Origin of the sequence: Pseudotabrizicola formosa (assembly GCF_002900965.1) — a bacterium.
Lineage (GTDB): Bacteria > Pseudomonadota > Alphaproteobacteria > Rhodobacterales > Rhodobacteraceae > Pseudotabrizicola > Pseudotabrizicola formosa.
The window spans coordinates 1-57450 of record NZ_PJOM01000003.1 but is presented as its reverse complement, the minus strand read 5'-3'; the positions used below and the strand labels follow the sequence as shown (position 1 = coordinate 57450).

The window sequence follows — 57450 nt, the reverse complement described above, 5'->3', positions numbered from 1 at the left end:
GCCACAACATTCTGACCGGTGACCCGGGCCTTGGCGTGGCCCTGCGCGCGCCAGCCATCGACCCCGGCGGTTACGGCCTGACGCACCAGCCCGCTTTGTGCGGGTTCGCCGGGCGCGAAGCCATCGGGAAGCTCTGTCTCGGGGGCCAGCGGGGCAATGGCGGTCTGGCCAAAGCGGAATTGCGGGCCGGGATCAACCCGCACCTCGATCCGCGCGACGCGCTGAGGGGCATCGAGCGGGGCGATGGCCGCCGCCTCGCGCCCGTCGAGCAGGACCGACACAACGGCGGAATAGTGACCCTGGGCATAGAGCGCCCCGACAAGGCGGCCGTATTCGGCGCGGGCGGCGGCAAGCACCTGATCAGGCTGATCTTCTTCGTTTTCGAGGGCCAGCAGGCCGGAGGCCGCGCGCAGGGCATCCTCCAGATCGTCCGAGGCGCCGGCGACCTGAAACGCAACCCGATCCAGTGCGTGGCCGGTCTGCCCCAGGGTCAGCGCGGCGGCAAGGCAGGCCACAAAGGGCAAGCGGGACAGGGCGTTTTTGCGCCATGGATGTCTGCACTGTGGCACTGGAAACCTCGCGCGTGGTTACCCCGACTATCGCAACAGCGGCAGCGATGTGCAATCAACCGCTTGTCTTGCGCGGAAATTTACCCATCACATTTTGCGTGACGCCGACACTATGGCAAAAAAGACGCGGTCGGTTTGTCCTGCGACACCCGAGGGGGGCGGGCTATTGCGCGGCGATCTCGCGGTTGGCGGCCAGCAGGCTTTCGCTGACCGCTGACAGCGCCAGCGCTGCCGCGCCATGCGCCCAGAGCCGCACGCCCCAGGCGTGAATCTCGATCGGCGGGCGGGGGCGGCCGGTGTTGATCATCAGATTGTCCATCTCGGCCAGGGTTTCGGCGGCGTAGAGATAGTCATAGCGCATCCGTTCGCCCGACAGGATGATCAGCGCCGGGTCGAACAGGTTGACGACATTGGACAGCCCCACCGCCAGATAGCGCCCGGCGCGGCGGAAGATGCTGCGCGCGGTGGCATTGCCGGCCTTGGCATGGTCGTAGAGGCTTTCCAGCAGGACGGTGATGCTCTGACCCTCCTTATGGCCCCAGTTGAGCGCGGTGGTCGCCTCGCGCGCCAGGGCATAGTCGGCCACATATGCCTCCAGACAACCACGCTGGCCGCAGCGGCACAGCGCCCCATCCAGCTGCACCTTGGTGTGACCCAGTTCCAGACCAACCCGCTGCGCGCCGCGATAGATGCGGTGGTTCATCACAAAGCCCATGCCGACGCCGTGCTCGATGGTGACCACGGCGAAATCCGACAGGCCCCGCCCGGCCCCGAACCACAGCTCTGCCATGGCCACGAGGTTGGTTTCATTATCGACCCAGACCGGCAACCCCAAGCGCGCGCCGGCAAGTGCGGCCAGGGCCACGTTGCGGGTATCGAGCAGCGGGGTCCACAGCACGACGCCCTCGGCACAATCGACAAAACCCGGAATCCCCATTCCCACACCCGACAGATCGGCCCGGTGGAGGCCGGCCGTTTCGCAGGCGCGGTCCAGCAAGGTTTCGATCACGACCAGCAGCTCGGCCACGGTCATCGGGCCGGGGCGGCGCGGGATCGACTCTTCGGCGATCAGCTTGCCGGCAAAATCGACGATCACGGCAGTCTGTTCGCGGTCCGAAATCTTCATCCCGGCCACGCGATGCGCCGAGGCCCGCACGCCAAGCGCCACGGCAGGGCGGCCGCGCACCGTTTCGCCATCGCGGGGCGGGGTGGCCACCTCTTCGATCAGGCCCGATTCGATCAGTTCAGAGGTGATCGTGGTCACAGAAGCCGGGCTGACGCCAAGATCTTTCGCCACCTGCACCCGTGGGATCAAGCCGGCGGCCCGCACGCATTCGAACACCTGTTGCCGCAGGGGGCGCAGGGTATCGGCCAGAGGCAGGATCAGCGGCCCCACGCCCTTGCGGCCATCGCCCGTGTCACCCGCTGCATATTGCGTGAACATTTATTTGTCACCCTAACAAATTCGCCGCGAGATCGTGGAGTCTTCGCCGCAGAAATGCTGCAAAGCAGCGAAAGACGGCTGCATATTTGCGCAGACCCAAGTTTGCCCATAATTTTTATTTTGACAACTGAATTTAATAAGGGCAATTTTTGCCCGTCTCGGCGAATCTGCCGAACCAGCCATACGCTGGCTGCATCCATAGGGAGGATACACATGCGTAATGCAATCGTGCTCGCCGTGATCGCGGCGACAGGATTTTCCTCTGCTGCACTGGCAGAGGGCAAAAAAATCGGCGTTTCCTGGGGGAGCTTTCAGGAGGAGCGCTGGAAGATTGACGAAGCAGCCGTGAAGGCCGCTCTGGAAGCCGCTGGCAATGAATATGTTTCGGCCGATGCCGAGTCGTCTTCGGCCAAGCAGCTGACCGATGTGGAAGCGCTGATTGCGCAGGGCGTTGACGCGCTGATCATCAACGCCTGGGACAAGGATGCCATCGGGCCGGCCATCGAGGCCGCTGCCAACGAAGGCATTCCGGTTGTGGGCTATGACCGTCTGATTGAAGACGACCGCACGTTCTATCTGACCTTTGACAACGTCGGCGTGGGCCGGATCATCGCGGAAAGCGTGTTCGCCGAAGCCCCGACCGGCAACTATGCCATCATCAAGGGCGATCCGGGTGATCCGAACACCGGCTTCCTGCTGCAGGGCATGATGTCGGTCATTCAGGCGGCCGTGGATGCAGGCGACATCACCATTGTCGGCGAAGCGTTCTCGGATGGCTGGAAGCCGGAAAACGCCCAGAAGAACATGGAGCAGATCCTGACCTCGGCCAACAATGACGTGGCTGCTGTTCTGTCGCAGAACGATGGTATGGCGGGCGGCGTTGTGGCGGCCCTTGGCGCACAGGGCCTGACCATTCCGGTCGGCGGCCAGGACGGCGACCATGCCGCGATCAACCGCGTGGCGCGTGGCACCCAGACCGTTTCGGTGTGGAAAGATGCGCGCCAGCTGGGCAAGGCGGCTGGCGAAATCGCCTCGGCCCTGGCCGAAGGTGCGGCGCTTGACTCGATCGAGGGCGCTTCGAAGTTCTCGGGTGGGGAAAAGGGCATCGAGATGAATGCCATCCTGCTGGCTCCGACCCCGCTGACCAAGGCCAACCTGAATGCGGCCATCGATGCGGGCCACATCACCAAGGAAGCGGCCTGCGAAGGCGCTGTCGCTGGCGTTGTCGGCTGCGAATAAGATCTGACGGGGTGCGGCGGCCATCGGGCCGCCGCACCTGTTTTCCGAGCCTTTACGACATCTGACCAGCGCAGAGACCCGCGCGTGACTGGCCTGCGGGCCAGCGGCACGCGGCGGCGGTCTTTGCTCGATGTCCCTGTCCCCCTAGCGTTGGACGATGCCATGACCCAGACTCCCCTTTCTTCCCCCCCCGCGTCGCCCGCCACTGCGGCCGCGCCGGCCAACCCGGTGAAACGCTTTCTGGCGGCCACCGAGATTGACACCCGGCTGCTGGGCATGCTGGCGGCGCTTTTGCTGATCTGGGGCGGCTTTCACCTCTACGGGGCCGTCGTGAACGGCAATGGCGCGTTTCTGACCCCGCGCAACCTGTGGAACCTGTCGGTGCAGACATCGAGCATCGCCATCATGGCCACCGGCATGGTGCTGGTGATCATCACCCGCAACATCGACCTGTCGGTCGGGTCGATCATCGGTGTGACGGGGATGCTGATGGGCATCCTGCAGGTGGACGTGCTGCCGCAGATCCTGGGGCTGGGGCATTGGTCGATCTGGATTCTCACCTGCGCTGCCGGCATCCTCTGCGGCACGCTGATCGGAGCCCTGCACGGCTGGCTGATTGCCTATCGCGGGATACCGTCTTTCATCGTCACGCTGGGCGGGTTGATGGTCTGGCGCGGCATGGCCTTCATTGCCAATGGCGGCAAGACCATCTCTCCCGTGGACAGCACATTCGCGCTGCTGGGTGGGGGACCAGGCGGCAATATTGGCGCGACCGGCAGCTGGATTGTTGGCCTTCTGGCCTGTGCCGGGGTGATCTGGATGCTGATCAACGGGCGCAAGCAGCGGGTCAAGCATGACTTCCCCAAACGCCCGATGTGGGCCGAGCTGACCCTTGGTGCCATTGGCTGCGCTGCCATCCTCGGGTCGGTCCTGCTGATGAACGCCTATCCGCTGCCGGTTGGCATTCTGCGCAGACTGGAGCTGCCGGAAGATGCCTTTGTCTCGCACGGCTTTGCCATTCCGGTGCTGATCATGATCGCCGTCGGCATTGCAATGACCATTCTGATGACCCGCACCCGCTTTGGCCGCTATGTCTTTGCCATCGGCGGCAACCCGGAGGCGGCGGCGCTGGCGGGGATCAACACCCGCTGGATGACGCTGAAGATCTTTGCGCTGATGGGGGCATTGACCGGGATTGCGGCGGTGATCGCCTCGGCCCGCCTGAACTCTGCCACCAACGCGCTTGGCACGCTGGACGAATTGTACGTGATCGCGGCGGCGGTGATCGGCGGTACGTCGCTGGCCGGGGGGGTTGGCACGATCTACGGGGCCATCCTTGGCGCGCTGGTGATGCAGTCCTTGCAATCGGGGATGGTGCTGATCGGCTTTGACGCCGCCATCCAGCGGATCGTCGTGGGCATGGTTCTGGTGCTCGCCGTCTATCTCGACAACCTTTACCGCGCCCGTACGAAGTGAGGAGGCAGATATGACCACGAACACAGGAACCCCTCTGGTCGAGATGCGCGACATCTCGATTTCCTTCGGCGGGATCAAGGCGGTTGACCATGTCAGCATCGACCTGCACCCGGGTGAGGTTGTCGGCCTGCTGGGCCATAACGGGGCCGGCAAATCGACGCTGATCAAATGCCTGTCGGGCGCCTATCAGAAGGATGCGGGCGAGATCTACATCAACGGCGAGAAGGCCGAGATCAGCAACCCGCGCGATGCGCGCCACTACAATATCGAGACGATTTACCAGACGCTGGCGTTGGCCGACAATCTGGACGCGGCCTCGAACCTGTTTCTGGGACGCGAGCTGGTGACGGCCGCCGGGTTTGTCGATGACGCGCAGATGGAGGCGGAGACGCGCAAGATCATGGCGCGGCTGAACCCGAACTTCCGCAAGTTCAACGTGCCGGTGTCGGCCCTGTCGGGCGGGCAGCGGCAATCGGTCGCCATCGCGCGGGCGGTGTATTTCAACGCCAAGATCCTGATCATGGACGAACCCACCGCCGCACTTGGCCCGCAGGAAACCCAGATGGTGGCCGAGCTGATCCAGGAGCTGAAGCGGCAGGGGCTGGGGATCTTCCTGATCGAGCATGACATTCACGCGGTGATGGATCTGTGCGACCGGGCGGTGGTGATGAAGAACGGACAAAGGGTCGGCACGGTGAATGTGGGCGATGTCACGGATGACGACATTCTGGGCATGATCATCATGGGCAAGAAACCGGCAAAGGCCTATTGATGTATATCGGGCTGGATCTGGGGACATCGGGGCTGAAGGGCATCCTGATGTCGGAGACGCAAGAGGTGCTGGCCGAGGTCACCGCCCCCCTGACCGTGCAGCGCCCGGCAGAGGGCTGGAGCGAGCAATCGCCGAATGACTGGATCGCGGCGGCCGAGTCGGTGCTGGATGCGCTGGCGGTGCAGGGGTTGGGCGCGGTGCGCGGCATCGGGTTGTCGGGGCATATGCACGGGGCCACGCTGCTGGATGCCTCTGATCAGGTGTTGCGGCCCTGCATCCTGTGGAACGACAGCCGCAGCCATCTGGAAGCGGCAGAGCTGGATGATGACCCGATGTTCCGGCGGCTGACGGGGAATATCGTGTTTCCCGGTTTCACCGCACCGAAACTGATGTGGGTTCAGGCGCATGAGCCAGAGCTATGGGCCAAGGTGGCCCATGTGTTGCTGCCCAAGGATTATCTGCGCCTGTGGCTGACCGGCGAGCATGTGGGCGAGATGTCGGATGCGGCGGGCACGGCCTGGCTGGATACCGGCGCGCGCGACTGGTCGGATGATCTGCTGGCCGCAACCGGGCTGAGCCGCGACCACATGCCAAGGCTGGTGGAAGGGTCCGAGGTATCGGGCACCTTGCGGTCGGGTCTGGCGGCGCGCTGGGGCCTGCCAGCGGGCGTGGTGGTGGCGGGGGGCGGCGGCGACAATGCAGCCTCGGCCGTTGGCGTCGGTGTGGTGCGCGCCGGGGAGGCGTTTGTGTCGCTGGGCACGTCGGGCGTGTTGTTTGCGGCCAATGACGGCTATCAGCCCGACCCGGCGACAGCGGTGCATACCTTCTGCCACGCGCTGCCGGGCACCTGGCATCAGATGGGGGTGATCCTTGCCTGTACCGATGCGCTGAACTGGTTTGCGCAGCTGACCGGCAGCGATGCCGCCAGCCTGACCGGCGATCTGGGGGCGTTGCAGGCCCCCGGCAAGACGCTGTTCCTGCCCTATCTGGGGGGCGAGCGGACGCCGTTGAATTCGGCTGCGGTGCGCGGTGCGTTCATCGGGCTGGAACATGCGACGAACCGGCAGGCGGCAACACGGGCCATTCTGGAGGGCGTGACATTCGCCTTCCGCGATTGCCGTGACGCCCTGGCAGCGACCGGCACCAGGCTGGATCGTCTGCTGGCGGTGGGGGGCGGGTCGAAGTCGGACTACTGGCTGCGCGCCATTGCCACCGCGCTGGACTGCCCGGTGCAGGTGCCTGTGGCGGGTGATTTCGGCGGGGCCTTCGGAGCGGCGCGGCTGGCGCTGATGGCGGCCACGGGCGCGGGGGCCGAGGTGGCCACCCTGCCCGCCATTGCCAAGGTGATCGACCCCGATCCGGCGCTGAAAGACGCCTTCGACGCGGGCCATGCCCGCCACCTTAATGCTCAATCTGCCATCAAGGGCCTGACATGACCGAGTTTTTCAAAGATATCCCCGCTGTCACATATGAAGGCGAAAGCGCCACCAGCGAATACGCCTTCCGCCATTACAACCCCGATGAGGTGGTGCTGGGCAAGCGGATGGAAGACCATCTGCGCTTTGCCGTGGCCTATTGGCACAGCTTTGCCTGGCCCGGTGGCGACCCGTTCGGCGGCCAGACCCTTGAGCGGCCATGGTTCGGCGACAGCATGGATCTGGCCCGGCTGAAGGCCGATGTGGCCTTTGAGATGTTCGATATTCTTGGCGTGCCCTTCTATTGCTTCCACGACGCCGATGTGCGGCCCGAGGGTGCCACATTCGCGGAAAGCAAACGCAATCTGGAGGCGATGGTCGATTACCTTGGCCAGAAGCAGGAAAGCCATAAGGCCAAACTGCTGTGGGGCACCGCCAACCTGTTTTCCAACCGGCGCTGGATGTCGGGGGCTGCCACCAACCCTGACCCCGATGTCTATGCCTATGCCGCCGCCACCGTGAAGGCCAATATGGACGCCACAATGCGCCTGGGTGGCCAGAACTATGTGCTCTGGGGCGGGCGTGAAGGCTATGAGACGCTGTTGAACACCGATCTGAAAGCCGAACGTGCCCATGCGGGCCGGTTCCTGCAACAGGTGGTGGAGTACAAGCACAAGATCGGTTTCAAGGGCGCGATCCTGATCGAGCCAAAGCCGCAGGAGCCCAGCAAGCACCAGTATGATTACGATGTGGCGACGGTCTACGGATTCCTGAAGGAGTTCGGGCTGGAAAAGGAAGTGCAGACCAATATCGAACAGGGCCATGCCATTCTGGCCGGGCATTCGTTCGAGCATGAGATTGCGATGGCGGCAAGTCTGGGGATCTTTGGGTCGATCGACATGAACCGCAATGATTACCAGTCGGGCTGGGACACGGACCAGTTCCCCAACAACCACGCCGAAATGGCGCTGGCGTTCTACGAGATCCTGCGCGCGGGCGGCTATACCACCGGCGGCACCAATTTCGACGCCAAGATCCGGCGGCAGAGCCTTGACCCCGAAGACCTGATCCTGGCGCATGTCGGCGGGATGGACACCTGCGCACGGGCGCTGAAATGCGCCGCCGCGATGCTGGAGTCGGACGAGCTTGAGGCCAACCGCCGCGCCCGCTATGCGGGATGGGAAAGCCCTGCGGCCAAGGCCATGCTGGCGGGCGGGCTGGAGGCAGCTGCCGCCCGGGTCGACGCGGAAGGTCTGGAACCACAGCCGGTTTCGGGTCGGCAGGAGCGGCTGGAGAACCTTTGGAACAAATACATCTGAGGAGGGTCTGATGGACCGGCGCAGGGTATTGGCTTTGGGCGCGGCGGCAGGCATTGCCGCGCTTGCGCCGGGGCGGGTGATGGCCGCCGCTGACCCGGTGCCGGTTCTGACCAACTGGACCAAGCTGACGCTGCAACTGGTGCGGCACACCGCCACCTATTCCCCGCCTGTGGCGGCGCGGGCCTTTGGCTATCTGGGCGTCATCGCCTATGAGGCCGTGGCGGCCTGTGACGGGGCGATGACCAGCCTTGCCGGGCAGGTGAACGGGTTGCCCCCTTTGCCAGCGCCGGGCGACGGCCTGCATGATGCGGCGGCGGTGCTGCAATCCGCACTTTCGGCGGGCGTCGCGCATTTCTTTTCCAACACCGGACCGTCTGGCCAGCGGGCAATGGCGGCGATGACCCGCACGTTGAATGCCAAAGTGACCGAAGGTCTGCCTGCGGAGGTGGCCGCGCGCAGTGCTGCGCTGGGGCAGGCGATTGCCGCGCATGTCTGCCACTGGGCCGATGGCGATGGCGGCGCGGTGGTGGAAAACATGGGCTTTCCGCACAGCTATACCGCGCGTGACGACGCGGCGGCCTGGGTGCCCACCTCGCTGGTGCGCCAGCAGCAGGCTCCTTTGTTGCCGGACTGGGGGAATGTCCGGCCCTTTGCGATGCCTGCGGGCAATGCCTGCGCCCTGCCCCCGCCCCCGGCTTATAGTGAAGACCCTGGCTCGGCCTTTTATGCCGAAGCCATGGAGGTTTACACGGCGACACAGGCGATCACGCCCGAACAGGCGCTGATCGCGCGGTTCTGGTCGGATGATCCGATGCTGTCATCGACACCGCCCGGGCACTGGATTTTTGTCGCCAATGATCTGATCACCCGGCGGCAGATGCCGCTGGCCGCGAGCGTGGATCTGATGGCGCGGCTGGGCATTGCGATGGCCGATGCCTTCATCGGCTGCTGGCATGACAAGACCACCTATAACCTGCTGCGTCCTGTCACCTATATCAACCGGGTGATCGACCCGGCCTGGAAACCGCTGCTGACCACACCGCCGTTTCCCGAATACCCGTCAGGCCATTCCACCGTTTCGGCGGCGGCGGCGACGGTGCTGACGGCGGCGCTGGGAGAGGGGTATGCCTATGAGGATGTCACCCATGAGCGTGAGGGGCTTGACGCGCGGCGGTATGACAGTTTCTGGCAAGCGGCCGAAGAGGCTGGGAAGTCGCGGCTTTATGGCGGCATTCACTTTCGCTCTGCCATCGCGCAGGGTCTGACGCAGGGTCGCTGCATCGGGGCCCATGCGGTGGCGCTCAGGACAGTGGCATGAGGGGCGGGCTGGTCCGGGCACTGGGTCTGGTGTTGCTTGCGGCGCCTGTGGCCCCTGTGGCCGCGCAGACCGTACCGCAATTCGTTGAAGAAACCGGAGCTTCGGGTCTGGCGCATCGGTTCACCGGCGAATGGGAATATATGGTCGGTGGCGGCGTGGCGGCGTTTGATTGCAATGGTGATGCTTTGCCCGATCTGGCGCTTTCAGGCGGCACCGCGCCTGCGGCACTCTTTGTGAACCAGAGCCAGCCGGGCGGGGCCCTGGCCTTTGCCGCCGTGGACTCGGGTGTCGAGATGGAGGCGGTCACCGGCACCTATCCGATCGACATCGACAGCGACGGGATCACTGATCTGGTCCTGCTGCGGGTTGGCGAGAATGTGGTGATGCGCGGGCTGGGGGATTGCCGCTTCGAGCGCGCGAATGAGGACTGGGGCTTTGACGGCGGTGACGCATGGTCCACCGCCTTTGCCGCGATCTGGGAGGAGGGCGCGGCGCTGCCCACGCTCGCCATCGGCAATTACATTGACCGGCGGGAGGAGGCCTATCCTTGGGGGTCGTGCACCGACAACTGGCTGCACCGGCCCGAGGGCACCGCCTATGCGCCACCCCTGCCCCTGACGCCCAGTTTCTGCGCGCTGTCGATGCTGTTCACAGATTGGAACGGGTCGGGCGTGAAGTCGCTGCGGGTGTCGAATGACCGCGAGTATTATGAGGGGGGTGCGGAACAGATGTGGCATCTGGACCCGGGCCAGCCGCCGCGCCTGTACACCGAGGCCGAAGGCTGGAAGCGGCTGCGCATCTGGGGAATGGGGATTGCCAGCACCGATCTGGATGCCGATGGCTACCCCGAATTCTACCTGACCAGCATGGCCGACAACAAGCTGCAACGTCTGGCCGACCCCGCCCCCGATGCCCTGCCCGATTACACCGATATTGCCTGGGCCAAGGGCGTGACCGCGCACCGGCCCTTTATGGGCGAAGACCTGCGCCCATCCACCGGCTGGCATGCGCAATTTGCCGATGTGAACAATGACACGCGGGCCGATCTGTTCGTGGCCAAGGGCAATGTGTGGGAAATGCCGGATTTTGCCATGGCCGATCCCAACAACCTGCTGTTGCAGGGGATGGACGGGGTGTTTGTCGAAGCCGCAGACAAAGCCGGGGTGGCCAGCACGCAGGCTGCGCGCGGCGGGGCAGTGGTCGATCTGAACGGCGATGGCGCTCTGGATCTGGTTGTGGTCAACCGCAACAGTCCGGCACAGGTCTGGCGCAATGCGGGGCCGGTCGGCACCTGGATCGGCGTTGATCTGCGCCAGCCGGGTCCGAACCCCACCGGCATCGGTGCCTGGGTCGAAGTGCGGACAGGTGAGCATCTGCAACGGCACGAGATCACCTCGGGCGGCGGCCATGTGAGCGGGATCTGGGGGCCGCAGCACTTTGGCCTTGGTCAGGCCGACACTGCCGAAGTGCGGGTGATCTGGCCTGACGGCCGGATAAGCGACTGGCGTGATGTACCGGCGAATGGGGTCGTGACGGTCAGTCCAGCGGATTGACCTGACGGTGGCGCGGGGCCGTCAGCTCGGCATTCACCGCCCCGCCCAGCAGCACCGCAAGCACCCCCAGATACAGCCACATCAGCAAGGCCACCACCGCCCCGATGGAGCCGTAGATGCGGTTGTAACTGTCGAAATTTGCCAGATAGGCGGAAAAGGCAAAGCTGACGGCCGACCATGTCACCGATGCCACCACCACCCCGACGCTGACCCATGGCCGCCCGTTGCCGGCAGGCAGGTTCGGCCCGAAATGGTACAGGATCGACAGGCAGCTGAGCACCAGAACGAACATTGCCACCCATGGCAGAATGCTCAGGAACCATTCTTCCGCCGGGCCGAAATTGAGAAATTGCAGCAAAAACGGTACCAGAACGATGGTGGCAAGCCCGACGATGATGGCGAAGATCAAGGCCAGGGTCAGCGCGATATCGACCACCCAGCCCCAGATCCAGCCGCGCGGGGGGGTGCGGTTCACCACATCGAGGCCGGCGATCAGTGCCGATACCCCGGCGCGCGCCGAATAGAGCGCAATCATCAAAGACACAAAGGTGGCCCAGCCCAATGTGGTGCGTGGCGTGGCCAAAAGCCCCATGACCTGATCATGGATCAGCAGCGCCGCATCGGTGGGCAAGAACTGTTCGCCCACATCAAGGTATTCCTGAATCACCTGCGGGTCCGCCATCAGGCTCCAGATCGCGACGCTGGCGGCAAGGCCGGGAAACACCGCGAACATGGCGTAAAAGGCCACACCCGCGGCGATCAGGCCGAAATGGCCGTCATTGATCCGGCCCCAGACTGCCGAGAGAAAGTCCCACGCTTTGAAAACCCAGCCCATCATCTGCCCATCTGTGCCTGTTGCCCGCTCTTGCAGAGGCTATCCATAAGAGGTGCACCTTGCACAACAGTACGGTCAGAGCAACTTGCACAAGCCCTGCACCAGTGAAAAGATAGCGCCAGAAGAAGGATTTCCCATGACTTACGCCCCGCATCCCGACCGCTATTCCCGCATGACCTATCGCCGCTGCGGCGTCTCGGGGCTGAAACTGCCCGCCATCAGCCTTGGGCTGTGGCACAACTTCGGGCACGACACGCCGCATCAGACCAAGCGCGACATCTGCCGCACCGCCTTTGACCACGGGATCACGCATTTTGACCTTGCCAACAATTATGGCCCGCCGCCCGGCAGCGCCGAAGAGGCGTTCGGCGAGATTCTGCGCAGCGATTTTGCCGGGCACCGCGATGAGCTGATCATCAGCTCGAAGGCTGGCTATCTGATGTGGCAGGGGCCTTACGGCGAATGGGGAAGCCGCAAGAGCCTGATCGCCTCCTGTGACCAGAGCCTGAAGCGGATGGGGTTGGACTATGTGGATATCTTCTATTCTCACCGCTTTGACCCCGACACGCCGCTGGAAGAAACCATGGGGGCGCTGGACCAGATCGTGCGGTCAGGCCGGGCGCTCTATGTCGGCATTTCCAGCTATTCCAGCGCCAAGACGCGCGAGGCAGCGGCCATTCTGAAATCTCTGGGCACGCCTTGCGTGATCCATCAGCCCAGCTACAATATTCTGAACCGCTGGGTGGAAAAGGACGGTCTGCGCGAAACGCTGCGCGAGCTTGGGATCGGGTCTATTGCCTTTACCCCACTGGCGCAGGGGATTCTGACCAAGAAATATCTGGGCGGCATTCCTGAAAACAGCCGTGCGGCACAAGGCAAAAGCCTGAACCCCGGCACCATCACCCCGCGGGCCCTCGACAGCGTGAAGGCGCTGGATGCCCTGGCACAGGCGCGCGGGCAGACATTGGCGCAGATGGCGATTGCCTGGGTCTTGCGCGAGGAAAAGATCACCACCGCGCTGATCGGCGCCTCCAGCCCAGACCAGGTGATCGATTGCGTCGGGGCCATCCACAACCTGAGCTTTACCGCCGAAGAACTGGCGCAGATTGACAGCGTGGCAGCCGAAGAGGACATTAACCTGTGGGCAAGGTCCTCGGCCGAATAGGTCCCGGAAATAGCTAAAACACCAATCGTTAAGCCCCGGTTTACCGCGCCCCTGTAGACCGGGGGCGGGTGTAGAAAATGGGTGTGTGATGGCAGGGCAAGCAAATGCCGCGCCAGTCATCATCAAGCGGAAGAAGAAAGTTGTCGGCGGTGGCCACCACGGGGGTGCGTGGAAGGTTGCCTATGCTGATTTCGTGACGGCCATGATGGCCTTCTTCATGCTGATGTGGCTGCTGAACGCGACGACAGATCAACAACGCAAAGGGATCTCGGACTATTTCAGTCCGGTCATCCCGCTCAGCCGGGTTTCTGGCGGCGGCGATGGCGCCTTTGGCGGCGATTCCATCATGTCCCAGGACACGCTGACCCAGAGCGGGACCGGCGCGGCACCTGGCGCGCCTGCGGCAAAGGAAAAGGCGCAAGGGGAGACAGGACAAGCCGGCGAGGCGGCAGAAGCCGAGGAAGAACGGCTGGCGCAGGCGCAAAAGGCGCTGTTGGCCCGCAGTGGCGAAAGCATGACCATGGAACGCCTGCTGCGCCATGTGGTGACGCGGGTGACCGATGAAGGGTTGGTGATCGAGCTGTTCGACCTGGATCAGGCCCCCCTGTTCGACGCCGAAACTGCCACCCCGACGCAGACCCTGCGCGATCTGGCACAAGTGCTGGCCGACGTGTTGCAGGCCACCCGCAATGATCTGGCTGTGGGCGGACATGTGCACAGCTACCCGATGATGATGCGCGAAAACCCGGTCTGGCCGTTATCGGCCGCGCGGGCCCAGGCGGGGCGCATGCTGTTGCAAGACCAGGGGGTGGCGGACAACCGCTTTGCCCGCGTTACCGGTTTTGCCGACCGCAAGCCACTGACCCCGGACCCTTCGGTGATCCGCAACAACCGGCTGGAGGTCATCCTGCTGCGCAACGATCGCTAGCCGGTTTTGTCAAACTGTCGCTGTTAGCTGGCTGTTAATCGCCATCCTGCAAGGTGCGAGGCACATAGAGGCATCGACCTGTAGAAAGGCGGTATAGATGACTATCTCTTCCTCGCTGAACGCGGGCGTCGCAGGCTTGAGCGCAAATGCGACCAGGCTTGCGACCATTTCTGACAACATCGCCAATGCGTCGACCTATGGCTACAAACGGGCCGCCACCGAGTTTGAAAGCATGGTGCTTTCTGCAGGCGGCGGCGGCGGCGGCAAATACTCGGCAGGCGGCGTGCGCGCCTCGAGCCAGCGGCTGATTGATGAACAGGGTGGCCTTGTCGGCACGGCCAACGCGCTGGATCTGGCAGTGGCGGGTCGGGGCATGCTGCCGGTGATGCCAGCCGTGCGCCTGACCGGCAACGCCAGCGGCGCGCAACCCATGCTGATGACCACGACCGGATCGTTCCGCATGGATAAGGATGGCGTCTTGCGCACCGATTCCGGTCTGGTGCTCATGGGCGTGCCCGCCGATCGCAACGGCAATATCCCCGATTTTTCACGCGATACGACATCGGGCCTGCGCCCGGTGGTGATCGCCACCAACCAGACCGCCGCCGATCCGACCACGGCCGTCAGTCTGGCGGTCAACCTGCCTGCGGCAGAAACCAATGTCGGGTCGCCGGGGGGCGAGATTCCTCTGCAGGTGGAATATTATACCAATACGGGGACCGCCCAGTCGCTGGGCATCAGCTTTACGCCGACCGTGCCGGTGCCACCGGCAACTGCGGCATCCAATACCTGGACGCTTGAATTCACTGACAGTGCGCTGGGCGGGGCCGTCATCGGAACATATACGCTGGTGTTCGATACCTCCGGTTCGGCTGGCGGCACGCTGGCCTCCGTCACCACGGTGACGGGCGGCGCCTATGACCTGGCGACCGGCGCGATGACCCTTCCCGTTGCCGCAACCGGCGGCCCGATCGTCATGACCATCGGCCGTATCGGCCAGCCGGGAGGGTTGACCCAGTTGGGTGACAAATTCGTGCCCGGCAATGTGTCGAAGAACGGCTCGCCCACCGGCACTTTGACGGGGCTTGAGATTGACGAAAATGGCTATCTCATGGCCAGTTTCGACACCGGTTTTATCCGCCGGGTGTATCAGATCCCGCTGGTTGATGTGCCCAATCTGAACGGGCTGACCGCGCTGAGTGCGCAGACGTTCGAAATCTCCTCCGCCTCTGGTGCCTTTTTCCTGTGGAACGCCGGAGAGGGGCCGACAGGCAGCGTTCAGGGCTTTGCCCGCGAAGGGTCAACCACCGATATCGCCGCAGAACTGACCGCACTTATCACCACACAGCGGGCCTATTCGTCAAACGCCAAGGTGATCCAGACGGTGGACGAGATGTTGCAAGAAACCACCAATATCAAACGGTAAGGGTCGCTAGATGAGCATTGCATCCGCGCTAAACTCGGCTCTGTCCGGGCTGTCCGCCACATCGCGGATGGCCGATGTCACCGCCAACAACGTCTCGAACGCGCTGACCGAAGGCTACGCCCGGCGCGAGGTGCAACTGTCGGCCAGCAGCCGCGGTCTGGGCGGTGGCGGGGTTTCCATCACCGGCATTGCCCGCCAGATCGACAGTTTGCTGTTGCAGGATCTTCGGCTGGCATCTGCGGCGATGGGCGAACGCGCCACAGTTTCGACCTTTCTGTCCCGCATGGATGACGTGATGGGAACCGCGGATCAGGACGGGTCCCTGTCGGCGCGGATTGTCACCTTTGAACGCAGCTTGATCGAGGCGGCTGCAAGGCCCGAAGTCGATGCACGGCTTGCCTCTGTGGTGGACGCTGCCCGCAGCCTGACCCAGGGAATTGGTCAGATTGCCGAGGCAATCCAGACCGAGCGGCAAGCTGCCGATACCAAGATTGCACTGGATGTCAGGCGGTTGAATGACGCGCTGGCTGGGGTCGCGGAACTGAATTTGCGCATTCAGACTTTTGCGGCATCCGGGCGGGAGACCAGTGCCCTGAAAGATCAGCGCCAAAGCCTGGTGGATTCCATTTCCGCCATCGTTCCGGTGCGCGAGGCGTTGCGCGAAAATGACAAGATCGCCCTTTATACCACCGGCGGCACCATCCTGTTGGAAGGACAGCCGGTTCAGATCTCCTTCTCGCCGACCACGATGATCACGCCTGATCTGTCACTGGCCGCCGGTACATTGTCGGGCCTGACGCTGAACGGCAAGCCGCTGACCACCACGCCTGCCGGTGGCAGGCTGGGCGAAGGGCGGTTGTCAGCCCTGTTCGATCTGCGCGACCGCGAGGCCCCGGCTGCTCAGGCCAATCTGGATGCGCTGGCCCGCGACCTGATCGAACGGGTGGCCCATCCGGCGGTGGACCCGACCCGTGCCGTGGGCGCAGCGGCGCTGTTCACCGATGCGGGTGCCAGTTTTGACCCGGTGGATGAGGTGGGGTTGGCCAGCCGCATCCAGCTCAACACATTGGTGGACCCCGAGTCAGGGGGGGCCCTGTGGCGCCTGCGTGACGGGCTAGGTGCACCGACCGCAGGCCCGCCAGGATTTTCGGAGCGGCTGAGCGCGCTTTCCAATGCGCTGAGCGCCGTACGGACGCAAGTTTCCGGCGGCTTGTCACCCGGCGCGCGCAGCCTTGCAGGCTTTGCGTCCGACATCGCATCGACACAATCGGTCAATCGGCTGAGCGCGGACTCAAGCGCCGCCTTTGCGTCGGCCCGCGCCGAAGGGTTGCGCACCGCTCTCTTGCGCGACGGAGTCGATACCGATCAGGAAATGCAGAATCTGCTTGTGATCGAACAGGCCTATGCAGCGAATGCAAAGGTGATCCAGACCGTCGATGAGCTGATCAACATTCTGCTGGGGTTGTGACATGACGATGATCGCATCGGGCGACCTGGCCCAATCCTATCTGCTGAAATCAAACACCGCCCGGCTCAAGGGCACGCTGGACCGATTGACCAAGGAGTTTGCCGAAGGTCGGGTCAGCGATGTGGGGGCCACCTTGAACGGCGATCTGACCCGCCTGACCGCCGTGTCGCGCGCGCGGGGCATGACTGAGGGCTACTTGTCGGCCGGACGGGAGGCTGCCGCCCACAGTGCAGCGATGCAGCTTGCGCTGCAATCAATTGCGGGGACAACCGGGCCAATGGTGGGCAAATTGCTGACGGCGTCCCAACTGAGCACCGATGACAATGTCGAACTGACCGGGGTAGATGCGCGCGGTCGCCTCGACTCGGTTCTTGCCACGATGAACGCCGCCTCGGGCGGACGGTCCCTGTTTGCCGGGCAAGCGATCGATCAGCCCGCCGTGGCCGATGCCGCCACAATCCTGACAGCTCTGAACGCCGCACTGGTCGGTGCCACCACGGCGGAAGACGCGATGCAGCGCATCTCGGATTGGTTCGATGATCCGGCTGGGTATGTTGCCGTGGCCTATCTGGGGGATGTGCCGTTGACCCCGGTTGCCGTCTCCGCGACTGACCGGGTCTGGATGGGTGTGACAGCCGAAGATCAGGCCTTTCGCAACATGCTCAAGGGCATGAGCGCAGCAGCCCTTCTGGATGACCCCGCCTCGCCTTTGCCGCCCGTCATCCTCAAGGACCTCGCGCGCCTGTCCGCCGAAGCCCTGATCGCCGGCAATGATGACATGACGCTTCTTGCGGCGAAACTGGGGATCAGCGAAGGCCGGATTGACGCTGCCACCAGCCGCGCTGCGGTCGACCTGCTGGCACAGGAAATGGAACAGAGTGACCTTGTCAAAAGTGATCCCGAACGCCTCGCCCTGGAGTTGGAAGCCGTGCAGACCAATCTGGAATCGCTTTATGCGATCACGGCACGGCTCTCGCGCATGTCGCTGACGGATTTCCTGCGATGATCCGCTGGCTCGTCCTTGCCCTCTGCGCGCTCTGCTGTGGCCCGGCGCTGGCAGATGAGCTCCGGTTGACCGATCAGGTGCGGATCAAGGATCTTGTGGAATTCGACGGCGTACGTGGCAATGATCTTGTGGGCTACGGTCTGGTTGTGGGGCTGGATGGCACGGGCGACGGAATCCGCAATGCGCCTTTCACCGAAGAAATCATGTCCAACCTGTTGGAACGGCTCGGCGTGAACGTGGCGGGTGAGGCCTATCGCCCCAGAAACGTTGCAGCCGTCTTTGTCACCGCAAGCCTGCCGCCCTTTGCCCGGGCGGGCGGGCGGATTGATGTGACGGTATCGGCCATCGGTGATTCCAGCAGCCTGCTCGGCGGCACGCTGGTGATGACTCCGCTGAACGGTGCGGATGGTCAGATTTATGCCGTTGCGCAAGGAACGATCATCGCTGGCGGCATTGCCGCCGAGGGGGATGCCGCGCGGGTGGTGCAAGGTGTTCCGACCGCCGGGGTCATCCCCTCCGGCGCGCGGGTGGAGCGTGAAATTGATTTTGACTTCACGATGTTGCAGTCCATTCGTCTGGCCTTGCGCAACCCGGATTTCACCACGGCCGCACGGATTGAGACGGTGCTGAACCAGGAATTCGGACAGCGATTCGCGGTGATGCTGGATTCCGGCACGGTGGAAATGAACGTGGCCGCGGCAGGTTTGCGGTCGCCCGCGCATGTGATCGGACGCATTGAAAATCTGACCATTTCCCCCGAAACAAGGGCGCGCGTTGTGGTCGACCAACGGTCGGGCACCATTGTCATCGGTCAGGATGTGCGGATCAGCCGGGTCGCCGTGGCGCAGGGCAACCTGACCCTGCGGATCGAAGAGGCCCCGCTGGTGATCCAGCCCAACCCCTTTGCCGAGGGGGAGACGGTGGTGGTGCCGCGCACCAATGCCGAAATCAACCGCGCCCCGGGCACCGGGCTGGCGGAGGTGTCTGGCGGCACATCCTTGTCAGAGTTGGTGGCCGGGCTGAACGCACTTGGCGTGGCCCCGCATGACATGATCGACATTCTGAAAAGCATCAAGGCGGCGGGCGCGCTGCATGCCGATTTTGTGGTGAATTGAGGTGGGTCGGCGCATTGGGTTGGCCTTGGATGACCCGCTTTCACCCCATGGTCTTGCCACCGCTGCCATTTGCTGGGCGGTGATAGCCGCCGCTGCGGGCCGGGGGCTGGGCACCCTCGAAGCGATGTTCCGTGCTGCGCGGTTGAACAGGCTGCGGCACCACGGGCGCAGATTTGCCACAAGCGAGCAAGGTCTGCTGTGCCGTCTGGTGGCGCGGTGCCACCTGCCCAACCTGCGCCGGATCGGGCCGTCAGGCCCAAGTCGGATGGAAACGCCCTGCCGGGGAAAGGGTAAAGATCTCGCAACCCGTGGCCGTCACGCCGACCGAATGTTCGAACTGCGCCGACAGCGATCGGTCACGGGTGACAGCTGTCCAGTCATCCGCCAGGACCTTTGTTTCAGGACGGCCAAGGTTCACCATCGGCTCGATGGTGAAGAACATGCCTTCCTCCAACACCGCGCCGCTGCCTGGCCGGCCATAGTGCAGCACATTGGGGGGCGCGTGGAACACCCGGCCCAGACCATGGCCGCAGAAATCGCGCACCACCGACATGCGGTTCGCCTCGACGTAAGACTGGATCGCATGACCGATATCGCCGAAGGTGTTGCCCGGCATCACGGCGGCAATGCCGCGCATCAGCCCTTCATGGGTGACATCGATCAGCCGCTCGGCCTTGCGGGGCAGAGTGCCGGCCACATACATGCGGCTGGTATCACCGAACCAGCCATCAACGATCACCGTGACATCGATGTTGAGAATATCGCCATCGGCCAACTGCTTGCCACCCGGAATGCCATGGCAGACCACGTGATTGACCGAAATGCAGGAGGCGTGCCGATAGCCCTTGTAGCCGATGGTGGCGGACGTGGCCCCCCGACGGTCGATGTCTTCGCGGATGAAATCATCGAGTTCTGCGGTGGTTGCCCCCGGTTTCACCAGAGCGGCCACCGCGTCAAGGATCTCGGCTGCGACCTGCCCCGCAAGGCGCATTCCGGTGAAATCGGCATCCTCATAGATGCGGATTCCGTCTTTGGTGATGCGCCCGGCAGTGTCGTGCATGTCATAGATCCCTTGCATGCTGCCCTAGATAGGCAAATCGGGGCGGCTTGACCAGAGGGGCGCGCGCCTGCAGAGCAGGGTTTGAAAAGCGGGCCGCCCGGCCTATACCCGGACAGGATCAAGAACAAGGAACATGTGATGGACAACACGGCGGCATCTCCTTCTGGAAATCCTTCCGCGGCAATGCTTGTGATTGGCGATGAAATCCTGTCGGGCCGCACGCGCGACTCCAACATGCACTATCTTGCCGGCGAGTTGACCCGCCACGGCATCCGCCTGATGGAAGCGCGGGTGGTGGCCGATGATCACGACACGATTGTTGCGGCGGTCAACGCGCTTCGCAGCGCCCATGACCATCTGTTCACCAGCGGTGGCATCGGGCCGACGCATGATGACATCACGGCGGAGGCGATTGCTGCGGCTTTTGGCGTCGGCATCAGCCAACGCGCCGATGCGCTGGCGCTTCTGGCCGCGCATTACGCGCGCGCGGGGCTGGAGTTCAACGAGGCCCGCAGGCGCATGGCCCGCATTCCCGATGGCGCGACGCTTATCGACAATCCGGTGAGCACCGCGCCGGGGTTCACGCTGGGCAATGTGCATGTCATGGCCGGTGTGCCCAATATCTTTCAGGCGATGGTGGCCAGCGTGCTGCCCACCCTGACCGGCGGCGCACCGCTTTTGAGCCAGTCTCTGCGGGTCAATCGTGGCGAGGGGGAGGTGGCAGGACCTTTCGGCCAGCTTGCGGCAGAGTTTCCCGAACTGAGCATGGGGTCATATCCCTTCATCCAGAACGGCGCCCATGGCACCAATCTGGTGATCCGGGGCACCGATGCCGGGCAGATCGACACCGCAATGACCCGGCTGGCAGCGCTGTTCGGATGACGCCCGAGGCATTGGCCGATGTGATGGAACAGACCTGGCCGCCGGCGCGGCGCTTTGCGGTCGGGCCATGGTGCATTCGCGATGGTCAAGGCGGCGGCAAACGGGTGAGTGCAGCGACTGCCGGACCGGGTTGGAGCGATGAGGCCATTCCAGAGGCCGAGTCGGCAATGACCGGGCTGGGGCAGGACCCACTGTTTCTGATCCGGGAGGGTGATGGAGCCCTGGATCAGGCGCTGCAATCGCGCGGCTACCGGGTGGTCGATCCGGTGGTGGCTTATGAAGCGCCGTGCCACGTTCTGGCTGACCCTGCCCCGCCACCGATGTCGGCCTTTGCCCATTGGCCGCCTTTGGCGATCTGCGCCGAGATCTGGGCCGAAGGCGATATCGGGGCGGCGCGGTTGGCGGTGATGCAACGGGCTGCGGGGCCGAAATGCGTGCTTCTGGGGCGGGTCAATGACCAGCCCGCCGGGGTTGCCTTTGTGGCAATGCATCACGGGGTGGCGATGCTGCATGCGCTGGAGGTCCGATGCAAAGCCCGTCGGCAGGGTTCCGCGCACCATATCCTGCGGGCAGCGGCAGGCTGGGCGCAACAGAACGGGGCAGACAGTCTGGCAATGGTGGTTACGGTCGCGAATATTCCGGCACGCAACCTCTATGCTTCCCTTGGGATGGGGGTTGTGGGACAGTATCACTATCGGCAGCGATAAGCCCAAAGAGGCAACGGCAGGTGAAACAGACCGGAAAGAGCTTTGTTGCAGCGTTCGCGCTGGCACTGGTGCCGCCCATCGGGCTGGCACAGGCGGTGACTTTGGAGATGCCGTTTCCGGCCGTTCCCAGCGTGGACAAGACTGAAGCGCTGTCCTCTTATGCCTTGCCCCTTGGCGCCTATGCCGATGGTGAGGTGCCGATCCGCACGGTCGAAGGCCCGCTGCGCCAGACTGCATGGCGGATTGATGCCGCCGGGGCCACGACCTTGGAAGTGCTGGCCCCCCTGCGCGCACAGCTGACGACAGCTGGTTTCACACCGGTTTTTGAATGTGACTCGGCAGCCTGTGGTGGGTTTGATTTCCGCTATGCGACGCAGATCCTTCCGGAACCTGAAATGCATGTCGATCTGGGCGATTACCGGTTTTACGCGGCAGAGCGTGGGGAAGAGGTGGTCAGCCTGATCGTCAGCCGGACGGCGGCGGCGGGATTTGTGCAGATGATCCATGTCGGCGGGCCGGTCAGTGCCGCGCCATTGCTGACCACATCAACCAAAACCCCTGAGGATACGGCCCTGCCGGCAAAGGTGGCCACAGGTGTTGACCCAACCCCGTTTGGCGAACGGCTGATCTCGGGCGGGGCGGTGGCGCTGGAGGATCTGGAATTTGCCTCGGGCGCGTCCACGCTGTCCGAGGGGCCATTTGCGTCGCTGACCATGCTGGCTGACTGGTTGCGGCAAAACCCGGCGGTGACGGTGGCGCTGGTTGGCCACACAGATGCCTCGGGCGGGCTGGAGGGCAATATCGCCCTGTCGCGCCAACGCGCCGAGGCCGTTCGGCAGGTTCTGATCAGCGCGGAGGGCATTCCGGCGGCACGCGTTGCGGCGCAAGGCGTGGGCTATCTGGCACCACGCAGCACCAACCTGACCGAAGACGGGCGGGACAAAAACAGAAGGGTCGAAGTCATTGTGACCTCGACCCCGATACCGCCAGCGCAGGACAGTCAGTAGCGCATCACCACTTGTCGGGGCCCTTGTCCGAGTAGCGGCGCGCCAGAAAGTCAATGAAGGCCCGAACCTTGGGCTGGGTAAACCGTCCTGGCGGGTAAACCGCATAGATGCCCAGAACCTCGGTTGGCAGGCCCGGCAGCGCTTCTTCGATCTGTCCGGCCTTCATCGCTTCGGCATAAAGAAAGCTGGGCAGATAAGCGATTCCAAGACCGGAGATTGCCGCATTCAGCAGCGACTGGCCATCATTCACCGTCAGCCAGCCTGCCGTGCGGACCTGACGCTTCTCGCCGGAAGGCGCGGTGATTTTCCAGACGTTGCCATTGGCCTGATTCGAATAATGCAGCAGCTTGTGCTCGTTCAGATCGTCGATCTTGAGCGGGCGGCCATAGCGCTGGAAATAGCTGGGCGAGGCGATCATCCGCTTGGTCGTATCGGTGAGCTTGCGGGCGCGCAACGAGCTGTCTTCCAGCTCTCCCACGCGGATGGCCATGTCAAAGCCTTCGCTGATCAGCTCGACATAGCGGTTGTTCAAGACCATGTTGACGGTGATATCGGGATATTCGAGCAGGAAATCGCCCAGAATGGGCGACAGCAGATTGACCCCGAAATCGGTGGCAACGCTGATGCGCAACAATCCAGATGGGGCAGACTGCATCGAAGTGACCAGCGCATCCGCCTCGCCGGCGTCGTTCAGAACGCGGCGGGCGCGGTCGTAATAGGCAAGACCAATTTCGGTTGGGCTGACCCGCCGGGTGGTCCGGTTCAGAAGGCGCGCGCCAAGCCGCGCTTCCAGGGCCGACACATGCTTTGACACGGCAGATTTGGAAATGCCCATCTTTTTTGCCGCATCTGTGAAGCCGCCCTGGTCAACGACCGTGGCGAAGGCTTCCATTTCAGTCAGTCGGTCCATTTTTTTCCCCAGCAGGCAGCAATACGGGTTCGTAAATTGGTATTGATCCCGAATTCGGGCAGGATCGCGGCACTTGTGCGTCCTATCCGGGGAATTCCCACACACCGTTCCGGAAGGGGAAACAGCAGATCACAGTCCATGGTTCCGCATTTGCACAATATCTGCGCAGAGTTTTGGAAACGATCGTGATTTGTGCAACAGTAATGCGGCAAACCGGACAGACAGGGCTATATGGAGAAATAAGACCACGCCTGCTGTTATGCAGATCCTGACCTCACGAGAAGTAAGCGAATGTCAATCAAGGCCGCGATCCACCATCTGACGCATTACAAATATGACCGTCCCGTCACGCTGGGACCGCAGGTCATTCGTCTGCGCCCTGCCCCGCACAGCCGGACCCGGGTGATTTCGCATTCGCTCAAGGTCAGCCCGGGCGGGCATTTTGTAAATCATCAGCAAGACCCTTTCGGCAACTGGCTGGCGCGCTTTGTGTTTCCCGAACCGGTGCGCGAGTTCAAGATCGAGGTGGATCTGGTCGCCGATATGGCGATCTACAATCCGTTCGACTTCTTTGTCGAAGAGGCGGCGGAAACATGGCCCTTCGACTATCCGGTCGATCTGACCGACGATCTGGAGATCTACCGCCGCAAGGATGCCGCCGGCCCGTTGCTGCAGGCGTTTCTGGACACGGTGCCGAAAGACCGGATTCGCAGCGTCGATTTCGTGGTCAATCTGAATGCCATGGTGGCGAACACCTTGCGCTATACCATTCGCATGGAACCGGGCGTGCAGACGCCCGAAGAAACGCTGGGTGTGCAAAGCGGATCATGCCGCGATTCGAGCTGGCTTCTGGTGCAGGCACTGCGCCACTTCGGTTTTGCGGCGCGGTTTGTGTCGGGCTATCTGATCCAGCTGAAGCCGGATCTGAAGGCGCTGGACGGGCCTTCGGGCACCGAGGTGGACTTCACCGATCTGCATGCCTGGTGCGAGGTGTATCTGCCGGGGGCGGGCTGGGTCGGGCTTGACCCGACCAGCGGTCTCTTGGCCGGGGAAAGCCACATTCCGCTGGCCGCCACTCCGCATTATCGCAATGCCGCCCCGATTTCGGGCATGGCAAGTTTTGCCGAGGTCGATTTCGCCTTTGACATGACCGTGGCCCGCGTGGCCGAACATCCGCGCATCACCAAACCCTTCAGCGATGACGCTTGGGACCAGCTGAACGCATTGGGGCAAAAGGTGGATGCGGCGCTGGAGGCGGGCGATGTGCGGCTGACCATGGGCGGCGAGCCGACGTTTGTGTCCATCGATGATTTCGAGGCGGAAGAGTGGAATACCGCCGCCGTCGGACCCACCAAACGAGTGCTGGCCGATCAGCTGATCCGCCGGTTGCGCGACCGTTTCGCACCGGGCGGTTTCCTGCATTACGGGCAGGGCAAATGGTATCCGGGGGAAACGCTGCCGCGCTGGACCTTCTCGCTCTACTGGCGCACCGATGGCCAGCCGATCTGGTCAGATCCGGCGCTGATTGCCCAGGAAGGCGCGCAGACCGGGGTGACCACCGATGATGCGCAGCGCCTGCTGGCCCAGATCGCCGATGATCTTGCGCTGGACGCCGATTGCATCCTTCCCGCCTATGAAGATCCGGCGCAATGGCTGGTGAAAGAGGCGAACCTGCCGGACAATGTGACGCCTGCCAATTCCAAGCTGAAAGACCCCGAAGAACGGCATCGTCTGGCGACCGTCTTCAACCGGGGCCTCACCAATCCGTCCGGCTTTGTGCTGCCGGTGCAGAGCTGGCAAACCCGGGCCTCGGGCCGCCGCTGGAGGACAGAACGCTGGAAGCTGCGGCGCGGCCATATGTTCCTGGTTCCAGGCGACAGCCCGGTGGGTTACCGCCTGCCGCTGGAAAGCCTGCCCTGGCTGCCGCCGTCGCAATATCCCTATATCAATCCGGTTGACCCCACGGTGGAGCGCGCGCCCCTGCCGGTGCCCAACAGCCCGGATGTGACCGAACAGCGGCCCCAGACCTCGGCGAGCTTTACAGCCGCCTCGGCGCAGGGGGCACAGGTCGAACAGGGCAGCGGCGAGACGGAGCTGGACGGCCACATCCGCACGGCCCTGTCGGTGGAACCGCGCGACGGGCGGCTGTGCGTGTTCATGCCGCCAGTTGTGTCGGTCGAGGATTACCTTGATCTGGTGCGCGCGGCAGAACAGGCGGCCAAGAAGTTGGGCCTTCAGGTCCATATCGAAGGCTACGCCCCGCCGCATGACCCCCGCCTGAACGTGATCCGCGTTGCCCCCGACCCGGGGGTGATCGAGGTGAACGTGCATCCGGCCCATAACTGGCAGGACTGCGTGGATATCACATCCGCGGTGTATGAGGAGGCACGCCAGTGCCGCCTTGGGGCCGACAAGTTCATGATCGACGGCAAGCATGCCGGAACGGGAGGCGGCAACCATGTGGTTGTTGGCGGTGCCACGCCGAACGACAGCCCCTTCCTGCGCCGCCCGGACCTGTTGCGCAGCCTGATCCTGCACTGGAACCGGCACCCGTCACTGTCTTACCTGTTCTCGGGCCTGTTCATCGGGCCAACGTCACAGGCCCCGCGCATGGACGAGGCGCGGCATGACGCGCTGTATGAAATGGAAATCGCTTTGTCGCAGATCCCCGCCCCCGGGCAGGGACCGGCCCCGATGCCCTGGCTGGTGGACCGTCTGCTGCGCAACATGCTGACCGATGTCACCGGCAACACGCACCGGGCCGAGATCTGCATCGACAAGCTGTTTTCCCCCGATGGCCCGACCGGGCGGCTGGGTCTGGTCGAGTTCCGCGGCTTTGAGATGCCGCCCGATCCGCGCATGAGCCTGTCGCAACAACTGCTGATCCGCGCGCTGATCGCCCGGTTCTGGGCCAGCCCGGCGCAGGGCGAGATGACCCGCTGGGGCACCGCGCTCCACGACCGCTTCATGCTGCCGCACCATGTCTGGCAGGATTTCCGCGACGTACTGGCAGATCTGGCGCAACACGGCTTTGCGCTGAGTGAAGACTGGTTCAAGGCGCAGGCCGAGTTCCGCTTTCCGTTCTGCGGCGAGGTGGAATATGAGGGCGTGCATCTGGAACTGCGTCAGGCGCTGGAGCCGTGGCATGTCTTGGGCGAAACCGGTGCCATCGGCGGCACGGTGCGCTATACCGACAGCTCGACCGAGCGGTTGCAGGTCAAGCTGACCGCGCCCGACCCGTCGCGCTACCGCGTGCTGTGCAATGGCCGCATGATGCCGCTGACCGATGTGGGCGCGGGCGAGGCTGTGGCAGGTCTGCGCTACAAGGCTTGGCAGCCCTCATCCGCCATGCATCCGGTGCTGCCGGTGGATGCGCCGCTGACCTTTGACATCCATGACACCTGGTCCGGGCGGCCCTTGGGCGGCTGTGTCTATCACGTCGCCCATCCGGGCGGGCGCAACTATGACACCTTCCCGGTGAACGGAAACGAGGCAGAAGCACGCCGCCTGGCACGGTTTGAAGCAAGCGGCCACCGCCCGGGCCATCATCCGCGCCCGGTGGCCGAACGCCCGCACCGGGAATTCCCGCTGACGCTTGACCTGAGGCGGCCCATGGGTCTCTAGTCCCCCGATGGACAGCGCAGGAACGGACAAGGTGAAACCGACAGGCACCGGCAAGATGCGGGACCGCGGCCTGTCGGCCTATCGCCCCTTGCCCGGCGTGCCGGATGAGCTGGTGAAGGCAGACGGCACGCTGCGGCCATTGTGGCAGCCGCTGATCGACCATCTGCAAAGCCTGACAGATGAGGGGCTGACCCGCGCCACCGGCCGGGCCGATCAATATCTGCGCGATTCCGGCGTGTTTTACCGGCAATACGGGTCAGGCCAGTCGGTCGAGCGACCCTGGCCACTGAGCCATATTCCCGTTGTGATCGACGAGGCCGACTGGGCCGAGCTGACCCCGGCGCTGATCCAGCGCGCCGACCTGCTGGAAGCCGTCATGGCGGATCTGTATGGAGACAACCGGTTGGTGGCCGAGGGCCACCTGCCCGCGGCCCTGGTTGCGGGCAATCCGGAATGGCTGCGGCCCCTTGTGGGTGTGCGTCCGGCTTCGGGGCACTTTTTGCATTTTGTGGCGTTTGAAATCGGGCGCGGCCCGGATGGGCGCTGGTGGGTGCTGGCCGACCGCACGCAGGCGCCTTCGGGCGCGGGCTATGCGCTGGAAAACCGGGTGGCCACCTCGCGCGCCTATACCGACGTGTTTGCCGGCCAGAACATCCATCGGCTGGCTGCGTTTTTCCGCGAGTTTCGTGATGCGCTGCTGGGCCTGCGCAGCGCGCGCGACGGTCGGGTTGCCATCATGACCCCCGGCCCGCTGAACGAGACCTATTTCGAGCAGGCATGGATCGCGCGCTATATGGGCGTGTCGCTGGTGCAGGGCGAAGACCTGACCGTGGCCGATGGCCGGTTGATGGTGCGCACCGTATCGGGGCTGCGGCCGCTGGATGTGCTGTGGCGGCGGCTGGACGGCAGCTATGCCGACCCGCTGGAGCTTGACCCCGCCTCGCGCATCGGCACGCCCGGGATGGTGGCGGTGTTGCGACAGGGCGGGCTGACCATGGTAAACTCGCTGGGGTCCGGCATCTTGGAGACCCGGGCCTTGATGGCCTTTTTGCCCAAGCTCTCCCTGCATCTGACCGGCACCAAGCTGGCCATGCCCAATATCGCGACCTGGTGGTGCGGCGGCCGTGCCGAACAGGCACAGGTTATGGCCGCGCGCGCGCGTCTGGTGCTGTCAGCGGCGCTTGGGACCGGCCTGCCCTTCGACCGGCAGGGCGAAAGCACGCCAGCGGCGACCCTGACCCCGGAAGAGCTGGCGCAGCGGTTGGCGCAGGAAGGGCCGGATCTGGTGGCGCAAGAGGCGGTTACCCTGTCGACCACGCCCGCGCTGATCGACGGCAGGATCGTCCCCCGCCCGATGAGCTTGCGGGTGTTTCTGGCCCGCACGCCCACCGGCTGGCAGGTGATGCAGGGCGGCTTTGCCCGGATCGGTGCTTCGACCGACCCGACCGCGCTTGCGATGCAGCGCGGGGGCAGTGCAGCAGATGTCTGGATCGTCAGCAAGGATGAGGTGCCCGCTGTCACCATGGTGGCCGCAGCCGATGCGCCAGACCGCCGCTCGGTGCCCGGTGCCCTGCCAACGCGGGCGGCGGACAACCTGTATTGGCTGGGCCGCTATGTCGAACGGACCGAGGGCATCATCCGGCTGTTGCGCGCCCGCCACATCCGGCTAGCCGAAGGCGGACGCGCGGCTCTGCCGCTGCAAAAGCAGATGGATGCGGTGCTCAAGGGCTATGATGTCGACGGAACGGCTGGCCTGCCGCCCGGCCTGCTGGATACCCTGCGGGCCGCCGTGGCCACCGCCGGACAGGTCCGCGACCGCTTTTCCCCGGATGGCTGGTCCGCCCTGAACGATCTGGACAAGACCGCGCGTCGTATGGCGGGCAACGTGACCCCGGGCGATGATGCGGCCCGCGCTTTGTCGGCGCTGCTGCGCAAGCTTGCGGGGTTTTCCGGTCTGGTGCATGAAAACATGTACCGCTTTTTCGGGTGGCGCTTTCTGTCGATCGGGCGGCAGTTGGAGCGGTCTTCCTCGATAACCGGCGCGCTTGCTGCCTTTGCCGATGCCAAGTCGGCGGCGGGCGGCCTTGATCTGTGTATCGAACTGGGCGACTCTGTTCTGACACACCGCCGCCGCTTCAGCGTGGCGTCGTCGCGCGAGTCCGTGATCGAACTTCTGGCGCTTGACCCGATGAATCCGCGCTCGCTGCGCCATTTGTTTGACGGGCTGAACGAACAGGTGCAGACCCTGCCCGGAGCGGCGACGCACGGGCAACTTTCACCCCTGGGCCGCGCCATGTTGCGCTGTCAGGTCGATATTGCCACCGCCACGCCGGACACGCTCACAACCGCTGCCCTGCAGGACATGCGTGGCAAGATCGCCGGAATTTCCGATCTTCTCACCGAGGCTTATTTGCGGTGACGCTCTATGCCGTGCGCCAAACCATACACTATGATTTCGCGCGCCCAACCGGGGCCGGGCGGCAACTGTTCCGTATCCTGCCCGCCGATATTCCGGGCCGGCAACGGCTGCGCGAGGCGGGCTACGCCTTTCAACCCGATGTGGGCGAGCGCGGCGAATTCCGGGATTTCTTCGGCACCAGCGTGATCGAGGCCGCCATGCCGCCCGGCCTGACCCGTCTGGCGCTGACCATGCATTCGGTGGTCGAACGCATCGCGGATGACGCCTTGCTGGATCTGTCGCCCCGCTTGCGAGGGCTTGCGGCAGAGTTGGCGGCCCATCGCACGGTGGGGCCGCGCGCACCGCATCACTTCACCCTGCCATCCCGCCGCATTGCGGCCACCCCCCGGATTGGTGCCTTTGCGCAGGATTTGCGCTGCGATCAATGCACGGTCCGGGACATGGTGGAAACGCTGGGCCTGGCCTTGCACGAGCATATGACCTTTGATTCCAAGGCAACCAGCGTCAACACCACGCCCGAGGATGCGTTTGTCCAAGGTCGGGGGGTGTGTCAGGATTTTGCGCAGATCATGATCGGGGCCTTGCGCAGGCTGGGCATTCCTGCCGCCTATGTCGCCGGCTATCTGCGCACCCTGCCCCCACCGGGCCGGCCCCGGCTGATCGGGGCTGACGCCATGCATGCCTGGGTCCGCGCCTGGACAGGTGAGGAAATGGGCTGGGTCGATTACGACCCCACCAATGCCTGTTTTGTCCGCACCGACCATATCGACGTGGGCTTTGGCCGCGATTACGACGATGTGGCCCCTGTCACCGGACGGCTGAGGCTGGACGGGCACCAATCGGGCAGCCACAGCGTTGATATCGAAGAAATCACGCCCTGATCTCCGCCCCCCGCAGACGGGCTGGCTGGTGCGGCCCGGTCGCGGCGCGTGCAGCTGATCTCAATAGACCGGGAACCTGATGGCGGGTCTGGTCGTTGCCTCCCTAGAACATAGTCCGTCGGGCCAGACAGACCTGCCACCCGGGACATCACGCCGGCTGGCGCAGTCTTGGACGGGCGAGCAAAGAGTTTTCACACGGGGGCAAGATCGACGATGGCCGATGACACCAAAAGCGGATTGAACAGGACAACCAGCGTCATTGCGATTGCCGCTGTGATCGGCTGGATCGGCACCATCTATTTCTACTCTCAGCAGCGCGACGCCGCAGACCAGCTGGAAGCGGCTCTTGCAGATCGCACCACACTTCAGCAAGACCTTGAAGCCCAACGCGCCGCGTCGGGCACATTGTCAGAGTTGAACGCTTCCATTGCGCAACTGTCCCCCGAAGTGGAGGACCGGACCGCCCAATTGGCAGCCGTACAGTCCGAACTGGACCAGTTGACCCTGCAGCGCGATGAGGCGCAGGCGGCCCTCACCACCTTGACCCAGGCGCAGGAGGCCGGCCAAAGCGCGCTGGACGATCTGGAGGCCCAGGTTCAACCGCTGCGAGACGAGCTTGCGGGCTATGAGCAGCGCCGCGCCGATCTGGAAGCGCAGGTCGCGGCGCAGACCGAGGAGATGGCACTGGTCGGATCACGGCTGGAAGACGCCCGCGCGCGCGAGGCCGAGGTGCGCCAGGTGTTGTCTGATCTTGCAACTGAGTCCGCCACGCTGAGCGAGACAGCGGCCGAAGCCGAAACCCGGCTGCAAACCGTGCTTCAGGACGCCGCCGCGACGGAGGAAACAACCGCGCAGTTGCGGCAAGAGGCGCTCCGGCTGGAGGACCAGTCGCGCAGCCTTACCGATGAAGTCGCCCGCCTGACTGCCTTGCAGGCCACCCTGACCGAGGATGTGACAGGCCTTCAGGCCCAGCGTGAAGACAGGCAGGCGGTGCTGAGCAGTCTGACGGATGATGTTGCAATCCGCTCGCAAGATCTGTTGCGGATCGAGCAGCAGGTGGAAGCCCTTATGGCGCAACAGAACACGCTGATCACGCGCGGCTCTGACAGTTTCGAGCGTGCGGCTGGCCAGGCGGACGGCGACGCGCCTGATGGTGGAGCGGGGACCGAGACAGAGCAGCCCGACGATGCCGCTTCGGCACAAGACCCGGTGACCGACACGCCCCAGACCGCCAGCCCCTCTGAGCCTGAAGACGGTGCCGCAGCGCAGACCGATGGCTCGGGGGAAGCCGAAGCTGGTGTGGAAGGTGAAGCCGCAGAGCCACAGGATGACGCGGTGACTGCCGAAACTCAGGGCAGCGAGCCAGATCAGAATTCGCCGTCCGACAGCACAGCCCCAGAGGATGGTGCGGCAGAGGCTGACCCGACCCTGCAGTCCGGCGAATATACCTCCGATGGCATGAGCCTGGTGCTGACCGATGCGGGAGGCTTTCAGATGACGGATGGCGATCAGTCGCTGTCCGGCGCTTACTCGGTAAACGGCGAAACCTTGCGGCTTGAACCTTCGGCAGAGTCCGCTGGGACGGCTGCCCCGCCGATCGACTGCGATTTTACCATGGCTGAGGCTGGCGGCTTTGATGTTGCCGCTGACCAAGCCGGCTGCGAAATTCTGGCCGGACGGAGCTTTTCTGCGGCTCAGACAAGTCCCTGACGGGAGGGCGGCTTTGACCGGAAGACGCCGCCCTTCCACGACGAACGTGAAGACCAACCTTCGACCAACGTCCGCGCGGCCTCACCAGCCGCAGGCAGCTGCACGTCATCAAGCATGGAGGGAGCATGGGAAGTTTCATCCCACCCCAAGACGACATGGCGCAGGGTTGGGAAGGGATCACCGGGCGTTGTCGCTGCTATGTCCTGTGACTGCGTAGTTTCCGAGGCTGCACAAGCCCCGCTCATACAGGCAAAAGGAGGTACGATCTGTCAAACTAACGAGTGTTGCGAAAATCCGGAAAGCCGCGACGAGACCGGAACCGGGCGGTGCGCAAGCCCCCTGACCGTACCGACCCGTTCTTACCCCGGACAGTCCAGCTTTCCGGATTTTCTCAAGTCTTCACGCTGCACGCAGGCCGCGCGCCTGTGCTGCGTGATCCGCCTTGCCGATGGCACGCCAGCGCATCCCCTGGCACGGCATCGTTCCCCCCAATCGAAGGAAATACCCCATGAATCAGATCATCTACATCGTCGGCGCAGTTGTGATCGTGCTCGCCCTGCTCAGCTTTGTCGGCCTGCGCTGATTTGCGCGCCTCAATACAAGGAAACCAGACATGATGTCAGATACAGTGCCCCCCCGTCAGCCTGTCAGCACCACGCCGGTGCCCGCAGAAGGGTCTTACGTGGACTGGGCCGCCATTCTTGCCGGGGGGATTTTTGCCCTGGCACTTTCGCTTTTGCTGATCACCTTTGGAACCGGACTCGGACTTTCACTGACCTCTCCCTACAGAGGGGAGGGCGTTTCAGCCGCCTGGGTGGCCATCGCGGCTGGCATCTGGTTTGCCTGGGTCATGGTGACAGGATTCGGAGCGGGCGGCTATATTGCGGGCCGCATGCGCCGCAAGGCAGGTGACGCGACCGCATCCGAAGTCGAAACGCGTGACGGTGTGCACGGGCTGCTGGTCTGGGCCACAGGCGCGCTGATCGGCACCATTCTGGCCACGTTCGGCGTTGGCGGATTGCTCAATGCTGGTGCTGCGGCAACCTCGACGGCGGTGGAAGTGGCCGGTGAGGCCGCCTCATCGGATTACTTTGCAGATCTGATGCTGCGTGGCACGGCGGCGGCGGACACCCCCTCGCAAGCGACCGGACCCGCCTCCACTGACCCCGCGGTTCAGCGGGAGGTTGCCGCTATCCTGGCGCAAAGCGCAGTGGCCGGAGACATGGCAGAACGTGACAGCGCCTATCTTGCGCAGATTGTCGCAGCCAACAGCGATCTGGATGAAGCCGCAGCGCGCGCGCGGGTTGATGAGGTCAATTCAGAGATCGCCGCGGCACGTGACGAGGCTGTTGCCGCCGTCGAAGCAGCCCGGGTGACCGGAGTGGTCTTTGGCTTTATCGCCGCCGCCACCCTGCTGATCGGTGCCGTTGCTGCCTTCTTTGCCGCCGCGGCCGGTGGACGTCATCGTGACGAAGGACTGGGACTGGACGTTCTGATGGTGCGCCGCTGAGGCAGGACCGCCCGTTCCCCCGATACAGAAGAAAGGAAAGATCATGCCCGCTCTTATTGCCTGGCTGCTCGGAGCGCCGCTCCTCGTTGTCATCATCATAGCTGTTCTGCTCTGAGCTTGGCCTGCTGCGGCTTCCACAGGAAAGGCTCTCATGGGCCACCCCTTGGCAAAAGTCTTCTGCAGCAGGTCAGTCAAAACTTCGAGGCCGGGCGGCACAGCCCGGCCCTCTCCAGGGGGCGGTCGCAATCGGCACTGCCCCCTGAAACAGAACACGGGACCGTCAAGGCTCTTGCCAGACCGGGACAAGAACACCTGAAGGCCGCAGCAGAAGTTCAGCAGGCATTGGGTCTGCCAAGTCCCTGCCCTGCGCGGCGGTCGTGCCAACCCACGCGATCAGACCGACATCAGACGCCGTGGCGCGTTCTGCCTTGGAAAAGGTTAGGGGCCTGCCGGGTCTTACCGAAAGCGAGACGCATCCCATGCCAGACATGCATCCTTTCCACGCGCTTTTGCCCTTGCAAACCGTGGCCCTGCGCCGCCGGGCGCTGACGCTGACCTCGAACCCGCATCGGGCCGAAGATCTTGTGCAGACGACCCTTCTCAAGGCATGGAGCAGCCGTGACAGCTTTCAGCCGGATACGAATTTGCGCGCCTGGCTGTTCACCATTCTGCGCAATACCTTCTTTTCTGAGATCCGAAAATATCGCCGCGAGGTCGAGGATGTCGACGGGATAGGCGCAGAGTCCCTGTCGGAAGAGCCGAGACAGGAGCACGCCGTGGCGCTCACCCAATTGCTTGGGCTGATTGCGCGGCTGCCCCTCGATCAACGCCGGCCATTGGTCTTGATGAGCGTGCTGGGATTTTCCCAGCAGCAAGCGGCGCAGGTCTGTGGCTGCACGGTCGGCACGATCAAAAGCCGGGTAAGCCGCAGCAGAGACGCTTTGGAACGGCTGATGGGACAGGACGATACGCTAAGCCAAAACCGGTTGCGACGCTCAGGCGGTGCATCACCCGGGTCTACACAACCGCCCAGCTGTTTTGCCGAAAGGTGAGACTGCCAGCATGGACTGACAGGGCACTGGACTCCACGAGATTACGCCTGACTGGGTTGAGACATGACAGCTGCCCTGTTTGTCCGCGGGTCCCTTCTGGCGCTGGCGGCGCCTGGCACCACATCTTTCACCCTTTCTATGGAACCAAGCGGGCCATCGCGCGTTAACCCTTCTGCAATCGCGCCGCAGGAGGCAGCAGGTCATGAACACGCAGCCGTCGCTTTTCCGGGCCAGCCTTCGGGCTGAGGCCGAAAAGCCTGCTGGCCCCCGCCCAGCCTTGGTCTGCTTTTCGCACCTGAAGTGGGGGATTGTGCGTCAAAGACCACAAAACCTGCTGGCCGAGGCTGCCCGCGACTACAGGGTTTACTTTGTCGAGGAGCCGGAAGTCGCACAGGGACCGCCGCATTTTCGGGTGAAAACCGCACAATCGGGCGTAACGGTGTTGACGCCTGTGTGTGACGCGACCTGCGATGTCCTGCGCGAGCAGCGCTTGCTGGTGGAGGAGTTGCAGAGCCTGCTGGACCCGTCGCCACTGGTTCACTGGTATTTCACACCCATGGCCTTGGACTTCAGCCGCCATCTTCCCTGCGATCTGCGCATCTATGACATCATGCAGGAGCCCTTGGCCCTTGGCGTCGACCAAGCCAAATTCGCCGAACTGGAGGCCGAGCTGTTGGCCTGTTCCCACCTTGTCTTTGCGGAGGGCCAAATCCAGGTCGCGGCCAAAGCGCGGTCGCATCGGCATGTTCACTGGGTTCCCGGCGGCGTTGACACCAGCCATTTCGCGCGCGCGCGGTCGCGGATCGAAGATCCGTCCGATCAGGCAGAAATTCCTGCGCCTCGCGTCGGATTTGGCGGTGTGATCGATGACCGCATCGACCTGGATCTGATTGCCTCATCGGCCAAAGCGCTTCCGTCGATCCATTTTGTGATGATTGGTCCGATTGCCAGAACCCACCCGGATCCTCTGCCACAGGCTCCGAACATTCATTGGCTTGGACGCAAGACCTATGATGAGCTGCCCGGTTACATGGCCAACTGGCAGGCCGCCTGGATGCCCTTTGCGTTGAACGATGCGACGCGGGCGGTCCGCCCCAGCGAGACTCTGGAGCTTTTGGCGGCGGGCTTGCGTGTCACGTCCACGGCCGTGGCTGATCTGGTGGAAACCTATGGCAAAAAGGGTCTGGTCTCTATTGCCGATGCACAGACCATCGTGCCGACGCTCAAAACCATGCTCGGCATTCAACCCGAAGGCTGGCGGCAAGCGGTGGACAAGGAGCTTGCCCGGCAGTCGCGGAAGGAAACGTGGGACGCGATGCACCATCTGATGCAGGCGCAGTTGAAGCCGGTGCAAGGTTAAACCTCTGCCATGGATGTCAGGTTGAACACTGCGAGCCCACTTTGGTTGGCCGGTTCGCATACCGGCGGGGCCGTGGTAAATCGCTTCTCTAAAGCGCCATCAAGGCTCTTCGCCTCACAGGGAACAAGGCGGCCCGCAGACCGTTGTAGATCTGTAGCCCGGGTCAAATGCTCTGCCACAGCACTGGACCAACATCATGGTCTGACAACTTTTGAACGCCCGCAAGGCGATGAACCCACGGGCAAGGCCCGAAAGCGGCCATCGCCGCATCTCTTGCCCTGCCGCCGGCGTCAGGCCGGCTAAAGGACGCCCCCCTAGTCTTTGGAGACCACTATGAAATCCGCCATCATCCCGTTTGCCATTGCATCCCAGCTGCTCGCTTTCGGAGCCGTTGCACAAAGCAGCGCGGCAAACGACACCACCACCCCGATCAGCTTTGGCAGTGATTGGTCCACATCACTCGGAACAGCCATGTTCGGCGACGATGGAAGCACTGTGCGCCCCTCGGCTGAACTGGCCGCGCAGTGGATCACCTTGTCAGAAGAAGACAAGGCCATGGTCCAGCGCGATTGTGCAGCTTATGGGCAGCATTCCAGCGGGCCGGCGGATGCAACCGTGGCGTCGGCCGGCACGGCCGGAGCAAGCGATGCCGCCGCAATGGACGGTGACACCACGGTTGCAGAAGGTCCCACGGTTCCCGGGATGCCATCGGTCGATTCACGCATTCAGATTTCCGTGTCGATGGACCAGATGGAAGAGATCTGCACAGCCGTGGAGGATATGTAAGGCTAACGGACCCTCGCGGCCGGACAAAAAAACTGCGGGCGGGCAAAACGCCCGCCCGCAGTTTTGTTTCGCGGTTTTGTTTAGGTGGCGGATTTATCGCCGGATTTTGCCTCACCGGTGGCATGATCGTAGATCCGGGTAGCAGCGACAGCGGCGCGGTCTACAATGACGTCGCCGGCAGATTTGCCTTCGGGCAGCAGGTTGGCAAGATCCGAACCTGCCTCCTTGATTTCGCCCTTTACATCCGCCGCCACGGTTCTGGCCATTGCCATGGCTTTTTCCCGTTCGCTGTAAAACAGGTCCTGGGCCTCGGCGAACAACCGGTCGCTGCTGTCACCAAGCGTATCGTCTTCTAGCTTGCTGTGCGGCAGCACTCCGCCAATCGCAGCGCCCAAGGCGACCGCAAGCGCACCCACCACCAGAGGCTGATCTTCAAAGAAGCCGTTGGCCGAACGCATGCCTTTTTGCATGGCTTCCGTGGAGGCAATCCGCGCGTCATGCGCGGCACGGCGGGCGGCAATAACGCGGGCGCGCGCCTCTTCCGACAGGTCCTCTAGCCCATGCGACAACCGCTCCGTCAGGTCGGCTGCGGTGGTGCTGACATCTTCGGCCATGCCTGACACCGCAGAGCGAATGGACTCGGCCGTACCATGGGTGCCGCCATACTCTTCCGCTTGGCCGGAATGCCCTGCCCGATGCCTATGGATGCGGCCCCGGTCCATATGATGCACGCCATACCAATGCTGATCGGCATCATCCATGTCTTCATTGCCAGAGCGAATGGTTGGGCCAACCTCTCTGCGCCAACGGTCATCACTGCCGCGGGAGGGGCGATAGGCGGGCGATCTGTCCCAGTCATCATCATGACGCGAGGAGGACCGGTTCTGGCCAAGGAACAGCCAGGCAAGACCAACTCCGACCAGCGCCACCGCAGCCGGGTTGCGCCCGACGGTCTGGGTGACGACGCGCCCGATGTCGTCGCCTTGCATACGGAACATCGATCCGATGTCATTCACGATGGCATCCACCGAAAACTTCTGTTGCAGATTGTTGATCGACTCGCTCATCCGCTCCCGTTCTTCGCGGATGTCGCGCTCGATGTCGTCGGAGCTTCGGGTATCAACGGTCATTGAGGGATTCCTTTATGGCTGCAACATCGCGCGATACATTTCGCGCGGTGCGGGTCGGCACGAAGCCGATCTGTTTCAGGGCAGACTTGGCAGAGGCGAAGACTGCAAAGGCAATGGCCAGTAAACCAAGCCCGACAAGCACACTGGCCCAAAGTGGCTCCAGACCCATCTGCACCAGCAAGGCAACCAGAGCTGCGGCAAGGACATTCAACGCGGTTATGGCCAACACCAGCGCCACTGCCATCGACCCCAAAGAGGCACCGGCCTTGGTCAGGCTTTCGCCGATCTCTGCACGGGCGAGATCCGTTTCATTGCGGACCAGATTGCTGACATTGCCCATGATGTCTGCCATCATTTCGCCCGTAGATTTGGGGCCGGTCACGCTGCACCCGGTGCTTGACCATCCGGGCCCCCACGGACAAAGGACGCCGCCGGACGGGCTCCCTGCTGTGTGCCGGAGGTGGTGCCAGACGGGCCACTGCCTGTGCTACTGGCTTTGGCATAGCGGCTGGCGGCAAACCCCAGAAGAGCGGCACCGCCCAGGAACATCACAGGATGTTCGCGCGCGACCTTGCTGACCATCTGGGCGATCTGGCCCAGATCCTTGTCGCGGATCTGATCCGAAACATCGGCAAGGCTGCTGGCCAGCGTGCCAAGCGTGCGCTCTTGGGCAGACCCGCCGCGCAGCTCTTGCGATGCACGGCGCAGAGCCTGCGCCACATCATTCACTTCATTTGCGACGCTGTCCTTGGCATCACCGGTTCTGGACCGGACCTCGGCCATGGCCTCGTCGAGTTTCTGGGTTGCCGCCGTCTTGATGTCGGAAGCGACACTGCCAACCATCGACGCCTCTTCCTGTCGGATGCCGGTGTGTGGGGTGTGGGACTCAGTCATTGCTTTGGCCTTTCTGGCACAAATCGCCGGTTGATAGGTCGAACACGACGCGGCAGACCCAAAGCGGTGAAAGTCTGCTGTCATGTTTCGCTGCTGAGACAACCTTTGGCCTTGCCTTTTGTTCCCCGCGTTTTTGGGTCCGGGCCCCTTGCAGCCTTCACATGCATCAAGGCCGGCCTTGGCATTGCGCGCAATCCTGTGGTGACCCGAGAAGAAGCGGAACAACCCTGCGCCGGCGGTGTTGTCTTGGCACAGCCGGCTCGTGGCACGAATGCGGTCCGGATCACCTGATGCCACTTTTGCGCGCAATCGGCTCCGGTCGGCTGCCATCTGCGAAGGTGCATCTGCACCCAGGGACATGACCATGACCAAGACACCGCGCCAGACTGCCAGCATCGAAGCTTTGACCTCAAAGCGGGGTGCGGGTGGAGAGATCCATCAGCACGCCGTTGGCCAGGACGAGCGCCTGACCACCGCGCAGGGGGTGGTGATCGCTGACAACCAGAACTCGCTGCGCGCCGGCGCACCGGGGCCCACGCTGATGGAAGATTTCGCCTTGCGCGAAAAACTCTTTCACTTCGATCATGAACGCATTCCTGAACGCGTGGTTCACGCCCGTGGCTATGGCGCGCATGGGACGTTCACCTGCACCCGTGACCTGACAGACATCACCCGCGCCGCACCCTTTGCCAGCAGCGGCAAGAAGACCGAGGTTTTCGTTCGGTTCTCGACCGTCGCGGGCAGCAAGGGCTCGGCCGATCTGGCCCGGGATGTGCGTGGGTTTTCGGTGAAATTCTACACCGACGAAGGCAACTGGGATCTGGTTGGCAACAATATCCCGGTGTTCTTCATTCAGGATGCCATCAAATTTCCCGATCTGGTCCATGCCGTGAAACCCGCACCAGACCGGGCATTTCCACAGGCCCAGTCGGCGCATGACAATTTCTGGGATTTCATCTCGCTGACACCGGAATCCATGCACATGGTGATGTGGCAGATGTCAGATCGCACCATCCCGCGCTCGTTCACCACAATGGAGGGGTTCGGGGTCCACACCTTCCGCTTTGTGTCCACCGAGGGCGTTTCCACCTTTGTCAAATTCCACTGGAAGCCCCGGATGGGCCTGCAATCGGTGATGTGGGACGAGGCGGTGAAAAGCAACGGTGCCGATCCCGACCGTCATCGCCGCGATCTGTGGGATGCCATCGACCGGGGCGATTTCCCGGAGTGGGATCTGGGCGTACAGATGTTCGATCAGGACTTCGCTGACAACTTTGCCTTTGACGTGCTGGACCCGACCAAGCTGATCCCCGAAGAGGACTGCCCGGTCGAGATCATCGGCACCCTGCGGCTGGACCGAGCCGTGGACAATTTCTTTGCCGAAACCGAGCAGGTGGCATTCTGCACCGCCAATGTCATCCCGGGCATAGATTTCACCGATGACCCGCTGCTTCAGGGCCGGAACTTTTCGTATCTGGACACCCAGCTGAAACGTCTTGGCGGGCCGAACTTTACCAAGCTGCCCGTCAATGCGCCCAAAGGCTGCCCGGTCAGCAATTATCAACAGGACGGCCACATGCAGACCGCCGCCCGCAAGGGCCGGGTGAATTATGAACCCAATGGCTGGGGCGAAGGCCCCCGCGCGCATCCGCTGGAAGGCTATGTCAGCTACCGTGCACCGGTCACCGGACCAAAGACAAGACTGCGGCCCGAGAGCTTTGCCGACCATTACAGTCAGGCACGGCAGTTCTACATCAGTCAGACTCCGTCCGAGCAGGAACACATCCTGTCCGCGCTGGTGTTTGAGTTGTCGAAATGTGCGGAACCGGCCATTCGCAGTCGCATGGTCAGCCACTTGCTCAATATCGACCTTGGGCTGGCACAATCTGCCGCTGACCGTCTGGGGCTTGGCACGACCCCGAAGGCGGCTCCCACATCACAACCAACGCAAATGAACCTGGCCCCTTCCCCGGCGCTGAGCATTCAGCAGAACCCTCCGGGCAGCTTCAAGGGCAGAATGTTGGGCGTTGTGCTGAGCGACGGCTTTGACGGCGCGTTGCTGGCAGCGCTTGAAAAGGCAGTATCCGAGGCGGGAGGCGTGATCAGGACAGTGGCCCCGCGCATTGGCGGTGTCTTGTGCAGCAAAGACAATCTGCATCCTGTGACGGATCAGATCAGCGGGGCACCCTCCGTGTTGTTCGACGCTGTCGCGGTTCTGCCGGGGGTGGACGGCCTGGCATCGACCCCGGCCGCAGTCGATTTCCTGAAAGACGCTCATGTGCATTGCAAGCACATCGGGCTGAGCGCGAGCGCGGCAGAGCTGGTCGAGGCCTGCGGCCTTGCCGGCGCGGCGGACGACGGCATCCACACCCTGCGGGATGCCGCCTCTGCCCGGTCCTTCCTTGGGGCCTGCAAAGGCCTGCGCGTATGGGGCCGGGAAACCCTGTTCGCGGGATGAACACTGACAAACCCTGTACGCGAGTCTTGCGTGCAGGGTATAAAACATCCATATACCATCCACACGGATGGTATATGGAGCATTCATGGCCGAGTTCAGCGCGGAAGACCGGGTCGCAAAACCACCGGAATCCGAAAAGATCACGATCAATCTTGGCTTTGTCGACCTTGGCCAGATCGAGCTTCTGGTGCAGGAAGGCTTCTATTCCAATCGCAGTGACTTCATCCGCACCGCGATCCGAAACCAGATCGAGCGCCATGCCGACACCGTCCGGCAGATCGTGATCCGAAAAAGCGTCGATCTTGGGTTGCGGCATATCACCCGTGACGAACTGACGACCGCACAGGCAGAGGGCCAGATGCTGGATATCCGAGTTCTGGGTCTTGTCGTCGTGGCCCCGGATGTCAGCGCCGATCTGGCGCGTGCCACGATTTCCGCCCTGTCTATTCTGGGTACCTTCCACGCGTCCGCTGCGGTCAAGGCCGCACTCGCAGACCGCATTAGTTAAGATTTAACCCCAAAAGGTAACCCCATGACAAAATCTTTCATGCAAGGCATGTCCCGCGCCTCGGACCTGACAAGATCCGGCAAGCTGACCGAGGCGACGGCGCTGATCCAGTCGCTGTTGTCGGGCAACGCCGAACCCGCCGACCCGCAGCACATGGCTGCCGGACAGGTGCCGCTCGCCGATAAGGACGTGATCGAAGGCACCTTCAGCCCTGTCGATGAAAAAGCGCCCAAGTCAGCCGCCCCGCCTTCGTCAAAGCCAACCAAACGCGCCGCCCGCCCCGGCAAAAGCCTGAGCGAGACGTTGCGGACCATCGCAGCGGGCGGGATGCCGCAGACGATCAAACCGGCCTCAGCGCCGCCAGATCTGCCAGAGGGAGCCAAGCTGCTATCCCTGTCCCACACGAATGCGCAAGGCAGCCGCGACTACCTGCTCTATGTGCCGGCCAAAACATCAGCCAGGCCGATGCCGCTGATCGTGATGCTGCATGGCTGCACCCAGACACCGCAAGATTTCGCGACCGGGACCAATATGAATGCCCTGGCCGAGGACGCGGGCTATCTGGTGGCCTGGCCTGCGCAACCGCAGGGTGCAAATGCGCAGAAATGCTGGAACTGGTTCCGCCCCGAAGACCAGGCGCGCGACCGGGGGGAACCTGCCGTGCTTGCCGGGATCATCCGCGACATCCTGCGGGATCATCCGGTAGATGCCAGCCGGGTGTATGTGGCCGGCCTGTCGGCGGGCGGGGCGGCGGCGGCCATCATGGGTGCCGCCTACCCTGATCTGATCGCAGCGGTCGGCGTGCATTCGGGGCTGCCCGTCGGCGGAGCGCAAGACGTGATGTCAGCGTTTTCCGCCATGCGCAGCGGATCACCCGGCAAAGCACAGGCCAAGGCGATACCGACAATCGTGCTGCATGGCCTTGCCGACAGCACGGTACACCCAAGCAACGGCACGGCCGTGATCGCGCAGGCCACCAAGTCTTGCAAGGGCCTGAAGCGGGTGCAGGGCTCTGGCGCAACAGATGCCGGGCGCAGCTATCGCCACACACGGCACGAAGACATGGCGGGCCGCAGCTTTGCCGAACATTGGGAAATTGACGGCGCGGGCCATGCCTGGTCCGGTGGAAGGCCCGGCGGCAGTTATACCGACCCGACCGGCCCCGATGCGTCACGCGAAATGTTGCGGTTCTTCGCCCAGCACCGGAGGACATAGCGCATGGCAGATCGGAACAGCCGCGCGAGGCCTTTGGATGGTGCCCGTAAGCCCCATGTACGACCCGATGACTATGTGTTGGGCCGCGCTAGGTTGACGCGCAGGGCCTGACCCCTAAGCATGAAACGTGGCAGTTTGCCGCCGGGCTCATCCGACCGGCAGCCCCCACCGAAAGCAGTCTGGAAAACCATGGCAGCAGATCAAAGCGTTCACGCATCGGCTCCCGTCTTTCTGACCGACGGGCAAGCTTTGTCAGAGGGGCTGCGTCTGGGCGGCGCTGGGGTGTGGCGCTGGAAAATTGACAGCAATGCTCTTGAGTGGACGCAAAATCTCGAAGCGGTCCACGCCCTTCCCGCAGGGTCTTTTGACGGAACTCTGGCCAGTTTTCAAAACGATCTGCATCCCGATGACGCGCAGGCCGTTTGGCAGGTGATCAAGGCCAGCGTAGACACGGGCAAGCCCTATCGTACGGTATACCGCTGCGCGCCCCGCGCGGAAGCGCCTGATATCTGGATCGAAGCCTCGGGTGGGGTCGTGACTGCCCCGGACGGGACCCGCTACCTGACCGGGATCTGCTACGATGCCACGGCCCGCATCAAGAACGAGCACCTGCTCAAGCGCCGCCTTGCCCAACAATCTGCGGTTGCCAGCTTTGGCTCCTTCGCCCTGAATGAACCCGATCTGCAAAAGGTCATGGACCGTGCGGTCCAGATCGCCACCGACGTTCTGAAGGTTCCGCTGACCAAGATCCTGCAGTTTTCCGACACGGCAGATCATCTTGTGCTGCGGTCAGGCATAGGCTGGCGGGAGGGCTTGGTTGGGCACGGCAAAGTGGGTATCGAGCGTGAATCGCAGGCAGGGTATACACTGATCGCAGACGGGCCGGTGCTGGTTACCGACCTGCGCAGCGAAACGCGGTTCGACGGTCCGCAACTGTTGCACGACCATGGCGTGGTCAGCGGCATTTCCGTCATCATACCGGGGTCCGGTCTCCGGCCCTTTGGTGTGTTTGGCATTCACGCGCGCGAATTGCGGGATTTCGATCTGACCGACGCCGATTTCCTGTTGTCGCTGGCCAACATCGTCGCGGGCGCGGCGCGACAGGTGGCCGCGATGACGCATCAAAGCCTGCTGGTGCGCGAAATGGCCCATCGTGCCGGAAACATGCTGCAACTGGTCAACAGCATCGCCGGTCAGACCCTGAACAACGCCGCAGATCCAAAGACAGCCCGCCATTCGTTCAGCGAAAGGCTCAGTGCGCTGGCCCGGTCAAACTACATCGTCTCGCGCGGGGGGTGGAGCTCGACCCGGTTTGCAGAACTGGTCACAGAGGCTTTGAAACCGTTTGGCGACCGGATTGTTTCCTCTGGCCGGGATGTGCTGCTGCATCCGGATCTGTGTTTCGACATGGGCCTTGTCTTGCATGAGCTGGCCACGAACTCGATGAAATACGGCACTTTGGGACGGGCTGAGGGCGTTATTCGTGTCAGTTGGAGCTATCGCGTCGACAGCGAAGGGACACGGATGTTCAGCTTTGACTGGAGCGACCCCGGCTCCTCTGCGCCAGCCGTATCGCAGGGCACGGGGTTCGGGTCAAAGATGGTTCGCGCCCTAATCGAACAGAAGTGGCATGGCGGAATCACCATCGGCAGCGCCCCGCATTTCAATATCCGGCTGGATATTCCCTATCCAGACGAGGGCAAGACCGCAGCCCCCGAAACACGGGTCTGACGCATACCCGCCATCGCCTGCCGCGCCACATCCCCCAGGACCGGCAGACCCACTCAAATGTGGCGAAACAGTGGCGACATCCCCGATTCAAGGCGCGCGTCGGCCACATTTGTTTCCAGATTAGCGGACAATGTCGGGTCAGGTTAGCTATTGGAGTGGAACAGTGACCAAATCAATGTTCGGCAACACGGCTCGGAAGATCGATGCGGACCCGGAAAGGTTCGTACAGGTGGCTGAAGATCTGCATCTTACTCTGTCACAGCTGGATGGTGCCCATGTGTCCCTCGGATGGGAGGGTATGACCACGGCGATCTTCACCGTGGCGGATGTCCGGATCGTGTTGAGAACGGCCAACTGCCCCGGCGACGCGTTGACCCACCTGACGGTCGCGGTCGACCTCTCCTCCGACGGATCACCTGCCGGTCTCGGCTCCGTCTGCGAAGAAACCTGTGCCAGCGTGATCGATCACCTGCAACGACGCTACCCCGGGGTGACCACCGTGAAACATCGGCCAGCCGATCCTGTCGCGCCTTCTGTGCAAGATCACCGGCTCGCCGCAGTGGCATCCCTCCCGCAGAAGCCCGGCGTTCCCGCATTTGAGGGCGTCTCAGATGGCCTTGCCTCCGATGGACCAGATCCCGAGAAAGATACTGGCGCATTGCCGGCGCAGCTGGGCGATGGTCCGATCGCTCCACGACAAAGCACCCGGGCCTCTGTCGCCAGATCGAAAAGCGCCGGTGCACGTGCGCGGGCAGCCTCCGCACGTGCAAGGGGCGGGGCCTATTTTGCCACTTCGGGCGGCGCCAACGGTCCCTTCCCCCGAATCGTGGACGAACCGTCTCTGCCCGAGTCGCATAACGTTGCCTTTGCCCGCGTCCGCAGCGCCTTCAACTATGTCGAGCCTGAAGCGCCCCCTCCGCGCCTCAGCACACCCCTGCGCCTTACGACTCATGCGCTCAACGCGTCGCTCATCATGGTATGGGCTCCGCTTGGAGCAGGCGTGATGGCCTATGCGCTGGTCAAGGGCGAAAATACGCGGTTTTCGGGCCAGATGGTTGTGCTCACCGGCTTGTTTGCAGCCGCGTTGAACACGCCTATCGGTCAATACATGTCGGCAATGATCGGGGCCTGAACGGCACCGAGCATTGCCAGAAGCAAAGGCCCTGCAACAGCACAGGCGTGCGCAAAACACACCCGCCTGTGCTGATCGCCCTCAAAGACCGCGCGCTGCCAGCCACGCGTTCATCTGTGCGATCTCGGTTTCCTGCGCCGCGATCACCGCTTCGGCCAAGGCACGGATTTCAGGGTCTGTACCGAACTCCAGCTGGACACGCGCCATGGCCACTGCCGCTTCGTGATGCGGGATCATGCCCTTGACGAAGTCAACATCCGCGTCCCCGGTATAGGGGATCATCATATCCTTCATCATCACGTCCATGGCGGCCGCATAGGCCTGTACCGCCGGGTTGTCGGCCAGTTCAGGCGGGATCATACTGCCGTGGTCCATCATCCCCATGCCCTCCATCCCGGCCATGCCGGAATGGCCCATCGCGGAATGGTCCATCCCTTCCATGGTGGATGTCTGCGCAAGGGCCAACCCGCCCACGATGGCAATTGCGCCTGCAATCACGGCAAGAGTCCGCTTTTTCATCATCATCTTCCTTTTGCTATTCATTACGCAGGCGCAAAGCCGGCATCCGCCAGCACGGCGGCCAGTTTTTCACGCGGGGCAGTGGAGATTACGTCGACCTTGCGGGTCGCCGGGTCTGCCGCGACCTGGGCCGTCGGATCGACGGACTGGATGACCTTGGTCACGCTGCGCACGCAGCCGCCGCAGGTCATGGTTTCGATATGGAACTGCATGAGTACCTCTTTCTGACTGTCGCCTCACGCCATCAGAGATAGGGCTTCCAACGGTGGGAAGGTCAAGAGCACATGGCCGTGATGGCATTCTTTTGCCAAAGCCCTTGACCTTACCATCATGGGAAGCATTACCTGACACAGCGGAGCAAGGCAGCAAAGGTGATCCGCCATGACAATCAGCCCCAGAAACAGGGTGCTTCCGGCTGGCGACGCAGCGAGGATCGTCCTCGAGGTCGACGGCATGACCTGCGCGTCCTGTGTCGGGCGGGTAGAGCGTGCTCTGCTGGCCGTTCCGGGCGTCCAAGCGGCCTCGGTCAATCTGGCAACCGAGCGGGCCGAGGTTGCAGGCACCGATCTCGACCGGGCCGCGCTGGTAAAGGCGGTGGAAGATGTGGGCTATGATGTCGTCTCTGCCCCCGTGGATCTGGTGATCGAAGGGATGACCTGTGCCTCTTGCGTTGCCCGGGTGGAGCGTGCGCTGAACGCGGTGCCGGGCGTGACAGGAGCCAGCATCAACCTTGCGACAGAACGGGCGCATGTGACGGGGCAGGCCGATGCAGCGGCCCTGATCCGGGCCATCGAGGCCGCAGGCTATGATGCGCGGCGGGCGGTGTCGGCCAGCGCCGTATCGGAAGAGGTAACATCCCGCAAACTGGCTGAAGACGCCGCGTTGAAGCGCGATTTGTGGATCGCCGCAGCGCTGTCCTTGCCGGTCTTCGTTCTCGAAATGGGCTCACACCTCTTTGTGGCGGTTCATATGGCGGTAATGAACACCCTCGGCATGCAGGCGGCCTGGCTGGTGCAATTTGCGCTGACCACGGCCGTTCTGCTTGGCCCGGGCCGGCGGTTCTATGTCAAAGGCTTTCCCGCGCTGATCCGGCTTGCGCCAGACATGAACAGCCTTGTCGCCGTCGGCACACTTTCGGCCTATGGTTATTCGCTGGTGGCGACCTTCGCCCCCGGTCTGCTGCCCGCAGGCACGGTGAACGTCTATTACGAGGCCGCGGCGGTGATCGTGACCCTGATCCTGCTGGGCCGCTATCTGGAATCCCGCGCCAAGGGCCGCACCTCGGAAGCGATCAAGCGGCTGGTGGGGTTGCAGGCAAAGACAGCCCGCGTGATCCGTGATGGTGCGCTGCGCGAGGTGCCGATGGCCGAGGTGCGGCCGGGCGACCTGATCGACCTGCGCCCCGGTGAACGTGTGCCGGTGGATGGTGCGGTGACCGAAGGCCAAAGCTGGATCGACGAAAGCATGATTTCGGGCGAACCTGTTCCCGTGGAAAAGACCACCGGCAGCCCCGTCACCGGCGGCACCGTCAACCAGACCGGGGCCTTGACCTTTCGCGCCACAGCGGTTGGTGAGGCGACCATGCTGGCCCAGATCATCCGCATGGTCGAGGCGGCGCAGGGCGGCAAGCTGCCGATTCAGGCCTTGGTGGACCGGGTAACGATGTGGTTCGTGCCAGCCGTCATGGCGCTGGCCGGGCTGACCTTTGCCGTCTGGCTGGTCTTTGGCCCCGACCCTGCGCTGACCTTTGGTCTGGTCAATGCCGTGGCTGTCCTGATCATCGCCTGCCCCTGTGCGATGGGGCTTGCCACGCCGACCTCGATCATGGTCGGCACCGGGCGGGGTGCGGAACTGGGGGTCCTGTTCCGCAAGGGCGAGGCGTTGCAGGCGTTGCAGGATGTGCGCGTCGTGGCCTTTGACAAGACAGGCACACTCACCATGGGCAGGCCGCGCCTGACCGACCTGCATCTTGCGGCGGGCTTCACGCGGGCACCGGTGCTGGCGGCAGTGGCAGCGGTGGAGGCAAAGTCGGAACACCCGATTGCCCGCGCCATCGCGGCAGCGGCAGAAGAAGAAGGTCTGACCCTGCCGGAGGTCAGCAACTTTGCGTCAGTCACCGGCTATGGCGTTGTGGCGCAGGCCGGGGGCCAGCGGGTAGACATCGGTGCCGACCGCTATATGGCTCAGCTCGGTCTGGACGTGGCACCTTTTGGCAGCATCGCAATACAGCTCGCGGATGAGGGCAAGTCACCGCTTTACGCCGCCATCGACGGGCGGCTGGCCGCCATTCTGGCCGTGGCCGACCCGATCAAGGACAGCACACCGCAAGCCATCGCCGCGCTGCATGCGCTTGGCCTGAAGGTGGCGATGATCACAGGCGACAATGCCCGCACCGCGCAGGCAATTGCGCGGCAATTGGGGATTGACGAGGTGGTGGCCGAGGTGCTGCCCGACGGCAAGGTGGCTGCGGTAGCCCGGTTGCGCGCCCTGGGGCCGCTGGCCTATGTCGGCGACGGCATCAACGACGCCCCGGCGCTGGCGGCGGCCGATGTGGGGCTTGCCGTGGGCACCGGCACCGACATCGCGATCGAAGCGGCGGATGTGGTGCTGATGACGGGGCGGCTGACGGCCGTGCCGGACGCCATCGCGCTGTCCAAGGCCACGATGCGCAATATCCGGCAGAACCTGTTCTGGGCCTTTGCCTATAATGCGGCGCTGATCCCGGTGGCGGCGGGGGTGCTCTGGCCCGGGTTCGGCATTCTGTTGTCGCCGGTCTTTGCGGCCGGGGCGATGGCGCTGTCTTCGGTCTTTGTTCTTGGCAATGCGCTGCGCCTGCGCCGCTATGCCCCAGTTGCATCGGAAGGAGCAAGGTCATGAACATCGGTGATGCCGCCAAAGCCTCGGGCGTATCGGCCAAGATGATCCGCTATTACGAGTCCACCGGCCTGATCCCGGCACCGGGGCGCACCGGTGCAGGGTACCGGGTCTATTCAGACAGCGATGTGCAGATGCTCCGCTTCGTCCGCCGGTCGCGGGATCTTGGGTTCCCCGTCGAAAAAATTGCCGATCTGCTGGCGCTTTGGCGGGACCGATCGCGTCACAGCGCCGATGTCAAGCGTCTGGCACAAGACCAGATCGACGGGCTGGAGCGAAAGATTACCGAGTTGCAGGCGATGAAGGAAACGCTGCAGCATCTTGCAGATGCGTGCTGCGGCGACCACCGGCCCGACTGCCCGATTCTGGCGGACCTCGGAAAAGGGCCGATCCTGTCAAAGGTCTCACCGCGATAGGACAAAGAGCATCGCACTGCGGGCCAGCCAGCTCATGCCTGAGCCGCCGGGCAGGCCCGGCGCGCTGCGCGTGTGCGCGGCCAGTTCAGTCAGCGCAGGCCAAAAAAGGAAAGAATGGCAAGGACGACAACGACAAGACCGACAATATAGATAATTCCGTTCATGATGACCTTCAGAAGAATGCGCCTTGACGGCGGGTTGTTTGCCCCCCTCAACGCATCACTGTCTGAAAGGGTTCCCTGTTTCGGCCAAGCCCGGTCATGGACCCGTGCTCATTGGTCAGCCTGCCCGCACCCGCGCCACAAAGGCCCTTGCCTCAACCGGTGCCTGCCCCAATCCACCAGTTGCCAATTGCTCTGCCCAATCAGTGCCGGGAAACCGCGCGCTTGCCAGTGCGCTCAGCGCGGTCTGCGTCGCCTGAGCTTCAAGACACATCTCTTTCACCGCGGCCATCGCGTCCGGGCGCGGCATCTGCCGGGCCAGGGCAAAGGTCAGCGCCTCGGCATGGATCAGGCCCTGGCCCTCCTCCAGCAGCAGGGTCATGGCAGCGCCATCGGGCACCAGCGTTTCTGCAATCTCGCCTGCCAAAAAGAGCATGCGGCTGGTGCTGATGCACAGTTGCGGCAGGCTGAGCCATTCGCTGAACCAGGCTGCCCCGTCACGCTGCTGCCGGTGAAGCGCGGCCCCCTGCACCAGGCCGGCCAGCCCGATCACCTGCCGCGCCAGAGCCACCAGTGCTGACGCCGCCACCGGGTTCTGCTTTTGCGGCATGGTCGAAGACCCGCCCGCCCCGCCCCGAAAGCTGACCTCGCCCAGGCCAGATTGCGACAGCGCCAGCACATCTTCGCCCAGTTTGCCCAGACTGCCCGCAAGCCCCGCAGCAAACCCTGCCAGCTGGCCCGGCGCGCTGCGGTCACTGTGCCAGCTGTGACCCGGGTCCGCCAGACCCAGCTCACGCGCGAGCTGTTCTCGCACCTGCGGCCCTGCATCGCCCATGGCCGACAAGGTCCCTGCGGCACCCGACAGCGAGACCTTGAGCACATCTTCGCGCAAGGTCGCCAGCCGCGTGCGCCAGTCCAGCAGGGGCCAGCCCCAGCCCGCCACCACCGCCCCAAAGCTGGTGGGGGTGGCGAACTGGCCATAGGTCCGTGCCGCCATCGGCAGTGTCGCCCCGTCTTCGGCAAGGGTTGCAAGATGGCCCAGCACCCCCTCCAGCCGGGTGTTCCACAAGGCCAGCATCGGGCGCAGGCGCAGGGCGAAAGCCGTATCCATGATATCTTGACTGGTCGCGCCCCAATGCAGGTATTGCATCAGCTCGGGGGCCATCGCCGCCTTGCGGAAGGCGGCCAGAAAGGCTGGCACCGGCACCCCGTTGCGCGCCGTTTCATCCGCCAGTGCCGACGGGTCGATCTGCACCTCATGCGCGGCGCGATCAATGAACGCGGCCGCATCGGCCGGGATCAACCCCAACGCGCCCTGCACCCGCGCCAACGCCCCCTCGACCAGCAGCATCGCCCGCACCTCGGCGCTGTCCGAAAACAGACGGGCCACCTCGGCATCCCCGAACAAACGGCCATAGAGTGCGGAATCGGCTGGGGCTGCGGGCATCAGGGGCACTCTCTCGCTTCAGGGGACTGGATTTGATCAGGCAACAGGGCTCTTCAACCCAAGGATGGCACGCGCCTGTTGCCAGGTGGCGACGGGGCGTTCGTATGCGTCACACAAATCGACCACGCGCCGGACCAGTGCCGCGTTTGACGGCGCAAGCGTGGTCTTGTCCAGCCGCACATTGTCTTCCAGACCGGTGCGCGCATGCCCGCCCAAAGACACGGCCCAGTCGTTCAGCACAATCTGGTTCGGCCCTATGCCTGCCGCACACCATGGTGCATCCGGCCCGAACAGACGCTGCACCGTCTTGATGTAATACTCGAACACGTCACGGTCTGCGGGCATGGCATTCTTGACGCCCATCACAAACTGCACATAGGGACGGTCCTTGATCTGGCCCTTGTCCCACATCTCTCGGGCTTTCAGAATATGGGACAGATCAAACGCCTCGATCTCTGGCTTGACCCCGTAGGTCAGCATCTCGGAGGCCAGCCAATCCACCAGATCGGGCGGGTTTTCATAGACCCGGGTGGGAAAGTTGTTCGACCCCACCGACAGGCTGGCCATATCGGGGCGCAGGGGCAGCATGCCGCCCCGGGCCTGTCCCGCGCCCGACCGCCCCCCGGTCGACAGCTGCACGATCATGCCGGGGCAGTGCGTTTCCAGCCCCTCTTTCAATGCGGCGAATTTGTCAGGGTCCGATGACGGAGTTTCGTCATCGTTGCGCACATGGCAATGGGCAATCGTGGCTCCGGCCTCAAAAGCCGCATGGGTGGAGTCGATCTGCTCGGCCAGGGTGATGGGCACCGCCGGATTGTCGGCCTTGCGCGGCAGCGACCCGGTTATGGCCACGCAGATGATGCAGGGGGTGGTCATGGTCTACACATCCAGAAACACGGTTTCACCATCGCCTTGCAGGCGGATGTCAAAGCGGTACTGACCCGCTGCGGTCTTGCGGGCGATCAGGGTCGCGCGCCGGTCCACATGCTCGATCAGATTGATCACCGGATCGGCATGATTGTCTTCGTCGTCGAAGTACATGCGGGTGTGCAGCCCGATGTTCAACCCGCGCGCCACGATCCACAGGCTGATATGGGGGGCCATGGGGCGGCCGTTGCGGCCCATGACCGATCCCGGCTTGATGGTGTCAAACGCCCAGATCCCGGTTTCAAAATCGGTGATGATCCGGCCCCAGCCTCGAAATCCCGGCGCGCAATGCGCCTGGCGCGGGTCTTCGGGATGGGGATAGATGCCTGCGGCATCGGCCTGCCACGCCTCCAGCAGCACATCCTTCACCGGGGCACCGGTGCCGTCGAACACCACGCCTTCCACCTGGATCCGCTCACCCGGGGCGTCCGGGCCGGCAATGTCCCGCCCCAGTTCCTGCCGGTAAATGTCAAATCCCGCAGCCCCCGGCGCAAGCCCGATATGCACATAGGGGCCCGCCGTCTGCGATGCGGATTCCTTGGAATAGGTCAACGGCTGCGCCATGTCAGTTCCCCTCTGGCCGGTTTTCGAACATCGTGGAGCGCCGTCCGCGCAGCACGATGTCGAACTTATAGGCCAGACAATCCAGCGGGACCGCCGCGTTCAGGTCCAGCGGTGCGATCAGCTGATCGATCGCGCTTGGATCGGGAATGGTGTTGACGATGGGGCATTTCGCAATCAGCGGGTCGCCCTCAAAATACATCTGGGTGATCAGCCGCTGGCAGAAGGCCGCCCCAAAAACCGAGATGTGGATATGCGCAGGGCGCCAGTTGTTCACCCAGTTCCGCCAAGGGTACGCGCCCGGCTTGATGGTGCGGAAGGCGTAATGGCCGTTCTCATCCGTCAGCGTGCGGCCGCAGCCGCCAAAATTCGGGTCCAGCGCGCCAAGATAGGTGTCTTTCTTGTGCCGGTAACGCCCCGAAGCATTGGCCTGCCAGATCTCGACCAGCGTGTGCGCCACGCCACGCCCGTTTTCATCCAGCACCCGGCCATGCACGATGATGCGCTCACCCACCGGATCGCCCGTTGTCGCGTAATTCCGGATCAGGTCATTGTCGATGGCATCAATGTCCGTGTGGCCAAAGGTCGGGCCAGTGATCTCGGACAGAGATCCCTCCAGCGACAGCAGGGCCAGACGCGGGCTGCGCGCCACCGAGGTCTTGTAATCGGGCGTCAGCGCAGGCGGCTGCCACAGACGGTCGCGCTGATAATATCCGGCAGGGTTCATATGTCCTCCTCTGCCATGGCGGCAAACGTCTCTTTGGCAATCTTGATGGCGTGATTGGCGCGCGGCACTCCGGCATAAATGGCCACGTGAAGCAGCGCCTCCATCACATCGGCCTGGGTCGCCCCGGTGTTGCGGGTGCCGCGGATGTGAAGCGCAAGTTCATTGTCGTTGCCCAGACCGGCCAGCAGCGCAATCGTCATCATCGACCGTTCCCGCAGGCTGATGGTGTCACGGCCCCAGACATGACCCCAGGCCGCATCGGTGATCAGCGCCTGAAACGGCGCATCAAGATCGGAGGCCATCGCCTCGGACCGGTTGACATGCGCATCTCCCAGCACGCGGCGGCGGGTGGCTTTGCCCTTGGCGGTCAGATCAGTCATGACAAACATCCTTTCGCATGGTGTGTGCAGTCCGCCAGATCAGGCCCGCGGCATTCCCGATGGCCGGGTGCTGCGCTTTTGCGCGGCGATGCGGAACGGGGCATTCGCGGCGCCGTAGCCCTGATAATGGCCCTGCCGCTGCACGATTTCAAAAAACAGCCCGTCCGGGCGCGATGCAGAATACAGCTGAAAGAACTGCCCGCCCGCATCTTCATCATACAGCACATTTGCAGCCTGCATCCGCGCGACATGCGCAGGGTCCAGCCCGAACCGCGCCGCGATATCCTCATAATAATTCGCGCCGATTTCCAGCACCGGAAAGCCCCGGCTGGCAAGCTCTGCCGCAGTGGCAAAGATATCCGGGGTGGCAAAGGCGATATGCTGCACCGATGCACCAAAGGTATCTTCCACAAACCGGCCCGCCAGCGTGCGGCGTGCCTCTGCCCCATTCAGGGTGACCCGCAGCCCCCCGGACTGCACCGCCTGACTGCGCACCAGACCATCCGGATCTGCCACATCTACCATCGGTGCCTTGGCCGCGCCGAAGATCGAGGTGTAATACAGCGCCCAGGACAGCATTTCATCATAGGCCATGGTCTGGCCAAGGTGATCAATGCCTGTCAGCCCGGCCCCCGCGCCGCTGCGTGTGGTGCGGAAATCCACCTCCCAGATCCGGGCCAGCTCAGACCCCGAATCCAGCAGACGGATCATGCTGCCGCCCACACCGCGAATGGCGGGAATCTCGAGCTCGTTCGGGCGGGCGGGCGGGGCATGATCTTGCGCCAGCAGGGCCAGCGCACGGGCATGGGCGGCCCGCGCATCCGGCACCATCAATCCCACTTCCGAGACCGTGGTGCCATGCGCCACATAAGAGGTGCGCGCAAAGCCCTCGGCATCGGTGTTTACCAGAATGTTGATCCCACCTTGGCGCCACAGCGTCACGGGGCGCGACACATGCGTGCCACTTTGCGTGAACCCGGTCGCCGCCAGAAGGGCGTCCAGCGCCGGGGCATCGGCAGAAGCGGTGGCAAATTCCAGAAACTCGATCCGCTCGACCGGGGCCGCAGCGGGGAAAGCGGGCAGGTCCACTGTCAGACTGGGCTCTGTGCGGCGCACAGTGTCCATCAGCGAGATCAGGCTGCGATGCCCATCAGTCGCCACCAGACGCGGCACACCGGCCCGGAACTGATCGTTGAAGATCTCAAGGCTGAGCGGGCCCGCATAGCCCGTTGCCGTCACCGCGCGCATGAAACCGGTGACATCCAGATCCCCCTCGCCCGGCATGTTGCGAAAGTGGCGCGACCAATACAGCAGGTCCATGTCGATGGCCGGCGCATCGGCCAGCTGCACGAAAAAGATCTTGTCGCCGGGAATGCGGCGGATGGTGTCAGGGTCAATCTTGCGGCCCAGCGTGTGGAAGCTGTCAAGGATCAGGCCGACATGGGGGTGATCGGCGCGGCGCACCACCTCCCAGGCGTCGCGGTGATCGTTGACATGCCGGCCCCAGGCCAGGGCCTCAAATCCGACACGCACCCCGTGGCTGGCCGCCAGATCGCCCAGATCGCGGAAATCCTGCGCCATGCGGTCTATGCCGCCAATGGCCTCGGGGTGAACCGATGAGCAGACCAGAACCAGATCGGTGCCCAGCTGGTTCATCAGGTCGAACTTGCGCGCGGCACGGGCAAAGGCCCGGCTGCGCAACGGTTCGGGCAGGCCTTCAAAATCGCGGAACGGCTGGAACAGGGTGATGGTCAGCCCGTGATCGCGCACCATCTCCCCCACTTCGGCAGGGGTGAAGTCCGAAGCGATGAAATCCTGTTCAAAGATCTCGATCCCGTCAAATCCTGCGTCCGCGATAGCGGTCAGCTTTTCGGCAAACCCGCCCGAGATCGACACCGTGGCGATCGAGGTCTTCATGTAACGTCCTTTCCCTCGGCCAGCTCGCGTCGCATGCGGGCCTCATCCAGGGGCAGCCCGGTGAAGAGACCCCAGGCATCAACACCCTGGCCAAAGAACAGCTCATAGCCGGAAATGACCTGCAGACCGGCAGCGCCGGCGTCCTGAAGAAACCGGGTCTCCACCGGGGTGTAGACCGCATCAAAGACCCATTGACCCGCGGCAAGATCTTCACGCGGCAAGGGTGTGCCCTCATAGCCCACCATCCCCACGGGGGTGCAGTTGATGATCCCGCTGACCCCCGCCGCCATGATGGCAGCCTCGGTGCCTGCCTGGGCGGTAAGCCCCGGACGCGCGGCGCTCAAAGCCCCGGCCAGGGCCTGCGCCTTGGGCAGATCGCGGTCGGCAATGCGGATCTCCGTCAGGCCGAGCGCCACCAGCCCAAAGGCCACCGCCTTGCCAACGCCGCCCGCTCCGATCATCAGCACCGGGCCGGGCAAGGCAGCGCCGCGCACCCGCCGATAGGCTGCGATGAAGCCTGAATAATCAGTGTTGAAACCATGCGGCCCGCCCTCATCGAACAGCACCGTGTTCACCGCGCCGATCCCCCGCACCAGCGGATCATCGATCCTCACCTTGGCAACCGCGCGCTCTTTGTAGGGATAGGTCACATTGACGCCGCGATACCCAGTGTCGCGCACCCAGTCGAACAGCGCGTCGAACGGCAGGCCGCGCTCTGCCGGGACCAGCTGATCATAGATCACCCGCCGCCCGTTCTGTGCCCCAGCCAGACGATGCAGCCGGGGAGATTGCGATTTGGCGATATTATCGCCGATCAGGCCCAGGTGTATCGGCTCGCGCATGCAGACCTCTTGCGAAAAACACATCCCCCATGACGGGGAATACCAGAGAACGGACAGGACCAACCGCAGCAGCAACCACACCCGTTCCGGCCCGGACTGATCGGCGGCACCTCAGCTATCCCTATCACCCTGCACGGGGTAACGGCAAATCCCGATCCATCTCATCTGGCGAGACCAAGGCTGCACCCGCAAGATCGGATCGGTCCGGGCAGAGCGAAAGCGGTCGGCCGCGCTCCGGGTAAAAGTCGACGCAGAAACGACCGGGCTTTTCCACCCCGCAAACAGAAGGTTCCGCCCTTTGCCTGCGCTTGGGCCAAGGGCGGGCAGCGCAGCCCGTATGCGTCGCGCAGCCTTGGCCCGCGTTCCACCGCCCGTAGCCCAGGGCAAAGCGGCGGCGGCCCGTGTCAGGCCGCACCCAAGCCTTGCCAGACCTCACCTTGCCGCGCCTCCACAGGCATCCAGCGTCAGCCATTTCGCACCGGCACTGCCAGGCAGCACCTTTTGGCTGACGCCCCCTCTGGCCCTTGCCGCTAGCGCAGGTCTTGGGGGAGGAGGGCGGTTGGCAGGTTCTGATAGCAGACCGGGCGCAGCCAGCGGCGGATCGACAATGTGCCGACCGAGGTGGCCCCGAAATTGGTGCTGGCCGGATAGGGCC

49 protein-coding genes and 1 pseudogene (1 of these 50 only partly in view) are annotated in these 57450 nt (G+C 63.5%); 32 read left to right on the top strand and 18 right to left on the bottom strand.

Annotation, left to right across the window (positions count from 1 at the left end):
• Together CXR43_RS11540 and CXR43_RS11535 are read right to left on the bottom strand one after the other, a co-directional pair.
• A protein-coding gene (locus tag CXR43_RS11540) for an autotransporter assembly complex protein TamA (protein ID WP_246831393.1) crosses the window boundary here: on the bottom strand, positions 1-515 show its beginning. The gene continues 1282 nt to the left of window position 1, outside the view; only the first 515 of its 1797 coding nucleotides appear in the window; the start codon lies at positions 513-515; its stop codon lies off the left edge, out of view.
• Between the two features lie 217 nt (positions 516-732).
• The gene (locus tag CXR43_RS11535; RefSeq protein WP_103334256.1) at positions 733-2013 is read right to left on the bottom strand and encodes an ROK family protein; all 1281 of its coding nucleotides are present in this window, start codon (positions 2011-2013) and stop codon (positions 733-735) included.
• Positions 2014-2226: 213 nt separating this feature from the next.
• Between CXR43_RS11535 and CXR43_RS11530 the strand changes: the two genes are divergently transcribed.
• From CXR43_RS11530 to CXR43_RS11500, 7 genes are all read left to right on the top strand, one after another.
• Positions 2227-3252, top strand: coding sequence for a substrate-binding domain-containing protein (locus tag CXR43_RS11530; RefSeq protein ID WP_103334255.1), 1026 nt, complete (start codon positions 2227-2229; stop codon positions 3250-3252).
• A gap of 162 nt (positions 3253-3414) precedes the next feature.
• Positions 3415-4728: a sugar ABC transporter permease gene (locus tag CXR43_RS11525; RefSeq protein WP_103334653.1), complete on the top strand. Its 1314-nt coding sequence runs from the start codon at positions 3415-3417 to the stop codon at positions 4726-4728.
• A 10-nt stretch (positions 4729-4738) separates the two neighbouring features.
• Positions 4739-5500, top strand: a complete 762-nt coding sequence (locus CXR43_RS11520) for an ATP-binding cassette domain-containing protein (RefSeq protein ID WP_103334254.1) — start codon at positions 4739-4741, stop codon at positions 5498-5500.
• The gene (xylB, locus tag CXR43_RS11515; RefSeq protein ID WP_103334253.1) at positions 5500-6936 is read left to right on the top strand and encodes a xylulokinase; all 1437 of its coding nucleotides are present in this window, start codon (positions 5500-5502) and stop codon (positions 6934-6936) included. Before CXR43_RS11520 ends, xylB begins: the two co-directional genes overlap by 1 nt.
• Positions 6933-8234, top strand: coding sequence for a xylose isomerase (gene xylA, locus CXR43_RS11510; RefSeq protein ID WP_103334252.1), 1302 nt, complete (start codon positions 6933-6935; stop codon positions 8232-8234). Before xylB ends, xylA begins: the two co-directional genes overlap by 4 nt.
• 10 nt (positions 8235-8244) lie before the next feature.
• Complete coding sequence (locus tag CXR43_RS11505) at positions 8245-9552, top strand: vanadium-dependent haloperoxidase (RefSeq protein WP_103334251.1); 1308 nt, start codon at positions 8245-8247, stop codon at positions 9550-9552.
• A complete protein-coding gene (locus tag CXR43_RS11500) occupies positions 9549-11105 on the top strand; it encodes a CRTAC1 family protein (protein ID WP_103334250.1) in 1557 nt (518 codons plus the stop codon). Before CXR43_RS11505 ends, CXR43_RS11500 begins: the two co-directional genes overlap by 4 nt.
• Here the strand turns inward: CXR43_RS11500 and CXR43_RS11495 are convergent.
• The gene (locus tag CXR43_RS11495; RefSeq protein WP_103334249.1) at positions 11089-11943 is read right to left on the bottom strand and encodes a YihY/virulence factor BrkB family protein; all 855 of its coding nucleotides are present in this window, start codon (positions 11941-11943) and stop codon (positions 11089-11091) included. The two genes, CXR43_RS11500 and CXR43_RS11495, sit on opposite strands and share 17 nt — an antisense overlap.
• A gap of 133 nt (positions 11944-12076) precedes the next feature.
• Between CXR43_RS11495 and mgrA the strand changes: the two genes are divergently transcribed.
• The 6 genes from mgrA (at position 12077) to CXR43_RS11465 (ending at position 19048) form a co-directional block, all read left to right on the top strand.
• Positions 12077-13105: an L-glyceraldehyde 3-phosphate reductase gene (gene mgrA, locus CXR43_RS11490; protein WP_103334248.1), complete on the top strand. Its 1029-nt coding sequence runs from the start codon at positions 12077-12079 to the stop codon at positions 13103-13105.
• A gap of 88 nt (positions 13106-13193) precedes the next feature.
• Complete coding sequence (locus CXR43_RS11485; protein ID WP_103334247.1) at positions 13194-14033, top strand: OmpA/MotB family protein; 840 nt, start codon at positions 13194-13196, stop codon at positions 14031-14033.
• A gap of 97 nt (positions 14034-14130) precedes the next feature.
• The gene (locus CXR43_RS11480) at positions 14131-15459 is read left to right on the top strand and encodes a flagellar hook protein FlgE (RefSeq protein ID WP_103334246.1); all 1329 of its coding nucleotides are present in this window, start codon (positions 14131-14133) and stop codon (positions 15457-15459) included.
• Positions 15460-15469: 10 nt separating this feature from the next.
• On the top strand, positions 15470-16927 hold the full coding sequence (gene flgK / locus CXR43_RS11475; RefSeq protein ID WP_103334245.1) for a flagellar hook-associated protein FlgK: 1458 nt from the start codon (positions 15470-15472) through the stop codon (positions 16925-16927).
• A gap of 1 nt (position 16928) precedes the next feature.
• Positions 16929-17933 (top strand): flagellin family protein, encoded by a 1005-nt coding sequence (locus CXR43_RS11470; protein ID WP_103334244.1) that lies wholly within the window; start codon positions 16929-16931, stop codon positions 17931-17933.
• Complete coding sequence (locus CXR43_RS11465) at positions 17930-19048, top strand: flagellar basal body P-ring protein FlgI (protein WP_103334243.1); 1119 nt, start codon at positions 17930-17932, stop codon at positions 19046-19048. The genes CXR43_RS11470 and CXR43_RS11465 overlap by 4 nt, the downstream gene beginning before the upstream one ends.
• 250 nt (positions 19049-19298) lie before the next feature.
• Here CXR43_RS11465 and map read toward each other — a convergent pair whose 3' ends face one another.
• The gene (gene map / locus CXR43_RS11460; protein WP_103334652.1) at positions 19299-20108 is read right to left on the bottom strand and encodes a type I methionyl aminopeptidase; all 810 of its coding nucleotides are present in this window, start codon (positions 20106-20108) and stop codon (positions 19299-19301) included.
• Positions 20109-20246: 138 nt separating this feature from the next.
• Here map and CXR43_RS11455 point away from each other — a divergent pair, with 138 nt between their 5' ends.
• The 3 genes from CXR43_RS11455 to CXR43_RS11445 are packed head-to-tail and all read left to right on the top strand — an operon-like array spanning position 20247 to position 22704.
• A complete protein-coding gene (locus tag CXR43_RS11455) occupies positions 20247-20990 on the top strand; it encodes a competence/damage-inducible protein A (RefSeq protein WP_103334651.1) in 744 nt (247 codons plus the stop codon).
• Positions 20987-21697 (top strand): GNAT family N-acetyltransferase, encoded by a 711-nt coding sequence (locus CXR43_RS11450; protein ID WP_103334242.1) that lies wholly within the window; start codon positions 20987-20989, stop codon positions 21695-21697. Before CXR43_RS11455 ends, CXR43_RS11450 begins: the two co-directional genes overlap by 4 nt.
• A 20-nt stretch (positions 21698-21717) precedes the next feature.
• Positions 21718-22704 carry an OmpA family protein gene (locus CXR43_RS11445; protein ID WP_246831374.1) on the top strand — a complete coding sequence of 329 codons (987 nt, stop codon included), beginning with the start codon at positions 21718-21720 and terminating at the stop codon, positions 22702-22704.
• Positions 22705-22708: 4 nt separating this feature from the next.
• On the opposite strand, the gene CXR43_RS11440 is transcribed toward CXR43_RS11445, so the two are convergent.
• Positions 22709-23614: a LysR family transcriptional regulator gene (locus CXR43_RS11440; RefSeq protein ID WP_103334241.1), complete on the bottom strand. Its 906-nt coding sequence runs from the start codon at positions 23612-23614 to the stop codon at positions 22709-22711.
• A gap of 291 nt (positions 23615-23905) precedes the next feature.
• On the opposite strand from CXR43_RS11440, the gene CXR43_RS11435 reads away from it, so the two are divergent.
• The 9 genes from CXR43_RS11435 (at position 23906) to CXR43_RS11400 (ending at position 36956) form a co-directional block, all read left to right on the top strand.
• Positions 23906-27238 (top strand): transglutaminase family protein, encoded by a 3333-nt coding sequence (locus tag CXR43_RS11435; RefSeq protein WP_103334240.1) that lies wholly within the window; start codon positions 23906-23908, stop codon positions 27236-27238.
• 55 nt (positions 27239-27293) lie between these two features.
• Positions 27294-29657 carry a circularly permuted type 2 ATP-grasp protein gene (locus CXR43_RS11430; RefSeq protein ID WP_103334649.1) on the top strand — a complete coding sequence of 788 codons (2364 nt, stop codon included), beginning with the start codon at positions 27294-27296 and terminating at the stop codon, positions 29655-29657.
• A complete protein-coding gene (locus tag CXR43_RS11425) occupies positions 29654-30538 on the top strand; it encodes a transglutaminase family protein (protein WP_103334239.1) in 885 nt (294 codons plus the stop codon). The genes CXR43_RS11430 and CXR43_RS11425 overlap by 4 nt, the downstream gene beginning before the upstream one ends.
• A gap of 213 nt (positions 30539-30751) precedes the next feature.
• Positions 30752-32248 (top strand): hypothetical protein, encoded by a 1497-nt coding sequence (locus CXR43_RS11420; RefSeq protein WP_103334238.1) that lies wholly within the window; start codon positions 30752-30754, stop codon positions 32246-32248.
• Between the two features lie 448 nt (positions 32249-32696).
• On the top strand, positions 32697-32831 hold the full coding sequence (locus CXR43_RS18180) for a hypothetical protein (RefSeq protein WP_267134639.1): 135 nt from the start codon (positions 32697-32699) through the stop codon (positions 32829-32831).
• A gap of 30 nt (positions 32832-32861) precedes the next feature.
• Positions 32862-33758 (top strand): hypothetical protein, encoded by an 897-nt coding sequence (locus tag CXR43_RS11415; protein WP_103334237.1) that lies wholly within the window; start codon positions 32862-32864, stop codon positions 33756-33758.
• Positions 33759-34282: 524 nt separating this feature from the next.
• Positions 34283-34810 carry a sigma-70 family RNA polymerase sigma factor gene (locus CXR43_RS11410; RefSeq protein ID WP_210402091.1) on the top strand — a complete coding sequence of 176 codons (528 nt, stop codon included), beginning with the start codon at positions 34283-34285 and terminating at the stop codon, positions 34808-34810.
• A 310-nt stretch (positions 34811-35120) separates the two neighbouring features.
• Positions 35121-36170: a glycosyltransferase family protein gene (locus CXR43_RS11405; RefSeq protein WP_146036512.1), complete on the top strand. Its 1050-nt coding sequence runs from the start codon at positions 35121-35123 to the stop codon at positions 36168-36170.
• Positions 36171-36503: 333 nt separating this feature from the next.
• Entirely contained in the window at positions 36504-36956 is a 453-nt protein-coding gene (locus CXR43_RS11400; RefSeq protein ID WP_103334234.1) for a hypothetical protein, read from the top strand.
• A gap of 80 nt (positions 36957-37036) precedes the next feature.
• Here CXR43_RS11400 and CXR43_RS11395 read toward each other — a convergent pair whose 3' ends face one another.
• From CXR43_RS11395 to CXR43_RS17750, 3 genes are read right to left on the bottom strand one after another with little or no spacing between them, the layout of a single operon-like run.
• Positions 37037-38086, bottom strand: coding sequence for a DUF3618 domain-containing protein (locus CXR43_RS11395; protein ID WP_103334233.1), 1050 nt, complete (start codon positions 38084-38086; stop codon positions 37037-37039).
• Positions 38076-38438: a phage holin family protein gene (locus CXR43_RS11390; protein WP_103334648.1), complete on the bottom strand. Its 363-nt coding sequence runs from the start codon at positions 38436-38438 to the stop codon at positions 38076-38078. Before CXR43_RS11390 ends, CXR43_RS11395 begins: the two co-directional genes overlap by 11 nt.
• A gap of 26 nt (positions 38439-38464) precedes the next feature.
• Positions 38465-38980: a hypothetical protein gene (locus CXR43_RS17750; RefSeq protein ID WP_146036511.1), complete on the bottom strand. Its 516-nt coding sequence runs from the start codon at positions 38978-38980 to the stop codon at positions 38465-38467.
• Positions 38981-39338: 358 nt separating this feature from the next.
• Here CXR43_RS17750 and CXR43_RS11380 point away from each other — a divergent pair, with 358 nt between their 5' ends.
• From CXR43_RS11380 to CXR43_RS11360, 5 genes are all read left to right on the top strand, one after another.
• Complete coding sequence (locus CXR43_RS11380) at positions 39339-41438, top strand: catalase (RefSeq protein WP_435530798.1); 2100 nt, start codon at positions 39339-39341, stop codon at positions 41436-41438.
• Between the two features lie 85 nt (positions 41439-41523).
• Positions 41524-41946, top strand: coding sequence for a CopG family transcriptional regulator (locus CXR43_RS11375; protein ID WP_103334230.1), 423 nt, complete (start codon positions 41524-41526; stop codon positions 41944-41946).
• Positions 41947-41970: 24 nt separating this feature from the next.
• Positions 41971-43161 carry an extracellular catalytic domain type 1 short-chain-length polyhydroxyalkanoate depolymerase gene (locus CXR43_RS11370; protein WP_103334229.1) on the top strand — a complete coding sequence of 397 codons (1191 nt, stop codon included), beginning with the start codon at positions 41971-41973 and terminating at the stop codon, positions 43159-43161.
• Between the two features lie 189 nt (positions 43162-43350).
• Positions 43351-44892 carry a sensor histidine kinase gene (locus CXR43_RS11365; protein ID WP_168219818.1) on the top strand — a complete coding sequence of 514 codons (1542 nt, stop codon included), beginning with the start codon at positions 43351-43353 and terminating at the stop codon, positions 44890-44892.
• Between the two features lie 163 nt (positions 44893-45055).
• Positions 45056-46024 carry a hypothetical protein gene (locus CXR43_RS11360; protein ID WP_146036510.1) on the top strand — a complete coding sequence of 323 codons (969 nt, stop codon included), beginning with the start codon at positions 45056-45058 and terminating at the stop codon, positions 46022-46024.
• An 81-nt stretch (positions 46025-46105) separates the two neighbouring features.
• On the opposite strand, the gene copM is transcribed toward CXR43_RS11360, so the two are convergent.
• Together copM and CXR43_RS11350 are read right to left on the bottom strand one after the other, a co-directional pair.
• On the bottom strand, positions 46106-46546 hold the full coding sequence (copM, locus tag CXR43_RS11355; protein WP_210402090.1) for a CopM family metallochaperone: 441 nt from the start codon (positions 46544-46546) through the stop codon (positions 46106-46108).
• A 20-nt stretch (positions 46547-46566) separates the two neighbouring features.
• Positions 46567-46755, bottom strand: coding sequence for a heavy-metal-associated domain-containing protein (locus CXR43_RS11350; RefSeq protein WP_103334226.1), 189 nt, complete (start codon positions 46753-46755; stop codon positions 46567-46569).
• Positions 46756-46996: 241 nt separating this feature from the next.
• On the opposite strand from CXR43_RS11350, the gene CXR43_RS11345 reads away from it, so the two are divergent.
• Both CXR43_RS11345 and cueR read left to right on the top strand, forming a co-directional pair.
• The gene (locus CXR43_RS11345) at positions 46997-49420 is read left to right on the top strand and encodes a heavy metal translocating P-type ATPase (protein ID WP_246831373.1); all 2424 of its coding nucleotides are present in this window, start codon (positions 46997-46999) and stop codon (positions 49418-49420) included.
• Positions 49417-49833: a Cu(I)-responsive transcriptional regulator gene (gene cueR / locus CXR43_RS11340; RefSeq protein WP_103334224.1), complete on the top strand. Its 417-nt coding sequence runs from the start codon at positions 49417-49419 to the stop codon at positions 49831-49833. The genes CXR43_RS11345 and cueR overlap by 4 nt, the downstream gene beginning before the upstream one ends.
• A gap of 279 nt (positions 49834-50112) precedes the next feature.
• Here cueR and CXR43_RS11335 read toward each other — a convergent pair whose 3' ends face one another.
• From CXR43_RS11335 to CXR43_RS18075, 8 genes and pseudogenes are all read right to left on the bottom strand, one after another.
• Positions 50113-51441 (bottom strand): lyase family protein, encoded by a 1329-nt coding sequence (locus CXR43_RS11335; RefSeq protein WP_103334223.1) that lies wholly within the window; start codon positions 51439-51441, stop codon positions 50113-50115.
• A 36-nt stretch (positions 51442-51477) separates the two neighbouring features.
• Positions 51478-52317 (bottom strand): 3-oxoadipate:acetyl-CoA acetyltransferase, encoded by an 840-nt coding sequence (locus CXR43_RS11330; protein ID WP_103334222.1) that lies wholly within the window; start codon positions 52315-52317, stop codon positions 51478-51480.
• A 3-nt stretch (positions 52318-52320) separates the two neighbouring features.
• Complete coding sequence (gene pcaG, locus CXR43_RS11325; RefSeq protein WP_103334221.1) at positions 52321-52932, bottom strand: protocatechuate 3,4-dioxygenase subunit alpha; 612 nt, start codon at positions 52930-52932, stop codon at positions 52321-52323.
• Position 52933: 1 nt separating this feature from the next.
• Positions 52934-53656: a protocatechuate 3,4-dioxygenase subunit beta gene (gene pcaH / locus CXR43_RS11320; protein ID WP_103334220.1), complete on the bottom strand. Its 723-nt coding sequence runs from the start codon at positions 53654-53656 to the stop codon at positions 52934-52936.
• Entirely contained in the window at positions 53653-54036 is a 384-nt protein-coding gene (pcaC, locus tag CXR43_RS11315; RefSeq protein ID WP_103334646.1) for a 4-carboxymuconolactone decarboxylase, read from the bottom strand. Before pcaC ends, pcaH begins: the two co-directional genes overlap by 4 nt.
• 39 nt (positions 54037-54075) lie before the next feature.
• The gene (locus tag CXR43_RS11310) at positions 54076-55953 is read right to left on the bottom strand and encodes a bifunctional sugar phosphate isomerase/epimerase/4-hydroxyphenylpyruvate dioxygenase family protein (protein ID WP_103334219.1); all 1878 of its coding nucleotides are present in this window, start codon (positions 55951-55953) and stop codon (positions 54076-54078) included.
• Positions 55950-56795, bottom strand: coding sequence for a shikimate dehydrogenase family protein (locus tag CXR43_RS11305; RefSeq protein WP_103334645.1), 846 nt, complete (start codon positions 56793-56795; stop codon positions 55950-55952). The genes CXR43_RS11310 and CXR43_RS11305 overlap by 4 nt, the downstream gene beginning before the upstream one ends.
• 530 nt (positions 56796-57325) lie before the next feature.
• Positions 57326-57450 (bottom strand): annotated as a pseudogene (locus CXR43_RS18075) (aldehyde dehydrogenase family protein); the annotation flags it as partial.

What these genes read in the sequence shown, in the direction of transcription:
- CXR43_RS11535 (WP_103334256.1), bottom strand. Translation starts at nt 2,013, where the DNA reads ATGTTCACGCAATATGCAGCGGGTGACACGGGCGATGGCCGCAAGGGC.
- CXR43_RS11530 (WP_103334255.1), top strand. Translation starts at nt 2,227, where the DNA reads ATGCGTAATGCAATCGTGCTCGCCGTGATCGCGGCGACAGGATTTTCC.
- CXR43_RS11525 (WP_103334653.1), top strand. Translation starts at nt 3,415, where the DNA reads ATGACCCAGACTCCCCTTTCTTCCCCCCCCGCGTCGCCCGCCACTGCG.
- CXR43_RS11520 (WP_103334254.1), top strand. Translation starts at nt 4,739, where the DNA reads ATGACCACGAACACAGGAACCCCTCTGGTCGAGATGCGCGACATCTCG.
- xylB (WP_103334253.1), top strand. Translation starts at nt 5,500, where the DNA reads ATGTATATCGGGCTGGATCTGGGGACATCGGGGCTGAAGGGCATCCTG.
- xylA (WP_103334252.1), top strand. Translation starts at nt 6,933, where the DNA reads ATGACCGAGTTTTTCAAAGATATCCCCGCTGTCACATATGAAGGCGAA.
- CXR43_RS11505 (WP_103334251.1), top strand. Translation starts at nt 8,245, where the DNA reads ATGGACCGGCGCAGGGTATTGGCTTTGGGCGCGGCGGCAGGCATTGCC.
- CXR43_RS11500 (WP_103334250.1), top strand. Translation starts at nt 9,549, where the DNA reads ATGAGGGGCGGGCTGGTCCGGGCACTGGGTCTGGTGTTGCTTGCGGCG.
- CXR43_RS11495 (WP_103334249.1), bottom strand. Translation starts at nt 11,943, where the DNA reads ATGATGGGCTGGGTTTTCAAAGCGTGGGACTTTCTCTCGGCAGTCTGG.
- mgrA (WP_103334248.1), top strand. Translation starts at nt 12,077, where the DNA reads ATGACTTACGCCCCGCATCCCGACCGCTATTCCCGCATGACCTATCGC.
- CXR43_RS11485 (WP_103334247.1), top strand. Translation starts at nt 13,194, where the DNA reads ATGGCAGGGCAAGCAAATGCCGCGCCAGTCATCATCAAGCGGAAGAAG.
- CXR43_RS11480 (WP_103334246.1), top strand. Translation starts at nt 14,131, where the DNA reads ATGACTATCTCTTCCTCGCTGAACGCGGGCGTCGCAGGCTTGAGCGCA.
- flgK (WP_103334245.1), top strand. Translation starts at nt 15,470, where the DNA reads ATGAGCATTGCATCCGCGCTAAACTCGGCTCTGTCCGGGCTGTCCGCC.
- CXR43_RS11470 (WP_103334244.1), top strand. Translation starts at nt 16,929, where the DNA reads ATGACGATGATCGCATCGGGCGACCTGGCCCAATCCTATCTGCTGAAA.
- CXR43_RS11465 (WP_103334243.1), top strand. Translation starts at nt 17,930, where the DNA reads ATGATCCGCTGGCTCGTCCTTGCCCTCTGCGCGCTCTGCTGTGGCCCG.
- map (WP_103334652.1), bottom strand. Translation starts at nt 20,108, where the DNA reads ATGCACGACACTGCCGGGCGCATCACCAAAGACGGAATCCGCATCTAT.
- CXR43_RS11455 (WP_103334651.1), top strand. Translation starts at nt 20,247, where the DNA reads ATGGACAACACGGCGGCATCTCCTTCTGGAAATCCTTCCGCGGCAATG.
- CXR43_RS11450 (WP_103334242.1), top strand. Translation starts at nt 20,987, where the DNA reads ATGACGCCCGAGGCATTGGCCGATGTGATGGAACAGACCTGGCCGCCG.
- CXR43_RS11440 (WP_103334241.1), bottom strand. Translation starts at nt 23,614, where the DNA reads ATGGACCGACTGACTGAAATGGAAGCCTTCGCCACGGTCGTTGACCAG.
- CXR43_RS11435 (WP_103334240.1), top strand. Translation starts at nt 23,906, where the DNA reads ATGTCAATCAAGGCCGCGATCCACCATCTGACGCATTACAAATATGAC.
- CXR43_RS11430 (WP_103334649.1), top strand. Translation starts at nt 27,294, where the DNA reads ATGCGGGACCGCGGCCTGTCGGCCTATCGCCCCTTGCCCGGCGTGCCG.
- CXR43_RS11420 (WP_103334238.1), top strand. Translation starts at nt 30,752, where the DNA reads ATGGCCGATGACACCAAAAGCGGATTGAACAGGACAACCAGCGTCATT.
- CXR43_RS18180 (WP_267134639.1), top strand. Translation starts at nt 32,697, where the DNA reads ATGGCACGCCAGCGCATCCCCTGGCACGGCATCGTTCCCCCCAATCGA.
- CXR43_RS11415 (WP_103334237.1), top strand. Translation starts at nt 32,862, where the DNA reads ATGATGTCAGATACAGTGCCCCCCCGTCAGCCTGTCAGCACCACGCCG.
- CXR43_RS11400 (WP_103334234.1), top strand. Translation starts at nt 36,504, where the DNA reads ATGAAATCCGCCATCATCCCGTTTGCCATTGCATCCCAGCTGCTCGCT.
- CXR43_RS11395 (WP_103334233.1), bottom strand. Translation starts at nt 38,086, where the DNA reads ATGACCGTTGATACCCGAAGCTCCGACGACATCGAGCGCGACATCCGC.
- CXR43_RS11390 (WP_103334648.1), bottom strand. Translation starts at nt 38,438, where the DNA reads ATGGCAGACATCATGGGCAATGTCAGCAATCTGGTCCGCAATGAAACG.
- CXR43_RS17750 (WP_146036511.1), bottom strand. Translation starts at nt 38,980, where the DNA reads ATGACTGAGTCCCACACCCCACACACCGGCATCCGACAGGAAGAGGCG.
- CXR43_RS11380 (WP_435530798.1), top strand. Translation starts at nt 39,339, where the DNA reads ATGACCATGACCAAGACACCGCGCCAGACTGCCAGCATCGAAGCTTTG.
- CXR43_RS11375 (WP_103334230.1), top strand. Translation starts at nt 41,524, where the DNA reads ATGGCCGAGTTCAGCGCGGAAGACCGGGTCGCAAAACCACCGGAATCC.
- CXR43_RS11370 (WP_103334229.1), top strand. Translation starts at nt 41,971, where the DNA reads ATGACAAAATCTTTCATGCAAGGCATGTCCCGCGCCTCGGACCTGACA.
- CXR43_RS11365 (WP_168219818.1), top strand. Translation starts at nt 43,351, where the DNA reads ATGGCAGCAGATCAAAGCGTTCACGCATCGGCTCCCGTCTTTCTGACC.
- copM (WP_210402090.1), bottom strand. Translation starts at nt 46,546, where the DNA reads ATGATGAAAAAGCGGACTCTTGCCGTGATTGCAGGCGCAATTGCCATC.
- CXR43_RS11350 (WP_103334226.1), bottom strand. Translation starts at nt 46,755, where the DNA reads ATGCAGTTCCATATCGAAACCATGACCTGCGGCGGCTGCGTGCGCAGC.
- CXR43_RS11345 (WP_246831373.1), top strand. Translation starts at nt 46,997, where the DNA reads ATGACCTGCGCGTCCTGTGTCGGGCGGGTAGAGCGTGCTCTGCTGGCC.
- cueR (WP_103334224.1), top strand. Translation starts at nt 49,417, where the DNA reads ATGAACATCGGTGATGCCGCCAAAGCCTCGGGCGTATCGGCCAAGATG.
- CXR43_RS11335 (WP_103334223.1), bottom strand. Translation starts at nt 51,441, where the DNA reads ATGCCCGCAGCCCCAGCCGATTCCGCACTCTATGGCCGTTTGTTCGGG.
- CXR43_RS11330 (WP_103334222.1), bottom strand. Translation starts at nt 52,317, where the DNA reads ATGACCACCCCCTGCATCATCTGCGTGGCCATAACCGGGTCGCTGCCG.
- pcaG (WP_103334221.1), bottom strand. Translation starts at nt 52,932, where the DNA reads ATGGCGCAGCCGTTGACCTATTCCAAGGAATCCGCATCGCAGACGGCG.
- pcaH (WP_103334220.1), bottom strand. Translation starts at nt 53,656, where the DNA reads ATGAACCCTGCCGGATATTATCAGCGCGACCGTCTGTGGCAGCCGCCT.
- pcaC (WP_103334646.1), bottom strand. Translation starts at nt 54,036, where the DNA reads ATGACTGATCTGACCGCCAAGGGCAAAGCCACCCGCCGCCGCGTGCTG.
- CXR43_RS11310 (WP_103334219.1), bottom strand. Translation starts at nt 55,953, where the DNA reads ATGAAGACCTCGATCGCCACGGTGTCGATCTCGGGCGGGTTTGCCGAA.
- CXR43_RS11305 (WP_103334645.1), bottom strand. Translation starts at nt 56,795, where the DNA reads ATGCGCGAGCCGATACACCTGGGCCTGATCGGCGATAATATCGCCAAA.